The sequence below is a fragment of the Paraburkholderia sp. BL21I4N1 genome (genome assembly GCF_002973525.1).
Taxonomy (GTDB): domain Bacteria; phylum Pseudomonadota; class Gammaproteobacteria; order Burkholderiales; family Burkholderiaceae; genus Paraburkholderia.
The window spans coordinates 625,698-683,368 of the sequence record NZ_PVEN01000002.1; the positions used below are offsets into that span (position 1 = coordinate 625,698).

47 protein-coding genes and 5 tRNA genes (1 of these 52 only partly in view) are annotated in these 57,671 nt (G+C 64.3%); 30 read left to right on the forward strand and 22 right to left on the reverse strand.

The features are described from left to right. Positions 1–84: 84 nt before the first annotated feature. The 3 genes from B0G83_RS09185 to B0G83_RS09195 form a co-directional block, all read right to left on the reverse strand. Positions 85–1,272, reverse strand: a complete 1,188-nt coding sequence (locus B0G83_RS09185; protein ID WP_105507109.1) for a porin — start codon at positions 1,270–1,272, stop codon at positions 85–87. 85 nt (positions 1,273–1,357) lie between these two features. Further along, positions 1,358–3,811, reverse strand: coding sequence for a glycoside hydrolase family 31 protein (locus tag B0G83_RS09190; RefSeq protein ID WP_105507110.1), 2,454 nt, complete (start codon positions 3,809–3,811; stop codon positions 1,358–1,360). Positions 3,812–3,830: 19 nt separating this feature from the next. Then, a complete protein-coding gene (locus B0G83_RS09195; protein WP_105507111.1) occupies positions 3,831–5,117 on the reverse strand; it encodes an MFS transporter in 1,287 nt (428 codons plus the stop codon). A 669-nt stretch (positions 5,118–5,786) separates the two neighbouring features. Between B0G83_RS09195 and B0G83_RS09200 the strand changes: the two genes are divergently transcribed. From B0G83_RS09200 to B0G83_RS09225, 6 genes are all read left to right on the forward strand, one after another. Beyond that, a complete protein-coding gene (locus B0G83_RS09200) occupies positions 5,787–6,134 on the forward strand; it encodes a hypothetical protein (RefSeq protein WP_105507112.1) in 348 nt (115 codons plus the stop codon). Positions 6,135–6,300: 166 nt separating this feature from the next. Beyond that, positions 6,301–8,328, forward strand: a complete 2,028-nt coding sequence (locus tag B0G83_RS09205; protein WP_374954898.1) for an extracellular solute-binding protein — start codon at positions 6,301–6,303, stop codon at positions 8,326–8,328. A 61-nt stretch (positions 8,329–8,389) separates the two neighbouring features. Next, a complete protein-coding gene (locus B0G83_RS09210; RefSeq protein ID WP_105507113.1) occupies positions 8,390–9,427 on the forward strand; it encodes a microcin C ABC transporter permease YejB in 1,038 nt (345 codons plus the stop codon). Continuing rightward, positions 9,427–10,533, forward strand: a complete 1,107-nt coding sequence (locus B0G83_RS09215) for an ABC transporter permease (protein WP_105507114.1) — start codon at positions 9,427–9,429, stop codon at positions 10,531–10,533. Before B0G83_RS09210 ends, B0G83_RS09215 begins: the two co-directional genes overlap by 1 nt. Continuing rightward, positions 10,530–12,164, forward strand: coding sequence for an ABC transporter ATP-binding protein (locus B0G83_RS09220; protein ID WP_105507115.1), 1,635 nt, complete (start codon positions 10,530–10,532; stop codon positions 12,162–12,164). Before B0G83_RS09215 ends, B0G83_RS09220 begins: the two co-directional genes overlap by 4 nt. A gap of 137 nt (positions 12,165–12,301) precedes the next feature. Beyond that, positions 12,302–12,967 carry a C40 family peptidase gene (locus B0G83_RS09225; protein ID WP_105507116.1) on the forward strand — a complete coding sequence of 222 codons (666 nt, stop codon included), beginning with the start codon at positions 12,302–12,304 and terminating at the stop codon, positions 12,965–12,967. A gap of 144 nt (positions 12,968–13,111) precedes the next feature. On the opposite strand, the gene B0G83_RS09230 is transcribed toward B0G83_RS09225, so the two are convergent. Then, complete coding sequence (locus B0G83_RS09230) at positions 13,112–14,071, reverse strand: patatin-like phospholipase family protein (protein ID WP_105507217.1); 960 nt, start codon at positions 14,069–14,071, stop codon at positions 13,112–13,114. 399 nt (positions 14,072–14,470) lie between these two features. On the opposite strand from B0G83_RS09230, the gene gltX reads away from it, so the two are divergent. The 7 genes from gltX to B0G83_RS09265 all read left to right on the forward strand — a co-directional run bounded on the left by gltX (position 14,471) and on the right by B0G83_RS09265 (position 17,409). Further along, positions 14,471–15,880, forward strand: a complete 1,410-nt coding sequence (gltX, locus tag B0G83_RS09235) for a glutamate--tRNA ligase (RefSeq protein WP_105507117.1) — start codon at positions 14,471–14,473, stop codon at positions 15,878–15,880. Between the two features lie 122 nt (positions 15,881–16,002). Continuing rightward, positions 16,003–16,078 (forward strand) — tRNA-Ala (locus B0G83_RS09240). Positions 16,079–16,243: 165 nt separating this feature from the next. Continuing rightward, positions 16,244–16,319: transfer RNA gene (locus B0G83_RS09245), tRNA-Glu, on the forward strand. Positions 16,320–16,420: 101 nt separating this feature from the next. Then, positions 16,421–16,497: transfer RNA gene (locus tag B0G83_RS09250), tRNA-Asp, on the forward strand. Between the two features lie 61 nt (positions 16,498–16,558). Continuing rightward, a tRNA-Glu gene (locus B0G83_RS09255) sits at positions 16,559–16,634 on the forward strand. 81 nt (positions 16,635–16,715) lie between these two features. Then, positions 16,716–16,792, forward strand: a tRNA-Asp gene (locus B0G83_RS09260). A 152-nt stretch (positions 16,793–16,944) separates the two neighbouring features. Continuing rightward, complete coding sequence (locus tag B0G83_RS09265; RefSeq protein WP_105507118.1) at positions 16,945–17,409, forward strand: GNAT family N-acetyltransferase; 465 nt, start codon at positions 16,945–16,947, stop codon at positions 17,407–17,409. 98 nt (positions 17,410–17,507) lie between these two features. Here B0G83_RS09265 and B0G83_RS09270 read toward each other — a convergent pair whose 3' ends face one another. Then, entirely contained in the window at positions 17,508–18,359 is an 852-nt protein-coding gene (locus B0G83_RS09270; protein ID WP_105507119.1) for a helix-turn-helix domain-containing protein, read from the reverse strand. 175 nt (positions 18,360–18,534) lie between these two features. On the opposite strand from B0G83_RS09270, the gene rraA reads away from it, so the two are divergent. Together rraA and B0G83_RS09280 are read left to right on the forward strand one after the other, a co-directional pair. Next, entirely contained in the window at positions 18,535–19,029 is a 495-nt protein-coding gene (rraA, locus tag B0G83_RS09275) for a ribonuclease E activity regulator RraA (RefSeq protein ID WP_105507120.1), read from the forward strand. A 78-nt stretch (positions 19,030–19,107) separates the two neighbouring features. Continuing rightward, on the forward strand, positions 19,108–19,509 hold the full coding sequence (locus B0G83_RS09280; RefSeq protein WP_105507121.1) for a gamma-glutamylcyclotransferase: 402 nt from the start codon (positions 19,108–19,110) through the stop codon (positions 19,507–19,509). 252 nt (positions 19,510–19,761) lie between these two features. Here B0G83_RS09280 and aceB read toward each other — a convergent pair whose 3' ends face one another. Together aceB and B0G83_RS09290 are read right to left on the reverse strand one after the other, a co-directional pair. Beyond that, entirely contained in the window at positions 19,762–21,375 is a 1,614-nt protein-coding gene (gene aceB, locus B0G83_RS09285) for a malate synthase A (protein ID WP_105507122.1), read from the reverse strand. Positions 21,376–21,457: 82 nt separating this feature from the next. Next, positions 21,458–22,285, reverse strand: a complete 828-nt coding sequence (locus B0G83_RS09290; RefSeq protein ID WP_105507123.1) for a (S)-2-haloacid dehalogenase — start codon at positions 22,283–22,285, stop codon at positions 21,458–21,460. A gap of 151 nt (positions 22,286–22,436) precedes the next feature. Here B0G83_RS09290 and B0G83_RS09295 point away from each other — a divergent pair, with 151 nt between their 5' ends. After that, positions 22,437–23,339 (forward strand): LysR family transcriptional regulator, encoded by a 903-nt coding sequence (locus B0G83_RS09295; protein WP_105507124.1) that lies wholly within the window; start codon positions 22,437–22,439, stop codon positions 23,337–23,339. Between the two features lie 161 nt (positions 23,340–23,500). After that, positions 23,501–23,935, forward strand: a complete 435-nt coding sequence (locus B0G83_RS09300) for a universal stress protein (RefSeq protein WP_105507125.1) — start codon at positions 23,501–23,503, stop codon at positions 23,933–23,935. Positions 23,936–24,245: 310 nt separating this feature from the next. On the opposite strand, the gene aceA is transcribed toward B0G83_RS09300, so the two are convergent. From aceA to B0G83_RS09315, 4 genes are all read right to left on the reverse strand, one after another. After that, positions 24,246–25,553, reverse strand: a complete 1,308-nt coding sequence (gene aceA / locus B0G83_RS09305) for an isocitrate lyase (protein ID WP_105507126.1) — start codon at positions 25,551–25,553, stop codon at positions 24,246–24,248. A gap of 99 nt (positions 25,554–25,652) precedes the next feature. After that, on the reverse strand, positions 25,653–25,940 hold the full coding sequence (locus tag B0G83_RS38080) for a hypothetical protein (RefSeq protein ID WP_146120198.1): 288 nt from the start codon (positions 25,938–25,940) through the stop codon (positions 25,653–25,655). 88 nt (positions 25,941–26,028) lie between these two features. Continuing rightward, entirely contained in the window at positions 26,029–27,705 is a 1,677-nt protein-coding gene (locus B0G83_RS09310) for a DEAD/DEAH box helicase (protein ID WP_105507127.1), read from the reverse strand. A gap of 503 nt (positions 27,706–28,208) precedes the next feature. Next, complete coding sequence (locus B0G83_RS09315; protein WP_105507128.1) at positions 28,209–28,478, reverse strand: acyl-CoA-binding protein; 270 nt, start codon at positions 28,476–28,478, stop codon at positions 28,209–28,211. A 168-nt stretch (positions 28,479–28,646) separates the two neighbouring features. Between B0G83_RS09315 and tsaB the strand changes: the two genes are divergently transcribed. The 4 genes from tsaB to B0G83_RS09335 are packed head-to-tail and all read left to right on the forward strand — an operon-like array spanning position 28,647 to position 32,077. Then, complete coding sequence (gene tsaB, locus B0G83_RS09320) at positions 28,647–29,468, forward strand: tRNA (adenosine(37)-N6)-threonylcarbamoyltransferase complex dimerization subunit type 1 TsaB (RefSeq protein WP_105507129.1); 822 nt, start codon at positions 28,647–28,649, stop codon at positions 29,466–29,468. Further along, positions 29,465–29,959 (forward strand): ribosomal protein S18-alanine N-acetyltransferase, encoded by a 495-nt coding sequence (gene rimI, locus B0G83_RS09325; RefSeq protein ID WP_105507130.1) that lies wholly within the window; start codon positions 29,465–29,467, stop codon positions 29,957–29,959. Before tsaB ends, rimI begins: the two co-directional genes overlap by 4 nt. Beyond that, the gene (locus B0G83_RS09330) at positions 29,946–31,076 is read left to right on the forward strand and encodes a uracil-DNA glycosylase (RefSeq protein ID WP_105507131.1); all 1,131 of its coding nucleotides are present in this window, start codon (positions 29,946–29,948) and stop codon (positions 31,074–31,076) included. The genes rimI and B0G83_RS09330 overlap by 14 nt, the downstream gene beginning before the upstream one ends. Further along, positions 31,073–32,077: a DUF1853 family protein gene (locus tag B0G83_RS09335; protein ID WP_105507218.1), complete on the forward strand. Its 1,005-nt coding sequence runs from the start codon at positions 31,073–31,075 to the stop codon at positions 32,075–32,077. Before B0G83_RS09330 ends, B0G83_RS09335 begins: the two co-directional genes overlap by 4 nt. Positions 32,078–32,195: 118 nt before the next feature. On the opposite strand, the gene thiD is transcribed toward B0G83_RS09335, so the two are convergent. Beyond that, positions 32,196–33,002 carry a bifunctional hydroxymethylpyrimidine kinase/phosphomethylpyrimidine kinase gene (gene thiD / locus B0G83_RS09340; RefSeq protein WP_105507132.1) on the reverse strand — a complete coding sequence of 269 codons (807 nt, stop codon included), beginning with the start codon at positions 33,000–33,002 and terminating at the stop codon, positions 32,196–32,198. 74 nt (positions 33,003–33,076) lie between these two features. Then, positions 33,077–34,384, reverse strand: a complete 1,308-nt coding sequence (lplT, locus tag B0G83_RS09345; protein WP_105507133.1) for a lysophospholipid transporter LplT — start codon at positions 34,382–34,384, stop codon at positions 33,077–33,079. A 220-nt stretch (positions 34,385–34,604) separates the two neighbouring features. On the opposite strand from lplT, the gene alr reads away from it, so the two are divergent. From alr to B0G83_RS09360, 3 genes are all read left to right on the forward strand, one after another. Beyond that, positions 34,605–35,675: an alanine racemase gene (alr, locus tag B0G83_RS09350; RefSeq protein ID WP_105507134.1), complete on the forward strand. Its 1,071-nt coding sequence runs from the start codon at positions 34,605–34,607 to the stop codon at positions 35,673–35,675. A 39-nt stretch (positions 35,676–35,714) separates the two neighbouring features. Continuing rightward, a complete protein-coding gene (radA, locus tag B0G83_RS09355; RefSeq protein ID WP_105507135.1) occupies positions 35,715–37,091 on the forward strand; it encodes a DNA repair protein RadA in 1,377 nt (458 codons plus the stop codon). A 165-nt stretch (positions 37,092–37,256) separates the two neighbouring features. Then, positions 37,257–37,535 carry a DUF2866 domain-containing protein gene (locus B0G83_RS09360; RefSeq protein ID WP_105507219.1) on the forward strand — a complete coding sequence of 93 codons (279 nt, stop codon included), beginning with the start codon at positions 37,257–37,259 and terminating at the stop codon, positions 37,533–37,535. 118 nt (positions 37,536–37,653) lie between these two features. On the opposite strand, the gene B0G83_RS09365 is transcribed toward B0G83_RS09360, so the two are convergent. Next, on the reverse strand, positions 37,654–38,775 hold the full coding sequence (locus B0G83_RS09365; RefSeq protein ID WP_258167838.1) for a CaiB/BaiF CoA-transferase family protein: 1,122 nt from the start codon (positions 38,773–38,775) through the stop codon (positions 37,654–37,656). Between the two features lie 100 nt (positions 38,776–38,875). Beyond that, positions 38,876–40,819 carry an ATP-binding cassette domain-containing protein gene (locus B0G83_RS09370; protein WP_105507136.1) on the reverse strand — a complete coding sequence of 648 codons (1,944 nt, stop codon included), beginning with the start codon at positions 40,817–40,819 and terminating at the stop codon, positions 38,876–38,878. Between the two features lie 136 nt (positions 40,820–40,955). Here B0G83_RS09370 and B0G83_RS09375 point away from each other — a divergent pair, with 136 nt between their 5' ends. Then, complete coding sequence (locus B0G83_RS09375; RefSeq protein WP_105507137.1) at positions 40,956–41,435, forward strand: glutathione peroxidase; 480 nt, start codon at positions 40,956–40,958, stop codon at positions 41,433–41,435. A 35-nt stretch (positions 41,436–41,470) separates the two neighbouring features. Here B0G83_RS09375 and cls read toward each other — a convergent pair whose 3' ends face one another. From cls to dapC, 6 genes are all read right to left on the reverse strand, one after another. After that, positions 41,471–42,922 (reverse strand): cardiolipin synthase, encoded by a 1,452-nt coding sequence (cls, locus tag B0G83_RS09380; protein WP_105507138.1) that lies wholly within the window; start codon positions 42,920–42,922, stop codon positions 41,471–41,473. Positions 42,923–43,034: 112 nt separating this feature from the next. Further along, complete coding sequence (gene prmB / locus B0G83_RS09385) at positions 43,035–43,919, reverse strand: 50S ribosomal protein L3 N(5)-glutamine methyltransferase (protein ID WP_105507139.1); 885 nt, start codon at positions 43,917–43,919, stop codon at positions 43,035–43,037. A gap of 17 nt (positions 43,920–43,936) precedes the next feature. Beyond that, entirely contained in the window at positions 43,937–45,076 is a 1,140-nt protein-coding gene (gene dapE / locus B0G83_RS09390; RefSeq protein ID WP_105507140.1) for a succinyl-diaminopimelate desuccinylase, read from the reverse strand. Between the two features lie 127 nt (positions 45,077–45,203). After that, positions 45,204–45,569: an ArsC family reductase gene (locus B0G83_RS09395; RefSeq protein ID WP_035546215.1), complete on the reverse strand. Its 366-nt coding sequence runs from the start codon at positions 45,567–45,569 to the stop codon at positions 45,204–45,206. After that, entirely contained in the window at positions 45,569–46,396 is an 828-nt protein-coding gene (gene dapD / locus B0G83_RS09400) for a 2,3,4,5-tetrahydropyridine-2,6-dicarboxylate N-succinyltransferase (RefSeq protein WP_105507141.1), read from the reverse strand. Before dapD ends, B0G83_RS09395 begins: the two co-directional genes overlap by 1 nt. Before the next feature lie 90 nt (positions 46,397–46,486). Beyond that, complete coding sequence (gene dapC, locus B0G83_RS09405; protein WP_105507142.1) at positions 46,487–47,704, reverse strand: succinyldiaminopimelate transaminase; 1,218 nt, start codon at positions 47,702–47,704, stop codon at positions 46,487–46,489. A 365-nt stretch (positions 47,705–48,069) separates the two neighbouring features. Here dapC and B0G83_RS09415 point away from each other — a divergent pair, with 365 nt between their 5' ends. From B0G83_RS09415 to def, 5 genes are all read left to right on the forward strand, one after another. Then, positions 48,070–49,056 carry a DMT family transporter gene (locus tag B0G83_RS09415; protein WP_105507144.1) on the forward strand — a complete coding sequence of 329 codons (987 nt, stop codon included), beginning with the start codon at positions 48,070–48,072 and terminating at the stop codon, positions 49,054–49,056. A gap of 159 nt (positions 49,057–49,215) precedes the next feature. Beyond that, positions 49,216–52,734 (forward strand): chromosome segregation protein SMC, encoded by a 3,519-nt coding sequence (gene smc, locus B0G83_RS09420; protein ID WP_105507145.1) that lies wholly within the window; start codon positions 49,216–49,218, stop codon positions 52,732–52,734. A gap of 118 nt (positions 52,735–52,852) precedes the next feature. Then, positions 52,853–54,139, forward strand: a complete 1,287-nt coding sequence (locus tag B0G83_RS09425; protein WP_105507146.1) for a cell division protein ZipA C-terminal FtsZ-binding domain-containing protein — start codon at positions 52,853–52,855, stop codon at positions 54,137–54,139. 222 nt (positions 54,140–54,361) lie between these two features. Then, entirely contained in the window at positions 54,362–56,428 is a 2,067-nt protein-coding gene (gene ligA / locus B0G83_RS09430; protein ID WP_105507147.1) for an NAD-dependent DNA ligase LigA, read from the forward strand. Further along, the gene (def, locus tag B0G83_RS09435; RefSeq protein WP_105507148.1) at positions 56,425–56,958 is read left to right on the forward strand and encodes a peptide deformylase; all 534 of its coding nucleotides are present in this window, start codon (positions 56,425–56,427) and stop codon (positions 56,956–56,958) included. The genes ligA and def overlap by 4 nt, the downstream gene beginning before the upstream one ends. 161 nt (positions 56,959–57,119) lie before the next feature. Here def and B0G83_RS39560 read toward each other — a convergent pair whose 3' ends face one another. Continuing rightward, positions 57,120–57,671 carry the 3' portion of a pseudouridine synthase gene (locus B0G83_RS39560; RefSeq protein ID WP_374954899.1) on the reverse strand. The gene runs 180 nt beyond the window's last position, so only the last 552 of its 732 coding nucleotides appear in the window; the start codon falls outside the window, past its right edge; its stop codon occupies positions 57,120–57,122.

The following is a 57,671-nucleotide window of genomic DNA, read 5'->3' on the forward strand; positions in this document are numbered from 1 at the left end:
CGGCGGCATACACGGAGAAACGGCGATATCGGCATAACGCGGGATATCGCCATTCAGGGCATTAGCCGTCGGCTCGACACGCCATTAAAACGCGTGCCGCAACCCCACCATCCCGACAAACTGCGAAGGCCCCGACGACGGCGTCGTGTTCTGCGAATCGCCCACCACCGCCACCGCATTGGTGATCGTGGTCCCCGTGGTGCCGGCCGCGATCAGCGTCTTGCCCTGCGCATGTTGATACGCCTCCAGCGCGTACAAGGTGGTGCGGGTCGACAGGTTATACGTCTGCTCCAGCGAAATCTGGTGATAGCGCGCCGGGTCGCTCATGCCGTTCGACTTGCTGGCGCTCGTGTAGCTATACCCCGCGCCGATCGTCACCGCCGGTGCGATCCGGTAAGTCGAAATCACGCCGTACGTGTTGAACACGGCCTCGCCGGTGAACAGTGAACCCGAGCCGGGCGCGTATTGCACATTCGAGTAGTTGATCCCGATCATGAGGTCTTTCAGCGTGTAGCGTGCCGCCGCGGCGAACAGTTGCGAACTGCGGGCCGTCGCATAGCCGCTATTCACGGGCGAGTTATCGGCGAAGGTGCCGAGCGCGCCGCTCGTCGCGATGTCCTTCAGCTTCACGTAGCCCGCGGCCACCGCGAACGGCTGGTAGTCGTAGCGAAGCGCCGCGCTGAATTGACTGCCGTTGGCGACGCTGCCCGGCACACCACCCAGCCCGTATTGGGCGCTGAACTGCAGACCCGCGAGCGTCGGCGACAGATAGGTGACCGAGTTGTTCAGACGCAGCGTGGTGTCGAGCGCGTCGAGGTCGCCCGGGTGCGCGCCGGTCGCGCCGGTCAGCACGCCGGTCGGTCCGAGCGCGCCGACCATCTGAAAGTAGGGCGTGTACTGGCGGCCGAGCGTCACCGTCCCATAGCGGTCGTTGCTGAGGCCCACGTACGCCTGCCGGTTGAACAGGTAGCCCGCGCTGCTCGACGCGCCCGTCAGCGAATTGAAGCCGCTTTCCAGCCGGAAAATCGCCTTGGTGCCGGCGCCGAGATCTTCCGAACCGAGCAGGCCGAACTTGCTCGCCTGCAGATTGCCCTGACTCATATAGAAGTTCGAGTGGCCGTGCTGATTGCTCGAATAAGCGAATGCGTTATCGACGACGCCGTACAGCGTCACGCTGCTTTGCGCCGACGCGCCGGTCGACAACAGGACGCCCGCTAACGGCAGGCACGAGAGGGCGAGTGCGCGGGTGCGCGTGGGCTTGATTGACTTCATGGCTTGCAGGTCTCCTGATTGGGGCGGTGTTCGTTGCGCTACGGGGCAGGGTTTCGTGTGGGCTCGATGCGTGTCGGGTGCGGATTCAGTGCGTGCCGATTGCGAACTCATTGGGGATCGAAAACGTCACGCAACGCCAACCGTCCGCGGTGTGATCGGCCAGGAGCATCGCCTTGGTCGACGCGGCACAGACGATCGTGCGCGCTTCGCTCATCGGCACAAACAGGCGGACTTGCGACTGCGCTTGCGGCATCCACCCCTCGCGTTCGATCGCCACCTGCAGCGTGTTCGCGTCGCCGGTCAGCGTGACGTGCCAGCGGCCTTGCGCGCCGTCGCGCCATGCTTCGCTTTCGCCGTCGTCCTCGATGCAGCCGCCGCGCGTGATGCCGGCGCCGGCGGGCGGCGCGGCGATAAACGCGCGCTCATCGGCGGCGTGACCGAAGTGCTGTTCCGCGACGTTCAGCGGAATCACACAGCCTTCGCGCAGCAGCACCACCGGTTGCTCGAACGGCGCGGGTAGCGTGACCGTGCGGCCGCCGTCGAAGCGCTCGCCGCTCCAGTACGACACCCAGCGCGCGCCGTCCGGCAGATACACGTCGCGCGTGTTCTGGCCGGCTTCGACCACCGGCGCGACCAGCATCTGCGAACCGAGCATCATGTCGTCGCCATCCGCGAGGCAGCGCGGGTCGTGCGGAAACTCCGCGAACAACGGCCGCAACACCGGCTCGTACGCGCTATGCGATTGCCACAGCAATTCGTACAGATACGGAATCAGGCGGTAGCGCAGTTTGATCAGCGCGGCGACCTGCTGCGTGACTTCGGGATGCATCCACGGCTCGTTGACGGTGCCGTCGTCGTTCCATGAATGAATGCTGAAACGCGGCAGGAAAATGCCGAAAGCGACCCAGCGCGCGAACAGTTCCGGACCCGGAGCCGGACCCGAGAAACCGCCGATATCGTGACCGCTGTTCGACACGCCCGACATCGCGAGGCCGAGGCCCATCTTCAGATTGAAGCGCAGCGTTTCCCACGACGTGTAGTTGTCGCCCGACCAGGTTTGCACATATCGATGCATGCCCACGCCCCCCGCGCGCGACACGAGAAACGGCCGCCGCTCGGGCGCGTGTTCGCGCTGCGCGTCGTGCGACGCACGCATCATCAGTTGCGTTTGCAGCACTTTTGCCTGATGCGCCGGATACGCGTGGCCGAAGCCGCGCGCGATCGCGTCGGGCGACCAGATTTCGAATTCGTTGTTGTCGTTCCAAGTCGCCGCGATGCCGTGTTTCAGCAGGCTATCCTTCACGCGCGACTTCCACCACTCGATCGTGTCGGGATTGGTGAAATCCAGGTACGCGCCGACCTCGTCCCAGAACTGCACCCACGCCGGATCGCCGTCGCGCGACTCGATCAGCAGGCCGGCTTGCGCGGCTTCGTCGAACGCGGGGTGATCCTGCAGCAGGCACGGTTTGATGTTCGCGCACAGACGCACGCCGTGCTCGAGATAGCTCTGCACGAAACCGTCGATGTCGGGAAACTTCTCGTGATTCCAGTTGAACACGTAGCGCTTCGCGCCGATCGACGTATAGCCCGACGACAGATGAAACGAATCGCACAGCACGTCGTGCTCGCGGCATTGCGCGATGAACTCGCCCATGCGTTGCTGCGCGTCGGGTGCGTCGGTGTAGCTCATCGTCGAGCCGGAGTAGCCTAGACCCCATTTCGGCATCCACGCCGGCCGCCCGGTCAGCCACGTGAAGCGGCGCACGGCGTTCAAAGGCGTGCCGGCCGATGCGATGAAGTAGTAGTCGAGATCGCCGTGTTCGGCGACGAAGTGCCGATAGTGGCCGTGATAGTTGTCGAGCTCGCGGCCCATGTCGAAACGGCAGTCGGCGAGCGTGTCGTAGAACAGGCCGAACCCCGTCGATGCCGCCGGCTGCCAGGTCACGTAAAACGGAATGTGCTTGTAGAGCGGGTCGGTGCTGCGCGCGCTGTAGCCCATCGCGTCGATATTGCGCATCTCGTAGCTTTGGTTCGCGCGATCGAGCGAGCCGGCCCGCTCGCCGAGGCCCACATACATCTCGTCCTTGCGTTTCTCGATGTAGTGGTAGACGCGCTGGTCCCACCAGCCGAAGTTGTAGGCCTGGGTTCGGCGGTCGCTCATCACGCGCTGCCAGACGTCTTCATGCAGGATGTCCCACGCGCAGAAACCGCCGTCGAGCGTCACGGTCAGACGGATGCGCGCGGTTTCCACCACGAGTTGCGCGGCGTCGCCCGACACCGTGAACGGCGGCGGCGTGAAGCCGCTCAGGTCGCGGCGCTCGCGGCCTTCGAGCGCGACGTCGTCCATACCGGGCGCGATCGCCCAGCTGCGCGGACCCCGCAGCTCGCCGTCCGGTAGCACGAGCACGCGGATGATGTCTTCCGCGAGCACGAACAGCTCGATCCGGCACTGCGCTTGCGCAGTCAGAACAAGATGATTGTCGACGTGGGACGACAGCGAAAAACGCGGCGGATGTTTCAGATTCGTCAATGAACGCATGATGGGTCGTCGAGTGAGGTCAGGCGGGGGTGCCGGCACCGGTGTCGGCTTGCCGCGGACGCGCGTCGCTGGACACGCCGCGCATCAGGATGATCAGCAGCGTGGCGCCGATCAGGTCGAAGGCGCCCAGGGCGCCGAATAGGGGCGTGTAGCCGATCTTGTCGGCCAGCGCGCCGACCAGCAGCGAGAAGCCGAGGCCGCCGATCCACGCGGACATGCCGGCGAAACCGGCGACAGTACCGACTTCGCTGGGGTCGAAGACATCGGCGGCGAGCGTGTTGACGAGTGCCGAAATCATCTGGTGCGCGAAACCGCCCACGCAGAACAACGCGATCGCTTCATACGGCGACGCGACGAGACCGATGCATGCCGGCCCGAGCATCATGAACGCGCCGAGCACGACGCCCGCGATCCGCGACCAGACCAGCGGCACGCGCAGATGCTTCATCAGGAACGGCGACAGATAACCGCCGAACAGACCGCCCAGGTCGGCGGCAAGAAAGGGCAGCCATGCGAACAGCGCGATCTGCTTGAGATCCATATGACGCTGGGTGGCGAGATACAGCGGGATCCAGAAGCTGAACGTCTGCCAGGCCGGTTCGGCGAAGAAGCGCGCCTGCGCGATCGCCCAGAAGCGGCGCGTGCGCAGCACCTCGCGGATGCCGCGGCGCTGCGTCGTGGCCGGCGTCTGGCCGCTGACGATCGTTTCACGCTCCGCCTGGCCGATGCGCGGGTGATCGGTCGGCGAGCGGTACAGCAGAAACCACGCGGCGGCCCACAGAAAGCCGAGCGCGCCGGTCACCGCGAAGGCGCTTTGCCAGCCGTAGCGCAGCGACAGGAACACGACGAGCGGGGGTGCGAGCAGCGAGCCAAGCGAGGTGCCGGCGTTGAAGTAGCCGACCGCGACCGATTTCTCGCGATTGGGAAACCACTCGGCGACCACCTTCATGCCGGCGGGAATCGCGACGGCCTCGCTCAGGCCCATCAAGCCGCGCAACGCCGCGAGCGACAGCCAGCTGCCGACGAAGCCGTGCAGCACGCCCGTCAGCGACCACAGGCAGGCGAACAGCGCGAAACCGAGCCGCAAACCGATCAGGTCGATGATCAGGCCGCAGATCGGCTGCATGATCGTATAGCCGACCTGGAACGCGCCGACCACGTAGGAATATTGCTGCGTGCTCATGTGCAGCAGCTTCATCAACTCGGGCGCCATCACGCCGAGCGCGTTGCGCGACAGATAGTTGACGATCGTCCCGAGACACACGAGGGCGATGATCCACCAGCGCAAACCTATGATTGTTTTCAAAATCTGTCTCCGTACCCAGGATATCCGCCGGCTTGGTCGTTGATCTGACTGGCGTGCGCGAATTCGAACATTTTTCTTCGTTTCGTGTCAGTCATCGTATCACTTGGATGGGGTCGTGACACTAGGGGAAACCATGGTTTTTACGCTTGAATTATGAGAAATAGTCGAAAAAACAGCGATGTGGCGGAGTGTGTATTTCGTAGACGTCTGATGACGGCTGACATGGGTCGATCCATGGCAATGTTCTTTCGAACATGAAAATGTTCGTTTTTTGCGTTAGGGCGGGCGAAGCTGGCGCGCGCGGATGCGGCGCGGCGGGTCTGATCCAGGCGGACAGCCGCTGCGAGCGTCGCGCCGGTATGCGCGCGGAAGCGGTGGGGGAAGGGCGCGCGCAGGTTATCCAATATGCTTCGACATCCTACTGATTCGTGGCCCTTGCGGGCGACGTCACGCGATTGCCATCGGTCCCGGCCAATCGGTGAAGCGCGGGTGCGCGACTCGATTACAACGCCACCGTTTATTCACCAAAACCTTGTCCAATGTAACGAGACGTAACCAGGTCGCGAGGCTTGCGATGTTATGCATCAGTTATTACAAAGTTGAAATACGCGGCGCGCGGCCTTGCGCTATATTTCGGCCAACAACACACATTCATCAAAAGGGTGATCCATGAAGTCCACTCGTCTTGTTCCACTTCTGATCGGGGTTCTCGCGCTGGGTGCATCGGGTGCTGCCATGGCCGGTGGCTTTAACGTCGGGGTCAACATCGGTATTCCCGCGCCGGTCTACGTCGCGCCGGCTCCGGTCTACGCGCCGCCGCCGCCGCCGCCGCCGCCGGTCGTGTATCAACCCGCTCCCGTGTACTACGGCGGCCCGGCCATCGTGATCGGCTGGCACGGCGACCGCTACTGGGACGGCCGTCGTTACTGGGGCCGCGATGACTGGTATCGCCATCATCCGCCGGGCCGCTACGACTACGGTCGCGACCACTACGACAATCATCGCGGCTGGCATTAAGGTTTCAAGCCGCGCTTGAATCGGCCGTGGAAAAAAACCGCCTTCGGGTGGTTTTTTCGTTGGGGCTCGTGCGTTATCGGGATGTTGCGGACAGGGTGCCTTTATTGGGTAGAATTCTTCCGCATCGCCATTGCTCTTCAATGGCTCCGTTACCATCAAGGCCCCCATGACAACTGGCTCGCGACGAGTTCCGACGCCTCATGCACTTCGGTGCAGCGTGATTCAAAGACTCTCGCGTGCTGGTTTGCCGCTGATCGCGCATCGCTCGTCGCTTGCATTGCCGGATCGGGGCGCATCATACATGCCGCGCGCATGGCGCACGGCATGCGCGGCCGCGATCAGCACCGTGCTCGCGCTCTCCGGTTTGCTGATATCGCCGGTGGCGCACGCGGTCTATGCGATCGCGCAATATGGCGAGCCGAAATATCCGCCGGACTTCAAGCACTTCGACTACGTCAACCCCGACGCGCCGAAGGGCGGCACGCTGGTGCTGGCCAACCCGAGCCGCCTCACGAGCTTCGATAAATTCAATCCGTTCACGCTGCGCGGCAATCCGGCGCCGGGCGTGGATCTGATGTTCGAGAGCCTGACGATCGGCAGCAGCGACGAAGTCGCCTCCGCCTATGGACTGCTCGCCGACGACATCGCGATCGCCCCGGACGGCTTGTCGACCACCTTCCACATCAATCCGCGCGCGCGCTTTTCGAACGGCGATCCGGTCACCGCCGCCGACGTCAAGTTCTCACTCGACACGCTGAAAAGCCCGCAGGCCGCACCGCAATACGCCTCGTATTTCGGCGAGATCACGCGCGCGGTGGTGGTCGATCCGCAGACCATCCGTTTCGAGTTCCGTCAGCGCAATCGCGAGTTGCCGCTTCTCGCCGGCAGCATGCCGGTGTTCTCGCGCAAGTGGGGTGTGAAGCCCGACGGCAGCCGGATTCCGTTCGACCAGATGGCGTTCGAAAAGCCGATCGCCAGCGGACCGTACCTGATCGATCAGTACGACAACGGCCGCACCATCACCTACCGGCGCGACCCGAAGTACTGGGGCGCGGCATTGCCGGTGCGGATCGGCATGAACAACTTCGAGCGGATCGTCTACAAGCTGTATTCGGATAGCACCGCGCGGCTCGAGGCGTTCAAGGCGGGGGAGTACGACGCGCTCGTCGAATACGTCGCGCGCAATTGGGTGCGGCGCGACGTGGGCAAGAAGTTCGACAGCGGCGAACTGATCAAGCGCGAGTTTCCGCAACATAACGGCACCGGCATGCAAGGCTTCATGCTGAACCTGCGGCGGCCGCTGTTCCAGGATGTGCGGGTGCGTAAAGCGCTCGATCTCGCGCTCGATTTTCAATGGCTGAACCGCCAGTTGTTCTTCAATCAGTACACGCGTATCGACAGCTACTTCGCGAACACCGATCTGCAGGCCAAGGGCTTGCCGTCGCCGGGCGAACTGGCGCTGCTCGAACCGTGGCGCGCGAAGCTCGACCCCGCCGTGTTCGGGGTGCCGCCGAAGCAGCCGGATACCGATCCGCCCGGCTCGTTGCGCGCCAATCTGCTGCAGGCGCGCGCACTGTTGCAGCAGGCGGGGTGGACCTATCGCGACAACGCGTTGCGCAACGCCAGGGGCGAGCCGTTCCAGTTCGAGATTCTCGACGACTCCGGTTCGTCCGCGCAGATGGAGCCGATCGTCGCGACCTTCATCCGCAATCTGCAGAAGCTGGGTATTACCGCGACGTTCCGCGTGTCGGATTTCGCTGTCTACCAGAAGCGCCTCGACGCGTTCGATTTCGACACCACGACGATCCGCATGCCGGACGTGCAGGTGCCGGGTTCGGAGCAGATCGACCGCTTCGGCAGCAAGGCCGCCGACACGCAAGGTTCCGACAACGTGATCGGCTTGAAATCACCCGCCGTCGACGCGATTCTGCGTGCGCTCGTGCAGGCGCAGACGCGCGAACAATTGCTCGACGCGACTCACGCGCTCGACCGCGTGCTGATTCATGGCTACTACGTCGTGCCGCATTGGTACAGCGCGACGCATCGGGTGGCATTCAAGCGTGGCCTCGCGTGGCCGACAACCTTGCCCCTGTACTATGGCGCGGAAGGCTGGATCACGTCGATGTGGTGGTATCAGTCCGCACAAACGGACGCACAAAAACCAGTGCAGACCGCTCCGTCAACGCAGCCCTAGCCGATTGCGTCGCCACGCCGACGCGTGATCCACTCACCGTATTCGCACCGGACACACCGCCATGTGGAGCTACATCCTCAAACGCCTGCTGCTGATGATCCCGACCTTGCTCGGCGTGTTGACGCTGACCTTCGTCGTGATCCAGTTCGTTCCCGGCGGCCCGGTCGAGCAGATGCAGCACGAGCTGCGAAAGGGCGCGGAAAACGGCGCGCCGTTCGGTCTGCGCGCGCATACCGGCGTCGACGCGCAGCAGATCGCCCAACTCAGGGCGCTGTACGGCTTCGACAAACCGCCGCTCGAACGCTATGGGCTGATGCTCAAGCGCTTCTCGACCTTCGACCTCGGTCAGAGCTATTTCCGTCATCAAAGCGTGTGGTCGCTGATCGTGTCGAAGCTGCCAGTGTCGATCAGCATCGGCTTGTGGACCTTCTTCCTGACGTATCTGATATCGGTGCCGCTGGGTATCGCGAAGGCGGTGCGCAACGGCTCGCGTTTCGATATCGCGACGAGTCTGGTGGTGCTGATCGGCTACGCGATTCCCGGCTTCGTGCTGGGCGTGCTGCTGCTCGTGCTGTTCGGCGGCGGCACCTTCCTGCAGCTGTTTCCGCTGCGCAACCTCACGTCGGACAACTGGGCGCAGTTGAGCCTGGGCGGCAAGATCGTCGACTATCTGTGGCACATCACGCTGCCGATCACGGCCTCGGTGGTGGGCAGCTTTGCCGTGGTCACCATGCTCACCAAAAACGCCTTCCTCGACGAGATCCGCAAGCAATACGTGTTGACCGCGCGCGCCAAGGGGCTGTCCGAGCGGCGCGTGCTGTGGAAGCACGTGTTTCGTAACGCGTTGCTGCCGTTGATCGTCGGTTTTCCGGCAGCGTTTATCGGCGCGTTCTTCACCGGCAGTCTGCTGATCGAGACGCTTTTTTCACTCGACGGCCTCGGTCTGCTTTCGTACGAATCGGTGGTGCGGCGCGACTATCCGGTCGTACTCGGCACGTTGTATCTGTTCACGCTGATCGGTCTCGCGACCAAGCTGATTTCCGATCTTTGCTATGTGTGGGTCGATCCCCGCATCCAATTCGAACAACTGGAGCGCTGATGAATCGAGCCCGTCTTTCCACCGATGCGGCGGCGCGCACCGAACCGGCGCGCGCGTTCGTCTCGCCTTCGCCCGCGCGCCGGGTCTGGCAGCGGTTCCGCCGGCAGCGGCTGGGCTACTGGAGTCTGATTGTGTTCGTCGTCGCTTTCGCGGCGAGCCTCGCCGGTCCGCTGTGGTCGAACGACAAGCCGCTGGTGGTGCGCTACGACGGCCAGCTGTATTTCCCGATGTTCAAAACCTACGCCGAGACCACATTCGGCGGCGACTTTCCGACGCCCGCGGATTATCTCGATCCGTACGTCATGCGCCGTCTCGATGCGCCGGGCAATTTCGCGGTGTATCCGCCGAATCGCTACTACTACGACACGCTGAATTACTTCTCGAAGGCGCCGAACCCGGCGCCGCCGTCGCGCGATAACTGGCTCGGTACCGACGACCGCGGCCGCGACCTGTTCGCGCGGCTGCTGTACGGCTTTCGCGTGTCGGTGGAGTTCGGCCTGGTGCTGACGCTGATCGGCACGGTGCTCGGCATCGCGGCGGGCGCGGTGCAAGGGTTCTTCGGCGGACGCATCGATATCGTCGGGCAGCGGCTGATCGAAATCTGGAGCGCGATGCCCGAGCTTTATCTGCTGATCATCTTCTCGTCGATTTTCGAGCCGGGTTTCATTCTGCTGATCGTGCTGCTGTCGCTGTTCGGCTGGATCGGTTTGTCCGACTACGTGCGTGCGGAATTTCTACGCAATCGTCACCAGGACTATGTGCGGGCGGCGCGCGCCATGGGGCTGTCGAACTGGCAGATCATGTGGCGGCACGTGTTGCCCAACAGCTTGACGCCGGTGATCACGTTCCTGCCGTTCCGCATGAGCGGCGCGATTCTCGCGCTGACGAGCCTCGATTTTCTCGGCTTGGGCGTGCCGTCGCCGACGCCGAGCCTCGGCGAGTTACTTGCGCAAGGCAAGGCAAATCTCGACGCGTGGTGGATCTCGCTGTCCACCTTCGGCGTGCTGGTCGCGATGCTGTTGCTGCTGACTTTCATGGGCGACGCGCTGCGCAATGCGCTCGACACCCGGATCGCCGATGCGATGCGCGCCGGAGGCAATCAATGAGCGCCACGGCAAACGCACGGAACGCGCAAGCGGCTACGCCGCCGCTGCTGGAGCTCGACCATCTGCACGTCACATTCGGCGACACCGTCGCGGTCAAGGACGTCACGCTCGCCATCGCGCGCGGCGAACGGGTCGCGCTGGTCGGCGAATCGGGTTCGGGCAAGAGCGTGACCGCGCTGTCGATCCTGCGTCTGCTGAACGACGCGCAGGTGAGCGGGGCGATCCGTTTCGACGGCGAGGATCTGCTTGCTCGCAGTGAACGCGAGATGCGCGGTCTGCGCGGCTCGGACATCGCGATGATTTTTCAGGAGCCGATGACGGCGCTCAATCCGCTCTACACGGTCGGCGACCAGATTGCGGAAACCATCGTCGTGCATGACGGCGTGACGGCCAACGAAGCGCGCAAGCGCGCGGTCGCGCTGCTGGGACGTACGGGCATCGCGGAGCCGGGCAAGCGCGTGAACAGCTATCCGCATCAACTGTCTGGCGGTCAACGGCAGCGCGCGATGATTGCGATGGCGCTGGCGTGCCGCCCGCGTCTGTTGCTCGCCGACGAACCGACCACCGCGCTCGACGTGACGATCCGCGCGCAGATCGTCGAACTGCTGCTGGAATTGCAGCGCGACGAAGCGGAGAAGCGCGGCATGGCCGTGCTGCTGATTACGCACGACCTGAATCTGGTGCGTCATTTCGCGCAACGCATCGCGGTGATGGAAAAAGGCGTGCTGGTGGAGAGCGGCCCGGTCGAGCAGGTATTCGCGTCGCCGCAGCATCCGTACACCCAACGGCTGCTCGCGAGCCGGCCGGAGCGCACGGTGGTGCCGGTCCTGCCGATCGCGCCGGTGCTGCTCGAAGCGCGCGACGTCTCGGTCGATTTCAAAACGAAGCTGCCGGGCTTCAGCGGCTGGTTCCGCGCGGGACGTTTTCGCGCGGTCGCACAAGCCAGCGTGTCGGTACGGCAGGGCGAGACCTTGGGGATCGTCGGCGAATCCGGCTCGGGCAAATCGACGCTGGCGATGGCGCTGCTCGGTCTGCAGCGCACGGCGCACGGCGAGATCGAATTCCAGGGCAGGGCGCTCGGCAGTTATCGCGGCGCGGAACAGATCACGTTGCGCTCGAACATGCAAGTCGTGTTTCAGGACCCGTTCAGTTCGCTGTCGCCGCGCCAGACCATCGAGCGGATCGTCGGCGAAGGCCTCGCGCTGCACCGCCCGACCATGACGCCCGAAGCGCGGCGCGCCAAGGTGGTGGCCGTGTTGCGCGAGGTCGGCCTCGACCGCACGGTGCTGTACCGCTATCCGCATGAGTTCTCGGGCGGGCAGCGGCAACGGATCGCGATCGCGCGGGCGCTGGTGCTCGAACCGCGCATTCTGATCCTCGACGAACCGACCAGCGCGCTCGACGTGTCGATCCAGCAACAGGTGCTGAAACTACTCGCCGGGTTGCAACAGAAGTACAACCTCGGCTTCGTTTTCATCAGTCATGACCTGGCCGTGATCGGGGCCATGGCGCACCGTGTCGCGGTGATGCAAAACGGTTCGATCGTCGAAAGCGGGGGCGTTGAGCAGATTTTTGCGACGCCGTCGCACCCGTACACGCGAAAGCTGCTGAAAGCAGCGCTTGACCATTGATTTTTCACCCTTTCACCAATTGGGTGCGTGTCTCGATTGTATTTTTCTATTTGTTTTGACACGTGAATACTTACTGGCTAGTATCGACCAAACTTTTTTCCGTAGACCACTGATTTTTAGGCAAAAACTACCGACCAATGCAGCACAGAAACCTAACCCAGGCTTGCACGCGCGTCGTCGCCGGGATGTTCATTGGCGTCATGATGGCAGCAGCTCCCGGCGCGTTCGCCGACGAAGTTAGCAGTTTTAATCCGAATGCCTCATTTTCGACCCCCAGCGGGTCGAATTCTTTGTCCTCTCCGAGTTCCCAGGCCAGCACGCCGGACAGCGACGGCGGCGCCAAATCGTTCCTGTCCGGCATGGCCGGCAAAGCGGGCGACGTGGTGGTCGGCGCACTGAATATGATCGGTGTGCGCTACCGCTGGGGCGGCAACACGCCGGATTCGGGGCTCGATTGCAGCGGCTTTGTCCGCTACGTGTTCCAGGACACGCTCGGTATGGCGCTGCCGCGCCGCGCCGAAGAAATGAGCCGCGTCGGCGAGAAGGTGCGCGTCAGCGACCTCAAGCCGGGCGATCTGGTGTTCTTCAACACGATGCGCCGTTCTTTCTCGCACGTCGGCATCTATATCGGCGACAACAAGTTCGTGCATTCGCCTTCCACGGGCAGCACGATCCGCGTCGACGACATGGATAGCGGCTACTGGGAAAAGCGCTACACCGGTGCACGCCGGATCGAAACGTCCTACCAGGACGGCGAGGATCTACGTAAGCGTGTGAATGCGGCGATTGGTGGCAACAACTGATTTTGCTTTGAATTGATTGGGTGGTTGGGGTCTCGTAAAGAAGCCTGCTTCGAATGAAGCAGGCTTTTTGCGTTTGGGCGGCGGATTTGGAGCGGCGTTTGGGCGACCACCTGGGCGGCAAGGCGCCGCCCAACTGGCGCCGCGTTACCCGATCGCCTGCCCGACTGGCTTCGCCGCGGCCAGCTTGCGTTGCAACTCCGGCATCATTTTCGCCACCGCTTCCTCGCCCGCCAGAATCGCCGCGTTGCGCTGCGAAAAATCGCTGCCGCTCATGGCAGCCAGATTCGGCCGGATCACGATGTCGGCGTATTTGTCGAGTTCGTAAGCCTTGATCGACTGACCCATGATCGTGAAGGTTTGCATCAGCACGTCGAACGAACTGGACGTCTGACCGCTTTCAGGGCGCTGCGAGATATCCACCGCGATCACGAAGTCCGCGCCCATCTTGCGCGCGAACGACGCCGGCACCGGGCTCACCAGGCCGCCGTCCACATATTCATGGCCGCCGATTTTGACCGGCTCGAAGATCGACGGCACGCTGCACGACGCCCGCACCGCGATACCCGTGTTGCCGCGCTGGAACAGGATCGGCTGGCCGCTGTTGAGGTCGGTGGCGACCACGCCGAGCGGTTTGACCATCTTCTCGATCGGGCGGTTATTCAACGTGGTGTTCAGATAGTTCTGCAGCGCGATGCCTTGCAGGAAACCGCGCGTGCGAAACGGCATGGCCCAGTCGCTGATCGAGGCTTCGTCCATGGTCAGCGCCAGTTTGTTGAGCGCGAAGCCGTTCATGCCCGACGCGTACAGCGCGCCGACCACCGAGCCGGCGCTCGTGCCCGCGACCAGATCGACCTTGATGTTGCGCGCCTCGAGCGCCTTGATCACGCCGATGTGCGCGAAGCCGCGCGCGGCGCCGCCGCCCAGCGCGAGCGCGACGCGCACCGGCCGTTGGGGCTTGTCGAGCGGCGGCGTGGGCAGCGTCGGCGTGGCGGTGATCGGCGAGCCCTCGAGCTTGCTGCCGGTGGTGGTGCAGGCGGCCAGCACGGCGGAAGCGGCGGCCAGAGAGAAATTGCGGCGGGCGAGGCGAGGCGGGGTGGGTTTCAACGGGTTCTCCAGCAACGGCACGGGCGACGCAAATGGCGTGGCCTTGGGCCGCGATCAGGCGGGTAGAGTCAAACGGACGGGCTCGCCGGCGGCGATTCCATGCGCCGTGGTTCGATCTCGAATCGCGGCGCGCGCACATCATAAATCAAAGCGCCGGGCGCGCGGCGGCGCGGTAATGAAACGTTGCAGAGGGACGCTTCGGGTGGCGGGCGGCGTCGCGCCATTGGCCATTCGGACGAGGACAGGCAAGCCGATGAGCAAAGGTATAATTCTGCTCTCGTATTTATTTCCTTCGTGTTCATGCGCGGCGTCTGTCGGCCCGCATGGGCGCGGTCCGCTGCCGCGCTTCACGGGTTGGGCCCGTCAAGGCGCCGGCGCCTGTCTTCCGAGTAACCGCTAATGACCACCTCCGTTCGTACCCGTTTCGCACCGAGTCCCACCGGCTTCATCCACCTCGGCAACATTCGCTCCGCGCTCTATCCGTGGGCGTTCGCGCGCAAGATGAAAGGGACCTTCGTGCTGCGAATCGAGGATACCGACGTCGAGCGTTCCAGCACCGAAGCGGTGGACGCCATTCTCGACGGCATGCAGTGGCTCGGCCTCGACATCGACGAAGGCCCGTTCTACCAGATGCAGAACATGGACCGTTATCGCGAAGTGCTGCAGCAGATGCGTGAAGCCGGCCTCGTCTACCCGTGCTACATGTCCACGGAAGAGCTCGACGCGTTGCGCGAACGTCAGCGTGAAGCCGGTGAGAAGCCGCGCTACGACGGCACGTGGCGCCCGGAGCCGGGCAAGGTGCTGCCGGAGCCGCCGGCCGGCGTGCAGCCCGTGCTGCGCTTCCGTAATCCGCTGACCGGCGTGGTCGCATGGGACGACGCGGTGAAAGGTCATATCGAGATCTCGAACGAGGAGCTCGACGACCTGGTGGTCGCGCGTCCGGACGGCACGCCGATGTATAACTTCTGCGTGGTGGTCGACGATCTGGACATGCGCATCACGCACGTGATTCGCGGCGACGATCACGTCAACAACACGCCGCGGCAGATCAACATTCTGCGCGCGCTCGGCGCCGAACCGCCGGTGTACGCGCATTTGCCGACGGTGCTGAACGAGCAGGGCGAGAAAATGAGCAAGCGCCACGGCGCGATGAGCGTGATGGCCTATCGCGACGCCGGCTTCCTGCCGGAAGCGGTGGTCAACTATCTGGCGCGTCTCGGCTGGTCGCATGGCGACGCGGAAATTTTCTCCCGCGAGCAGTTCGTCGAATGGTTCGATCTGGAGCACCTGGGCAAGTCCCCGGCGCAGTACGACCACGACAAGCTGAGCTGGCTGAACGCGCACTACATCAAGGAAGCGGACAACGCGCGTCTCGCGGCGCTGGTCAAGCCGTTCTTCGCCGAGTTGGGTATCGACGAAGCCGCACTGGCGCAGGGCGCGGATCTGACGTCGGTGGTGGGTTTGCTGAAGGACCGCGCGTCGACGGTGAAGGAGATCGCCGAGAACGCCGCAATGTTCTATCGCACGCCGGCGCCCGAGGCCGAAGCCCTCGCTCAACACGTCACCGACGTGGTGCGTCCCGCGCTGGCCGATCTGGCAGCCGGCCTGAAGACCGCGGAATGGACCAAGGAGGCGATCGCCGCCACGCTCAAGGCCACGCTCGGCACGCATAAACTGAAGATGCCGCAACTGGCCATGCCGGTGCGTCTGCTGGTGGCCGGCACCACGCATACGCCGTCGATCGACAGCGTGCTGATGCTGTTTGGCCGTGATGTCGTCGTTGGCCGTATCGAAAAAGCGCTGGGATAAGCGCGTTCGCGCGGACCTTGAGAGGGTTTGCATGCGACTTATGAAAAAAGTCGCATGCAATTGCTCAAAGGGTCTTTACAAAGCGCAAATTGGCCTCTAGAATCTCGTTTCTGTTCTGCAAGGGGGGTATAGCTCAGCTGGGAGAGCGCTTGCATGGCATGCAAGAGGTCAGCGGTTCGATCCCGCTTACCTCCACCATCAGAGCAGAGTGAAGTTGTTCCGAAGTCTGGAACTTGTAGCAAAAAAAACTTCACAAACGGTTGTTATGTAGTTAGAATAGCGGTCTTCGCAGTTGACGAAACGAAATAACTGAGAAGTTAGCGTAAGTTAGCAGCGAGATAAAGACAGATCTGAAAAGATTATGTCCCCTTCGTCTAGAGGCCTAGGACATCACCCTTTCACGGTGAGTACAGGGGTTCGAATCCCCTAGGGGACGCCAAACATCAGCGTCGCTTTAGTGTTCGAAGTTATTCGAGTCGCAGTAAAGCAGCGCAGCTTGCAGAGAAAAAACCAACGCTCGCAAGTCAAGATGGGCAAACTGGAGTGGTAGTTCAGTTGGTTAGAATACCGGCCTGTCACGCCGGGGGTCGCGGGTTCGAGTCCCGTCCACTCCGCCAGACAAAGCCCGTTCATACAAACCTGAACGGGCTTTTTCATTAAAGGTGTAAGCAGTACGTTGTCCCCTTCGTCTAGAGGCCTAGGACATCACCCTTTCACGGTGAGTACAGGGGTTCGAATCCCCTAGGGGACGCCAAGACATCGGCGTCGTTCGGTAAGCAGTTGAACGGTGCGGTTAGCGAGTGAGCCTAGCTCATGCGCTGCGGTGCGAAAATCTGGAGCGGTAGTTCAGTTGGTTAGAATACCGGCCTGTCACGCCGGGGGTCGCGGGTTCGAGTCCCGTCCGCTCCGCCAGATTTGAGAAAGCCCACTTCGAAAGAAGTGGGCTTTTTTTATTGTGCGTCGTTCCTCGCTCCACGCCGCCTGGGTATGCTCGGGAGAAACAGCCATTGCCAGCACGCGCAGCCTGTTTTACCGTTGACCCGACTCATCTTTGCCGCCCCACCATGTTCGATCCATCCGAAGCTCCGTCACCGTTTCATCTGCGCAATGCCAGCATGGACGATTTCGAGTTCGCCGAAGCGCTGACTCGCGCCAATATGGGGGGGTACTACCGGCGGCATCATCTGGTGTGGCGGGGTGATCTGTTCCTGGGGAGTTGGCGCGAGTCGGAGAATTTCATTCTCGAGATGGGCGGCCAACCTATCGGCGTGTTGCGCATCACGCAGGAAGGCGATTCGCTGCATATCCGCGACGTGCAGATTGCCGAAGGGCATCGGCGGCTGGGAGCGGGCACCTATCTACTGGATATCTCGCATCAATGGGCACGCGAGCGCGGCTTGCACGAGTTGCAGTTGCGCGTGTTCGTCGACAATCCGGCTGCGCGGCTGTATCAACGCAAGGGTTATAAGCTGAGCGGGCCGCGTCTGGCGCAACTCGGCGCGATTCGTCATCTGGCGCGGCGGGTTTAAGGGCGTAGAGGCTGCTGAGGATTTTCTCCTTCGCACTGCATCGCACCACGTCGCATCGCACCACACCACGTTGCAGCCCACGATCTCGCATCCCGCTTCTAATCCGTCTCCCGATCTTCGTGATCGCCCGTTTCGGCGCGATGCTCCGATCCCCGTTCGATAAACGCGCGCGGACTTTCACCGAAGGCGCGCCGGAACATCGCCGAAAATGCACTCTGGCTCTGATAGCCCAATTCCAGCGCGACATGCGAAAGCGGCCGTCCCTGACTCAGTAGCGGAATCGCGCGCGCGAGAATCGCCTGCTGACGCCATTGCGAAAAACTCACGCCCAGTTCCTGCCGGAACAGTCGCGCGATCGTACGTGTACTCGCGCCCACGCTGCTGGCCCATTGTTCGAGCGACTCACCATGCGTCGGGTCCGCGAGCACCGCCTCGCACAGCGCACGCAGACGCTTTTCGTTAGGCATCGGCACGGAAAGCGGCAAGGGCTCGGAGCGCGTCAGTTCGTCGAGCGCAAGCGCGCCGAGCAACCGCTCGCGGGCCGCCGGAATGCCCGGCATATCGAGCGCGGCAATCACTTCACGTAGCAGATCGGAGACTTCGACCACGCGCGGCGTATCGAGTCCGGCGGGCACCGTGCTTTCGGTGATGTAGAGGGTGCGCAGAAACGCATCTTCGACGGCGAACACTTCGTGTTCCACATGCGGCGGCACCCAGATGGCACGCGAGGGCGGCACCATCCACGTCGTGCCGCTCGTCGCGACCCGCAGCACACCGCGCGATGCGTAGGCCACTTGGGCCCACGCGTGCGTATGACGCGCAATGCGCCAGCCTGACGACATCGGCCGCGAGCGCACACGGATCGGGTGGGTCTCGTTCGGCCGGAACTCCGGCGGAATGTCGGCGAAGCGGACGAAGCTCGCTGGAGCGAAGTCGACGGACGAAGTCATGGTGAACGCTCGATGCGGATCGTCGAGCGACGAAAGAGTCGGGGCCAACCACCGTACCTTAATGATGGCGTAACTAGCAAGCAGCGAAACCACGGCGCCCCCACCGCATTCCCCACCTTCCCCCGACCTCAAAGTTGCATAATGTCCCGATTGCCCGTCCTTCGAGGAGAACGTCATGACCTTTGCTACCGCGGACCTGTGCGACGCGCACGAAGATCAGCTGGCGCTCGGCGCCTTACGTGTGCTCGAGCCGATCTTTCATCTGTTCAGCCGCAGCGAGAGTTTCAGCGGCGAAGCGGTGACGCTCCAGGTCTTCGAAGACAATGCACTCGTGCGCGCCACGCTCGAGGAGCAGGGCGCGGGCCGGGTGCTGGTGGTCGACGGCGGCGGCAGTCTGCGGTGTGCGCTGGTCGGCGGCAACCTCGCGCAGATCGCGCAGCGTAACGGCTGGGCCGGCATCGTCGTGAACGGCTGCGTGCGCGACGCGCTGGAGTTGAACGAAGCCGAGGTCGGCGTGATGGCACTCACCACCCATCCGCGACGTTGCCAGAAGCTCGGCGGCGGCCAACGCGACGTGCCGGTGCAGTTGCCCGGCGCGCTCGTGCGTCCCGGCGAATGGATCTATGCGGACATCGACGGCGTGCTGGTTTCCAGCACGGCGCTGGACTGAACCGCGTCTGAACCAGGTCTTGAACCGCGGCTCAAACGGAACTTACCCGACCACCCATCCCAAGGAGAGCAAACGACGATGCAAACCGTCTTTGTATACGGCACGTTGCGCGCCGGAGAAGTGAACGACATCCGCGACGCCGCGGTTCGCAATGAGATTGCCTTGCCGAATCTGCTCGGCACGGCCACGGTTCGTGGCCATCTGTTCGACTTCGGCTCGTATCCGGGGCTGGTGGTCGACGAAGCGGGCGTCGACGTGATCGGCGACGTCTACGAAATCGAAGACGAACTGGTCGCGGTGCTCGACGAAATCGAAGCGGTGTACCCGGGCGTCGAAGATCGGTTCCTTGCGCGCGAGGTGATGGTGAAAGTGGACGGCAACGTCGTGAATTGCCGTTTCTATCCTGTCGCGCCGGCTGCGGTGAAGGGCTTGCCTGAGATTAAATCGGGCGATTGGATCGCGCACCGCGGCACGCGCTGAAACGACCGTTGTGCGCAGTTAGCGCGCAAAGCAAGGCGAGACGGCGCAACGCGACGCACAAGTCACCGGGCCAAAAAAACGGCCCGGCAAGCTCACGCCTGTCGGGCCGTCCGGTCGGTCAGTCTTGCGACGCAAGCCGCCTTCGCATCGCGCATGAAGCACAAGTGCCCAAGTGCACACTTGCACCGATCGCGCAAAGAGAAAGCCGGCTTGCTACCACGTCGTTCGTTGCAGACGCATCCAACGTCCGCGTCAGATTTCCTCGTACAGCGGCAGCGTCAGAAAGTCGGTGAACTGCTCCGACGTCGACATCTCCTCGAATATCTGCGCGGCGCGCTCATACGGCTTCGTATCGCCGCCCACCGACTGCTTCACATTGTCGAGTTCCTGCGCCGACAATTCACGCACCAGTTCAGCCGTCACCTTGCGGCCGTCTTCGAGCTTGCCCTTCGGCGAGCGAATCCACTGCCACACCTGCGAGCGCGAAATCTCCGCCGTGGCGGCGTCTTCCATCAGGTTGTGGATCGGCACGCAACCATTGCCCGCAAGCCATGCGCCCAGGTAGTGAATGCCGACGTTGATGTTGTTGCGCAAACCGGCTTCGGTGATTGGCGCTTCCGGACGGAAATCCGTCAGATCGGTGGCCGTGACGAGCACGTCGTCGCGTTGCTTGCTGATCTGGTTCGGCTTGTCGCCGAGCACCTTGACGAATTCTTCCATCGCGATCGGCACCAATCCCGGATGCGCAACCCAGCCGCCGTCGTAACCGTCGCCGGCATCGCGCGCCTTGTCGGAACGCACGCCGCCCATCGCCTTGTCGTTCGCGGCCGGATCGTTCTTGATCGGAATTAGCGCGCTCATGCCGCCGATCGCCGGTGCATTGCGACGATGGCAGGTCTTCAGCAGCAACAGCGCGTAAGCGCGCATGAACGGCGCCGTCATCGTGATCTGCGAACGGTCGGCGAGACAGAAGTCGCGATCGGCCTTGAACTTCTTGATCGCCGAGAAGATGTAGTCCCAGCGGCCTGCGTTCAGCCCCGAGCTGTGCTCGCGCAGCTCGTACAGAATCTCGTCCATTTCGAACGCGGCGACGATCGTTTCGATCAGCACGGTTGCGCGAATCGTGCCGCGCGGCACGCCGACGGCTTCCTGCGCGGCGAGGAAAATGTCGTTCCACAGACGCGCTTCGAGATGGCTTTCCATCTTCGGCAGATAGAAGTAGGGGCCCGAGCCGCGTGCGACCAGTTCCTTCGCGTTGTGCACCATGAACAGCGCGAAGTCGAAGATCCCGCCCGACACGCGCTTGCCGTCCACCGTCACGTGCTTCTCGTCGAGATGCCAGCCGCGCGGCCGCACGATCAGCGTGGCGACCTTGTCGTTCAGCGTGTACGACTTGCCGTTCTGTTCCAGCGAAATCGTTCGACGCACCGCGTCCTTCAGATTGATATGGCCGGTGATCTGGTTGTCCCAGCTCGGCGCATTCGAATCCTCGAAGTCGGTCATGTACGAGTCCGCGCCCGAATTCAGCGCGTTGATGATCATCTTGCGCTCGACCGGACCGGTGATTTCCACGCGGCGGCATTGCAGATCCTGCGGCAGCGGTGCGATTTTCCAGTCACCGTCGCGAACGGATTTCGTTTCCGCGAGGAAGTCGGGACGCTCGCCGGCGTCGAGACGCTTCGTGCGTTCCACGCGAGCCTGCAACAACTGCTGACGGCGCGGTTCGAACGTGCGATGCAGCGCGGCGACGAGTTCCAGCGCTTCGCGCGTGAGAATCGCTTCATAGCCCGGCTCGATCTCGGCCGTGATTGCCATGCCCTGCGGCAGCGTGAGTGAAGACTGCGACGATGACAGCGGATTCGCCATGGTTTCTCCTTGGTCGGTCAGATTGCAAAGATGCAAATGTTGAATTGCGATTGAGGTGCGTCGCGGGGTCCGGTGGAAGCCGTCATGCGCCAGGGCTGTGGCGCGTGCGGCCGCTGCCGGGGCCGCTGTGGCGGCCGGGCGACGCGAGGGTTTTCAGGAAAGCGGGCAGATCGTGCATGCCGCCGCCCGTTCCATGCGGCATGACGCCCAGTTCTTCGACGGGTGCGTTTTGCCGGTTGAGCCAGAAAGTAGTGAAGCCGAACCATGCCGCGCCGGCCACGTCCCAGCCGTTCGACGACACGAACACGAGCTCGCGCGGTTCCGCGCCGAAGGCTTGCGTGCCGAGCGTATAAGCGGCGGGCGAGGGTTTGTAGGCGCGCACGGCGTCGACGGACAAGACGTGATCGAACAGGCCCGTCATGCCGGCGCTCTTCACGGCGATGTCGAGCATTTGCGGGTTGCCGTTCGAGAGAATCGCGAGACGCAGGGGTGAGCTGGCTTCGGCACCCGTCGTGGCTGATCCGGAGGGCGCCGCGACCGCCGCGGACGACGCCGCCTCGCGCAACAGGCGCAGCGCCGGCACGGCATCGGGGAAGGCGGAGAGGCACGCGTATTCGTCCATCAGACGTTTTTCGGCCGCGCGGCTCAGCGTGAGCTGACGTTTTTTCGCGGCGAAACGCAGCGCGTCGAGCGTGATGTCCCAGAACGGCCGATAGTGCGCGCCGGCCGGATCGGCGAGCGTGCGCAGCTGCGTGTATTCGATCTGTTTTTGCCGCCATAACTGCGAAAGCGCGTCGCCATGGCCGGGAAACATCTGCTCCGCGGCAGCGATTACCGAATGCACGTCGAAAAGCGTGCCGTACGCGTCGAAAATCACTGCTTTAGGGAAAAGTGTCGTTGTGGCCGACATTGCCGTGCACTCCTGTCAGAGGTCAGGACGGATTGTATTAGTGATGCTCAGTGCTAAAAAAGAGGCTAAAGATCACTTGATCTTTTACTTTCATACACCTAATCTGACGCGCACCGACCACTTTCCCGCCTCGCTGCGGCGTTGCCCGCCTATGGACCGTTTCAAGCAGATCGAGACTTTCGTCACCGTCGCGGCCAAGGGCAGCCTGTCCGCCGCGGCGCTCGCCGAGGGCGTTGCGCCGGCGATCATCGGCCGCCGCATCGATGCGCTCGAAGAGCGGCTCGGCGTCAAGTTGCTGGTGCGCACCACGCGCAAGATCACGCTGACCTTCGAAGGCTCGGCCTTTCTCGAAGACTGCCAGCGCGTCATTCACGACATGCAGAACGCCGAAGCCAGCGTGTCGGCGGGCGGCGTCAAGGCGAGCGGCCATTTGCGGCTGTCCGCGCCGGCCGGTTTCGGGCGGCGTCACGTCGCGCCGCTCGTGCCGGCGTTCACCGTCGCGCATCCGGACGTATCGATCACGCTCGATCTGTCCGACCGGCTGGTCGATCTGGTCAACGAGGGCTTCGACTGCGCGGTGCGGCTCGGGGAGTTGCCGGATTCGTCGCTGGTGTCGCTCAAGCTCGGCGAGAACCGCCGCGTGTGCGTCGCGTCGCCGTCGTATCTGAACCGGCGCGGCGCACCGCACACGCTGGCCGATCTCGCGCATCACAACTGTCTCGCGCTCGGCGCGAGCGCCAATCAGCAGCGCGGCTGGATGTTCCAGCAGGCCGACAAGGTCGTGTCGATCAAGGTGTCCGGCACGATGGAGTGCTCGGACGGCGCGGTGCTGCACGAGTGGTGCCTGGAGGGCTATGGTCTCGCGTGGCGTTCGTGGTGGGAAGTCGGCACGGACATCGCCGCCGGGCGCCTCGTCAGCGTGCTCGATGAATTCGCCGCGCCGCCGATCGGCATTCACGCGGTGTTTCCGCAGCGCCGCCATTTGCCGCTGCGGGTCCGGCTGTTTCTCGACTTTCTCAAACATACGTACGGCCATCCCGGTTATTGGGGCTGAAGGCGCAGCGCCGGCGCCTGCAACGGGTTTCCGATATACGGACAGACCCTCGCCGGACCCATACCCTCGCTTCGGCGACCTACAATCGATTCAGGCGGCTTGCCAGCCGCGCCTCGTGGACGCTGACGCCGTGCTGCGCTGAGCCGGCGACGGAGGGCATCATGTTCAGGCACATCCTCGTTCCTACCGACGGTTCCGACCTGTCGCGCAAAGCGATCGACGGCGCGATCGATCTCGCGCAGGCCGTCGGCGCGCAAGTCACCGCTTACGCGTGTCTGCCGCAATATCCGTACTCGCCGTTTTCCGACGTGGTGGTCGAGCCGCCCTCCGAGTTCCTGCAGCGCAGCGAGCGCGAAGCGCGGGTGCATCTGCGCGAGGTCGAGCAAGCCGGACGGCGGGTCGGCGTCGCGGTGGTGAGCCGCACCAGCGTGCATCCGGCGCCGTATCTCGGCATTATCGAAGCGGCCGAGCACGGCGGTTGCGACGTGATCTTCATGGCTTCGCACGGCCGGCGCGGTCTGGGCAGTCTGCTGATCGGCAGCGAAACGCAGCGGGTGCTCACGCATACGAAGATTCCGGTGATCGTGTATCGCTAGACAAGCGCGGCGCCGGGCGACGCGCCGAAAAAAAACGCGCCGGCGATCAGGCCGGCGCGTCCACTGTTCGCCGCGCAATGCATTGCGCTGGCTTTATCTCCGCCGCTGCGAGTTTGCTCTCTCCCAGATTCCTCGGTCCCGGGGCTGACACGGCCAGAACCGTGGCGCCCCGATGACGTGCTCCCCCCTGTGACGGCCGCGCTCTGACGGCGCCGCTGGTCGTCTGATTGCCTGCCCGCGCAGGCGCGCCTGTCACGCTCCCGCGATCAGAGCGTGATCGGACCGCGAGGCGCGTGCGCGTATTGCGTGCTTACGCGACCTTCTTGTCGAAGAACTGTTCGTCTTCCGTCGAGCCGTGCAGCGCGGTCGTCGACGCTTCGCGTTCGACCGTTTGCGTCACGGCGTCGAAGTAGCCGGTGCCGACTTCGCGCTGGTGCTTCACGGCGGTGAAACCCTTGTCAGCCGCGGCGAATTCGGCCTGCTGCATTTCGACGAACGCCGTCATCTGATTGCGGGCGTAACCGTGCGCGAGGTTGAACATCGAGTAGTTCAGCGCGTGGAAGCCGGCCAGCGTGATGAACTGGAACTTGTAGCCCATCGCGCCGAGTTCTCGCTGGAATTTGGCGATCGTTGCGTCGTCCAGATTCTTCTTCCAGTTGAACGACGGCGAGCAGTTGTACGACAGCAGTTGATCCGGGAATTCCTTATGGATCGCGTCGGCGAATTTCTTCGCGAACTCGAGGTCCGGCTTGCCGGTTTCGCACCAGATCATGTCGGCGTACGGCGCGTAGGCGAGGCCACGCGAGATGGCCTGTTCGAGGCCCGGCTTGGTGCGGTAGAAACCTTCCACCGTGCGCTCGCCGGTCAGGAACGGCTTGTCGTTGTCGTCGATATCCGACGTCACGAGATCGGCCGCTTCCGCGTCGGTGCGTGCCAGCAGCACGGTCGGCGTGCCGGAGACGTCGGCTGCCAGACGTGCGGCGGTCAGCTTGGCGATGTTTTCACGCGTCGGCACCAGCACCTTGCCGCCCATGTGGCCGCATTTCTTCACCGAAGCAAGCTGATCTTCGAAGTGCACGCCGGATGCGCCGGCTTCGATCATGGCCTTCATCAGTTCGAACGCGTTCAGCACGCCGCCGAAACCGGCTTCAGCGTCGGCGACGATCGGTGCGAAGTAGTCGATATAGCCTTCGTCGCCCGGATTCTTGCCTTCCGACCACTGAATCTGGTCGGCGCGCGTCAGCGTGTTGTTGATGCGTTTAACGACCAGCGGCACCGAATTCGCCGGATACAGCGACTGGTCCGGGTACATTTCGCCGGCCACGTTCGCGTCGCCTGCCACTTGCCAGCCCGACAGATAGATGGCCTTCAGGCCGGCCTTGACCTGTTGCATGGCCTGGTTGCCGGTCAGCGCGCCGAGCGAGTTCACGAACGGCTCGGTGTTGACGCTTTCCCACAGCTTTTGCGCGCCACGCTTGGCGAGCGTGTGCTCGACCTGCACCGAGCCCCGCAGACGGATCACGTCTTCCGCCGAATAGGTCCGCTTCACGCCTTTCCAGCGCGGATCGGTGTCCCATTGCTGTTGGAGTTGCTTGGCTTGTTCTTCGCGCGTCGTCATGGTGTGCTCCTTGGTTGCCTGTAATGGGTAGGTGACTCTGTCTTCGTCGAAGCGGCTGGCCGGTTTGGCGTTTCGTTTCGTGAAGTCTTATATAAGAGTCTAGGCAAATCGATGCTGGCGCAATAGACGAGCGGAAGGCTTTTTGTGATATTTATTTCTGTTTAAAATCAATTGATTGGGATTGTCGTTTCGCATTAAGAAACGATTTTTCCCATCTTGCAATAGAGGGTCTTGTGCCGTGCAGCACGATTTTTTACGACGCAAAAAAATTTCCCACATCGTGAAATTTAGCCGCCCATCAACTTGCGGACGAAAAAAAACCGGTGCCGAAGCACCGGTTTCTCCCGACTGACGAACGGCGCAGGGGCCGTTCGGGTCTTTTTTCAAGCTGACTTGCTGGCATTGCTTGCGTCCGACAAGCGCGCTACGGCTTTGAAGCAGTGTGACGCGCCATGCCGACTGCGTGAGCGAATACTTAGCTGCCGCGACGCGCCGTACGCGGGCCGTCGTTGCGGCGTGCGCCGTAGCCGCCGTCGCGCGAACCGCCGTAGCCTTCACGCGAACCGCCGCCGAAGCCGCCTTCACGCGAACCACCTTCACGCGAACCGCCACCGAAGCCACCTTCACGCGAACCGCCGCCAGCCGACTTGCCGGCCCAGCCGCCGCCGTTGCCGCTGCGCGCACCGCCGCCGTTACCGGCCGGCTTGCCTGCGCCGCTACCGAAGCGACGGCCAGCACCACCACCGTTGCCACCGCCCGGACGGCCACGGCCGCCAAAGCCAGGACGGCCGCCGTTACCCGACGGAGCCGACTTGCGCGGCTCGAAGCCTGCCACGACGTTGACCGGCAGCGGCGTGCGCACGAAGCGCTCGATGCGCTTCAGCGCGCCTTGTTCAGCGTGATGCACGAGGCTCACGGCGATACCCGAGCGACCGGCACGGCCGGTACGGCCGATACGGTGCACGTAGTCTTCGGCAAACTTCGGCAGATCGTAGTTGAACACGTGCGTGATGCCCGGAATGTCGATACCGCGAGCGGCGACGTCCGTGGCGACCAGCACGCGAACGCGACGCTCGCGCAGTGCCTTGATGGTGCGGTTACGCGCGCCTTGCGGCAGATCGCCGTGCAAAGCAGCCGATTCGAAACCGGCGTCGGCCAGACGGCCGGCCAGCTGGTCGGCGTCCATCTTGGTGGCCGTGAACACGATGGCCTGGTCGAGGCCTTCGTCGCGCAGCAGATGGTCGAGCAGACGATCCTTGTGATCGCGGTCGTCCACGTAGTGAACGGTTTGAGCGATGTTGGTGCGTTGTTCGAGGCGTTGAACGATCTCGATCCGCTCCGGATCCTTCAGCAGACGGCCCGTCAGCGAACCGATCTTGCCGTCGAGCGTGGCCGAGAACAGCATGGTTTGACGCGTAGCCGGCGTAGCCGCGACGATCGTTTCGATGTCTTCGATGAAGCCCATGTCGAGCATGCGGTCGGCTTCGTCGAGCACGAGGATCTGCAGCTGCGACAGATCGATACGGCCGCGTTCCAGGTGGTCGATCAGACGGCCCGGCGTGGCGACCAGGATTTCCGGGTTCTTTGCCAGCAGCATCAGTTGCTGGCCGTAAGCGACGCCGCCCAGAATGCTGACGGTGCGCAGGCGCTTCAGATGCTTGCCGTACGTGGCGGCGGCGGTGGTGACCTGCATCGCGAGTTCGCGGGTCGGCGTCAGGACCAGCATAGTCGGACGGGCAACCGGTTGCGGACGGCGCGTAGTGCGGGCGCCGTCGGCGGGACGCGGCTCACGCGGCTGGCTGGCTTGCGCCTTTTGCAGTTGCGAGAAACGCTCGATAGCGGGCAGCATGAACGCGGCGGTCTTGCCCGAACCGGTCGGGCTCGAGACCAGCAGATCGCGGCCGGCGATACCGGCGGGGATGGCGCGTTGCTGAACCGGCGTGGGGTTCTGGTAACCAGCGGCGGTCAGCGCGGAGACGACATCCGCGGAGAGACCGAGCGACGCGAACGTCGGGCCGGTCGGCGCAGCGGCTTCAGCGGCGACGGCTTCCGGAGCGGCAGCGACGGCTGCGGCTTGAGCGGGTACGTCGGCGAGACCGAGGGCTTGATCGGCGATGGCGTTCAACGGGCTGGAGGTGTTGCTCGAAGTCATGAGAATCCTTGGTACACAGGGAATTAAAACGTCGGCGCCAATCGGCATACCCAAGTCGTCGGATTCAGCGAGCAAAGAAGCAGCGAGCAAATCGAAAAACGGGGGCAGCTCGCGACAATGAAGGCGAGCTTTTCGTTAGAAGCTGTATCGGATGCGACATGCCAACACGGCGTGCCGCCAGCCTGGGACATGATCGCCCGTAGGGGGCTAGGCAGGAGGGGACAGGTTCTAAACTGGATTGGAGCTAAACGCTACGAGGCGCTGCGCCGCAAAGGCCGCTGGAGGAAAGCCGGGCAGAGCAGTGAAGCGCAGGCAGTATTCTATAGGGTTTTGTTGCACTGCGCCACTGTTAGGAAACTTCTTAGTGGAAAAAATTGCTTTTTCGGGCTGTGCGGGAGCACGCCGGGTGGCGAGGGGCGGGGTGTCTGGTGTTGCGCGGGCGCGGGTGTTGCGCGGGCGCGCGAGGATTGGGCAAATGGCGCGGATCCTCGCGCCAACCGTGGTCAGGCCGCCGTGCCGTTCTTCAGCGATTCGACGAGTTCCGCGTATTGCTGTTTGGCGGCGTCCTGCGTGGTGCCTTTGAGTGCGCCCCACGCGTCGTATTTGTACTTGCCGACGATGTCGGTGAAGCCCGGCTTGTCGCCGTGGACGTCGCCTTCGGTCGCCTGCTTGAAAAGCGCGTACAGGCGCAGCAGCGTGAGGTTGCCCGGACGCTCCGTCAACTGTTTGACGTCTTCCTGGGCTTGCGCAAATTGGATGGTGATGTCGGTCATGTTCGTTTTGCCCGGTAGGCGGGATGGGGTTACGGTGGCCGACGATCATAACAATTGCCTGCCGTCCACGGCCCGAGGGCTTATTCCAAACGCCGGCCGCCGCCTTGCGGGCGAACCCGAACCAGATTGGCGCGCGCCGTGCCGATGACGCCGATTACAATACGGTCCATGACTCAAACTGTGCTCCTCGCTCTCGATACCTCGACCGAATTCTGTTCGGTAGCGCTTTTGTCCGCCGCCGGCCAGACGCCTGACGTAACCCGCCTCTGGGTCCGCCACGAGCAGACCGGCGCGGTTTCCAGCACGCGCCTGCTCCCCGCAATCCGCGAACTGTTCGCCGAAGCCGGGTTGACGCTGGCGGACTGCGACGCGATCGCATTCGGCTCGGGCCCCGGCTCGTTCACCGGACTGCGCACGGCAACCGGCGTCGCGCAAGGTCTCGCGTTCGGCCTGGATCTGCCGGTCGTGCCGGTCAGTACGCTGCTGGCTTGCGCGGAAAGCGCCCGGTTGCGCGATCCGTCGGCATCGCGCGTGCTGGCCGCGCTCGACGCTCGCATGGACGAAATCTATTGGGCCGACTTCGCGTGGGACGACGCGCAGGGCGACTGGCGCACGCTGCAGGCGGCTTCGCTCGACGCGCCGGAGCGCCTGGCGTTGCCGGAGGTTCCGTTCACGCTGGCCGGCAACGCTGCTGCCGCGTTCGGCGCGCGGCTGCCGGCGGTGGCTGCGGCGCGCACGGTGGACGGCGATGCGCTGCCGCACGCGGTGCCGCTCGCGCACGCCGCGTTGCGCGCGTACCGCGCCGGCCGCACCGTGCCGGCCGATCAGGCTGCGCCGGAATACGTGCGCGACAAGGTTGCGCAGACGACGGCGGAACGGATGGCCGACAAGGCTGAAAAGGCCGCACAAGCCACTCAGGCGGCTCAGGCCACTCAGGCCGCTCAGTCCGTCCACGATTCGCACACCCGGTCGGGCGAGGACGGCCAATGAGCGGCGTGTTGCTAGCCGACCGCTACATTTCGCCGATGACCGAAGGCGATCTGGACGAGGTCGCGGCCATCGAAAAAATCGCTTATGAATTTCCGTGGAGCCGCGGCAATTTCGGCGACTCGCTGCGCAACGGCTATTTCGGCATCTGTCTGCGTCATGTGACCGGCGCGCTGATCGGCTATTGCGTGCTGATGCCGGTGGTCGACGAAATGCACCTGCTGAACCTGTGCGTGACGCCTGCCGCGCAAGGCGCCGGCGCCGGTCTCGCGTTGCTGCGCGAAGCGGTGCGGATCACGCGCGCGGAAAAACTCGAAGGCCTGCTGCTCGAAGTGCGGCCGTCGAATCATCGCGCGATACGGCTGTACGAGCGCTTCGGCTTTGCATCGATCGGCCGGCGCAAAAATTATTATCCGGCGCGGCATCGCAGCCGGGAGGACGCCATCGTGATGCGTTTCTCGTTTGCCACGGAGGGCGCAGATGGCGCTGCATGATTCGGTACTGGAAGAGTTCGGCCTCGCGCCGCTGTGGGTGCGTCGCGGAATGGCGGAGCAGCCGGCCGCGGCCGACGCGGCCAGTGGGCAAGATGCGGCCGGCGCGGGCGAGATAGGAATGCGCCATGCGCCCGTGAACGACGCGGCGGCTGAGCCGGAGATGCGCCGGGCGAACGTGAGCGAAACAGCGGCCGAGCCGCTGTCGGCCGCACGCACAACGGGTACGTCCGGGGCGGCCACGATGCCTGCAAGCGAAGCGTCGCGTCCCGCGCAGGAAAGAGGGCAAAGCGAGCGCCTTGCACGACCGTCGCAACCCGAAGCACAACCACGCTCCCAGCCGCCCGCCGTCGCAACACCGCGGCAACCGAAACCGCCGACCCGGCCCGCGCCACAATCGCGCGTCCCCGAACAGCCGCCGTCATTCGACACGCCTCCCGACGACGACTTCGCGTGGTTCGACGATCTACCCACCGAGGCGCCCGGACACGTTCCATCCGAAGCCCGCCGCGAAACGCCTCAGCCGCCGGCAATCCACACCCTCGACTGGGACGCCCTGAGCGAACGCGTCGCGGCCTGCGAAAGTTGCCGGTTGTGTGAGAAGCGCACCAGGACGGTGTTCGGCGTCGGCGATCGCAACGCCGACTGGATGCTGATCGGCGAAGCCCCCGGCGAGAACGAAGACCGTCAAGGCGAGCCGTTCGTCGGCCAGGCCGGCAAGCTGCTCGACAACATGCTGCGCTCGCTGACGCTGGCGCGTGACACCAACGTCTACATCGCGAACGTGATCAAGTGCCGGCCGCCCGGCAACCGCAATCCCGAGCCAGACGAAGTCGCGCGCTGCGAGCCGTATCTGCAGCGTCAGGTGGCGCTGGTCAAGCCGAAGCTGATTGTCGCGCTCGGCCGTTTCGCCGCGCAGAGTCTGCTGAAGACCGAATCGAGCATTTCGTCGCTGCGTGGCCGCGTGCATGAATACGAAGGCGTGCCGGTGATCGTCACCTATCACCCGGCGTATCTGCTGCGCAGCCTGCCGGATAAGGCCAAGGCGTGGGCCGACCTGTGCCTCGCGCGCGACACGTGGCGCGCGGCCGGCGGCACGCCCGCGAACCCGTCGACGTGACGACCGCCGCGGGCTCGGCGGCGCGCGTCGCCGTCGCGCCCGGCGCTTGCGCCGCGACGCTCGACACGCTGCTCACCGGCTTGCGTGAGCCCGCCGTGCGCGATCTCGCCTGGTTGCTGCTGAGCGCCGATCTGTTGCGCCCGCAACCACCGGCCGGCGTGCTCGCGATGCCGTTCGACACGCCACGGGAGTTTGAAGCGACCGTCGCCTGGCTGCGCGAACTCGACGCCGCGCCGGCGCCTTTACAGCACGATCTGACGGCCACGCGCATCACGCGTCTCGGCCGTTACGCCGAACGGCTGCTCGGCTGGTTCTTGCAGCACGGACCGGCGGCGCGCCTGATCGCGGCGGGTGTGCCGCTGCGGCATGAAGGCGTCACGCTGGGCGAGTGCGATTTTCTGCTGCAGACGCAACGTGGCGCGCGGCTCCATTGGGAGCTGGCCGTGAAGTGCTACCTGCATGCCGGCGCGGGACGCGGCCGTCTGGCGGATTACGTCGGGCCGAATCTGAAAGACCGCTTCGATCTCAAGCTCGCGCATGTGCTGAATCATCAATTGCCGATGAGCGCGCGCGAGGCGTTCGCGTCGACCGGTTATGCGGGGCCGTGGACGCCGCAGATGTTCATCAAAGGCTGGCTGTTTTACCGGCACGGCGAGACGCCGCTCGATCCTGTCGAACTGGATCCGGCGCATGGGCGAGGGTGGTGGGTGACGCGCAGCGACTGGCTGCGTTTTGCCGCCGCGCAGGCGTGCCAATGGCGGACTTTGCCGCGCCTCGAGTGGCTCGCGCCCAGGCGCGACGAACTGCCCGAGGCGCATGCGGCGGACCGGAAGACGCTTGTTGATGCCGACACGCTTGCCGCGCAAATTTCGCATCAGCACGGACCGGCAATGGTCGTCGGGTTCGATGAGGGTAGCGCGGGCGATCTGGTGGAACGTTCGCGCGGTTTTATCGTGCCGGACGAATGGCCCGAGCAGGCTCAGGCATACGCGCGCCAGTAGCAGTAACAGCGGCAGTTGCAGCGGCAGTTACAGCGGCAGTTACAGCGGCAGTTACAGCGGCAGTTACAGCGGCAGCCGCTGCAACAGCAAGCGCCGCCGCGCCCAGCCGTTCAATCCCTCACCACCACCGGTAAAAGTGATGCACCGGCCCAACCCCGCTGCCCACCTGTAACTGATCGCTCGCCTGCAGCGCGCCGGTCAGATAAAGCTTCGCATCGGCCACGGCGCTCGCCAGATCGCCGCGCTGCGGAATCAGCGCCGCAATCGCCGACGACAACGTGCAGCCCGTCCCATGCGTGTTCTTCACCGGCACACGCGGGCCGCCAAGGCGCAGCGTGCCGCCCGCTTCAACCAGCCAGTCCGGACTGTCCACCGCGCTCAAATGGCCGCCCTTCATCAGCACCGCGCGCGCACCGAGCGCGCGCAGGGCTTCGCCTTGCTCGACCATGCCGGCTTCGTCAGTCGCGCTGGGCACGCCGAGCAACGCGGCGGCTTCGGGCAGGTTCGGCGTCAGCAGATCGGCCAGCGGCAGCAGTTCGTCGCGCACCGCCGCAACCGCATCCGGCAGCAGCAGCGCGTGGTTGCTCTTCGAAATCATCACCGTGTCGAGCACGACGTGTCTGGGCTTGTGGCGCCGCAACGCATCCGCGACCGCTCGCGCGATCGGCGCGTTCGCCAGCATGCCGATTTTCACGGCGTCGATGCGGATGTCGTCGAACACCGCGTCGAGCTGCGCCGTCACGAAGCCGGGGTCCGGCGCGTGAATCGCCGTGACGCCGCGCGTGTTCTGTGCGGTCAACGCGGTGATCACGCTCGCGCCATAGGCGCCGAGCGCCGAGAAGGCCTTCAGATCGGCCTGAATGCCGGCACCGCCGCCGGAGTCGGAGCCGGCGATGGTCAGCACATTGGGAATGGGTCGAGTCATGGCAAAGCGAGGAAAAAGGGAGGCGCGGAGGAAGGCACGGGCGCCCGCGGGAAACGCAGGCGGCCCGCCGCGGATCAGTGCTTGACTTCGCCGATCAGCGCGACCGAGTCGAACGCGCGCTGGTTCGCCTGGTGGCGCCGCATCACGAACCACATCATCAGGCAGACGAAGGTGCCGAACAGCACGATCACCGCGGCGACCGGCACGTCGAGCCACACCAGCACCGCGTACAGGCACAGCATGACGAGCACCGAGAGATTTTCGTTGAAGTTCTGCACGGCAATGGAATGACCCGCCGACAGCAGCACGTGGCCGCGATGCTGCAGCAGCGCATTCATCGGCACGACGAAAAAGCCCGATAGGCCGCCCACGATCATCAGGAAAATGTACGCGACGATCAGATATCCCGGCACGTGCACGCGGCCGAAATACACGCCCCAATGCGCGGGGAACAGGTTGCGGGTATAGAACGCCATCAGCATCACCGCGATGCCCATCATGATGCCGACCGGCAGTACCGACAGCGACTTCTTCAGCGGCACGCGCGAGGCGGCGTAGATCGCGCCGACGGCCACGCCGACCGCGACCACCGCCTGCAGAATGGCGGCTTCGGACAGCGACATGTTCAGCGATACCTCGGCCCACTTCAGCACGATGAATTGCAGCGTCGCGCCGGCACCCCAGAACAGCGTGGTGACCGCGAGCGAAATCTGCCCCAGCTTGTCGCGCCACAGCACGAGAAAGCAGTCGGCGAAGTCGGTGACGAGTTTGATCGGGCCGCGTTCCTGTTTCGGATAACGCGCGCCGGTGTCGGGAATGCGCAGATTGAATAGCGCGGCGATCACGTAGATCGCCATGATGACCAGCATGGCCGCTTCGGCGGGCGTGTTGACCGTGGGAATGTGATGCCTGAGGATCGGCGCGGCGATGTGCGGACTGATCAGCGCGCCGCCGAGCACGGTGCCGAGAATGATCGAGCCGACCGTGGTGCCTTCGATCCAGCCGTTCGCGGCGACCAGCCGGTCAGGCGGCAGCAGTTCGGTGAGAATGCCGTATTTGGCGGGCGAGTAGGCCGCTGCGCCGAAGCCCACGATGCCGTACGCGATCAGCGGGTGCGCGCCGATCAGCATCGTGATGCAGCCGACCACCTTGATGGTGTTGGTGACGAACATCACGCGCCCCTTGGGACGCGAATCGGCGAAGGCACCCACGAAGGCGGCCAGCACGACGTACGACAGCACAAAGAACAACTTGAGCAGCGGTGTCATCCAGTTCGGGGCGTGAAGATCTTTCAGCAGTGCAATAGCAGCGATCAGAAGCGCATTGTCGGCCAGCGACGAAAAAAACTGCGCGGCCATGATGGTGTAAAAACCTTTTTTCATCTGATGCGATGCTGTCCTCGCTGCGGTCTGTCCGCCCCGGTGCCGTGTGGAAGGCGTCCGGGCTTATACCGTTCGAAATGGGTTGTGCGCACGGCTTTATATCATGAAAATAGCTGGATTCGGACTAGCAAAATCCTTGATCGCACCGCCCAGCGGGCTGCCGAGCGTTGAAAACGCCCTGTAAGCCGCTGATTCGCAAGCGTCTTTACGAAAATATCCCATGCCGCGCCCCCTTTCAGCCACGATCCATACCGCCGCACTCGCCAATAATCTCGCTATCGCTCGCCGCTATGCGTCGAAATCCAAGATCTGGGCCGTCGTCAAAGCCAACGCCTACGGGCACGGTTTGGCCCGTGCTTTCCCTGGTTTGCGCGCCACCGACGGCTTCGGTCTGCTCGACCTCGAAGAAGCCGTGAAGTTGCGGGAATTGGGCTGGGCCGGCCCGATTCTGCTGCTCGAGGGCTTCTTCCGCCCCACCGATATCGACGTGATCGACCGCTACAGCCTGACCACCGCGCTGCATTCGGACGAACAGCTGCGCATGCTCGAAATGGCCCGCCTGTCCAAACCCGTCAACATCCAGTTGAAGATGAACACCGGCATGAACCGCCTCGGTTACACGCCGGAGAAATTCCGTGCCGCGTGGGAACGTGCGCGCGCCGCTCAGGGCGTCGGCCAGATTACGCTGATGACCCATTTTTCCGATGCCGACGGCGACCGTGGCATCGGCTATCAGATGGAAGCGTTCGAGCGCGGCGCGCAGGGCATTGCCGGTGCGCGTAGCCTGTCCAACTCGGCGGCCACGCTGTGGCATCCGGCCGCGCACTTCGACTGGGTACGCCCCGGCATCATCCTGTACGGCGCGTCGCCGTCGGGCGTGACGGCCGCGATCCAGGGCACGGGGCTGCAGCCTGCCATGACGCTCGCGTCGGAACTGATCGCCGTGCAGACCTTGAGCGAAGGGCAGACGGTCGGCTACGGTTCGTCGTTCAAGTCGCGTGGGCCGATGCGGATCGGCGTGGTGGCGTGCGGCTACGCGGACGGCTATCCGCGGGTCGCGCCGGAAGGCACGCCGGTGATCGTCGACGGCGTGCGCACGCGGATCGTCGGGCGGGTGTCGATGGACATGCTGACCGTCGACCTGACGCCGATTCCGACCGCCAACGTTGGCTCGCGCGTCGAGCTGTGGGGCACCTCGCTGCCCATCGACGACGTCGCGCAGGCCTGCGGCACGATCGGCTACGAGCTCATGTGCGCGGTCGCGCCGCGCGTGCCGGTGCGGGCCGAGTAAGACATCAATCCAAAAACAGCAACTCAGGCAATCTCGCGCGTGGCTAAACCCAAGACGCTGTACATCTGTAGTGAATGCGGCGGGCAATCGCCGAAGTGGGCCGGGCAATGCCCGTCATGCAATGCGTGGAACACGCTGGTCGAGTCGGTGGCGGAAGCGCCGTCCACGCACCGTTTCCAATCCCTCGCGAAGAGCGCGCCGGTGCGCCGCCTGGCCGACATCGAGGCGTCCGACGTGCCGCGTTTCTCCACCGGCGTCAGCGAGTTCGACCGCGTGCTCGGCGGCGGTCTGGTGCCGGGCGGGGTGGTGCTGATCGGCGGCGATCCGGGCATCGGCAAATCCACGCTGCTGCTGCAATCGCTCGCGGAAATCGCTGCCGACAAACGCGCGCTCTACATCAGCGGCGAAGAATCGGCTGCGCAGATTGCGTTGCGCGCGCAACGGCTTTCATTGCTGGAGCCCGGTTCGAAAGCGAGCGAGCTGCAACTGCTCGCCGAGATCCAGCTCGAAAAAATCCAGGCGACGATCGCCGACCATCAGCCCGACGTCGCGGTGATCGATTCGATCCAGACGGTCTATTCCGACGCGCTCACCTCCGCGCCAGGCTCGGTCGCGCAGGTGCGCGAGTGCGCGGCGCAATTGACGCGCATCGCCAAGCAGTCGGGCACCACCATCATCATGGTCGGGCATGTGACCAAAGAGGGCGCGCTGGCGGGGCCGCGCGTGCTCGAACACATCGTCGATACCGTGCTGTATTTCGAGGGCGACACGCACTCGTCGTATCGCCTCGTGCGCGCGATCAAGAACCGCTTCGGCGCGGTCAACGAATTGGGCGTCTTCGCGATGACCGAGCGCGGCTTGCGCGGCGTGGCCAATCCGTCGGCGCTGTTTCTGTCGCAGCACGAGCAGTCGGTGCCGGGTTCCTGCGTGCTGGTGACGCAGGAGGGCACTCGGCCGCTGCTGGTCGAGGTGCAGGCACTGGTCGACGCGGCCAACGCGCCGAATCCGCGCCGGCTAGCGGTGGGCCTCGAACAGAACCGGCTCGCGATGCTGCTGGCGGTGCTGCACCGGCACGCCGGCATTGCCTGCTTCGATCAGGACGTGTTTCTGAACGCGGTGGGCGGCGTGAAGATCACCGAACCGGCGGCCGACCTGGCCGTGCTGCTGGCAATTCATTCGTCGATGCGCAACAAGCCGCTGCCGAAAGGTCTCGTCGTGTTCGGCGAAGTGGGGCTGGCCGGCGAGATCCGGCCGTCGCCGCGCGGTCAGGAGCGGCTGAAGGAAGCGGCCAAGCTGGGCTTCTCCGTCGCGGTCATTCCGAATGCCAATGCACCGAAACAGCCGATAGAAGGCTTACAGGTCGTTGCGGTCGAACGGATCGAACAGGCCATCGACCGGGTCCGCACGCTCGAATAGACGGGCTTCCGGCGCCGGTGGGCGCCGTGCGGAGCGCGCCTCGCGGTAATGGCCGGTAAATATCTCCATATTGGCTGTAACCTGCCGGCCAACCCTTTTTCCTAAGCTGCAAGCGTATTGCATTGCCGTATGCATCGCTTCAGACGCCAGAAAAAGGATCGCGCCTTGAAACAGTCATGTCAAACCGTAGTCGAGCGGTCCATCCAGGTGCGCGGCTGCCGCGTGTCCGCACCGATTCGCCAGCCTTGGGGCGGCGCCTGCCGGATCGTCGAGTGGATCGACACCACCGGTCAGATCTCACGCCGGGTGGTCGCCGAAGACGCCACGGCCGCCGAGGTGCGCGCCACGATCAATCGTCATGTGGAAGGTCGGAAGTACGTGCTGTACGACGACGAGAAAACGCCGCGTCAGACGTTGCCGCGGCAGGCTGTCGCGCGGCGTTGAGGGGCGCTGCTTTATAACAAACTCCCGGCAGGAGTGCCGAGATAAGAGCCTCGGGCTATGAGCGCCGGGTTAATAACCCCGAGCGCTGGGTTGCAGGTCTGGTCTCCCAACCCCGCGCTCAGTTGAACCCGCGCCGCAGCTCCACACGTGGCTGCAATTCAGCCTGTTCTTTCTTCTTTTTCTTCGCCTCGATCGCGCGCTCCGCCTCCGCAGCGGCCGCCAACGCCGCCGCATAAGCTTGCGGATTGAACAGCGGATGCTGCGCGGCTTCCGCCGCCGTCAACACCGGTGAAACGCAGCAGTCGAGCGGCTCCAGCAGCAGAACCCAATCTTTCAGCGCACGCTTGCCGATCACCCCGGCGAGCTCCTGCGTCAGCGCGGCCGCGTCCGGGCCGCCGATCGCCTGACCGAGGCTCCAGTGACGGGTCGCCCACTCGGGCCGGTCGAGCGCCATGCACAGGGTTTCCCAAAACTTCAGTTCGAGTGCGCCGACCGCGAGCCAGCGGTCGTCGAGCGTGCGGTACAGGTTGTAGCAAGGCACGCCGCCGTTCAGCAGACCCGCGCCGGCGGCCGGCGCCGCGCCTTCGTTGGCGAGCGAGACCTGTGCGACGACGTTGTGCGCATGGGTGACATGCGCCATCGAGATATCGACGAAGCGGCCTTCGCCGCCGCGCGACACATGCCACAACGCGGCGAGAATCTGCGTGACCGCGCTCAATGCGCCGCCAAGCAGGTCGGCAATCTGGAAATTCGGCAGGATCGGCGTGCCGTCGCGGCTCGCCAGTTGGTCGAGCACACCTGCATAGCCGATGTAGTTCAGATCGTGGCCGGCATGATCGACGAACGGGCCGCTCGCGCCATACCCGCTGATCGCGCAGTAGACGAGCCGTGGATTGAGCGCCCGCAGCGTCTCGTAGCCGAGGCCCAGCCGCTCCATCACGCCGGGCCGGAAACTTTCGATCAACACGTCCGATTCAGCCGCGAGCGCACGCAGCACGTTGCGGCCGGCGTCGGACTTGAGGTCGAGACGGGTCTCGCGCTTGCCGCGATTGACCAGCCGGTAGAACGCGCCGGGCCGTCCTGCCACCCGGTCGCTCGACGACTGCATCATGGTGCGAGTCGGGTCGCCCGCGCCGGGCGCTTCGATCTTCAGCACGTCGGCGCCGAGTTCGGCGAGCCGCAGCGCGGCGACCGGGCCGGGCAGCAGGCGCGTCAGGTCGAGCACGCGCAGTCCTTGCAGCGCGGGCGGCGCCACGTTGGACGATGACTCGGATGATGTTGTCGCGGATGACAAGGCCAACCTCCCGTCGATACCGGCGCGGATCGAAAACCGCCTGCCGCTAGCCGATTTGCTCGAGTTCCTCGTGAGTCTCGAGCCATTCGGCTTCGAGCGTTTCGAGGCGCGCGTTCACATCTGCCTGACGGCGGATCGCCTCCGTCAGCTTGCTCTTCTGTTCGGGCTCGTAACTGGCCGGATCGACGACGAAGGCATCTAGCGTCGACTTCTCCGCGTTGAGCGAGTCCATTTCCTTTTCGATCTTCGTGATGCGGTTTTGCAGCGGCTTCTTCAGGTGCCCGAGCTTTTGACGCGTTTCCGCTTCGAGACGTCGCTGCTCCTTGCGGTTCACGCCGTTGTCCGCGCCACTGTCGGTGTTGCTTGCCGCCGCGCCCGCCTTGAGCGCCGCGCGCTGTTCCGCTGCATGTTGCAGCAGCCAGTCGCGGTAGTCGTCGAGATCGCCGTCGAATTCCTGCAGACGATGTTTCGCGACCAGCATGAACTGGTCGGTCGTGGCGCGCAGCAGATGCCGGTCGTGCGAGACCAGAATCAGCGTGCCTTCGAACTGCGCGAGCGCCATGGTCAGCGCGTGCCGCGTTTCGAGATCCAGGTGGTTGGTCGGCTCGTCGAGCAGCAGCAGATTTGGCTTTTGCCAGATGATCAGCGCGAGTGCGAGGCGAGCCTTTTCGCCGCCGGAGAACGGCGCGATTTTCGACGTGGCCATTTCGCCGGAAAAGTTGAAGCTGCCGAGGAAGTCGCGCAATTCCTGCTCGCGCGTGTCCGGCGCAAGGCGCGCAAGGTGCTGCAACGGCGTGTCGTCGGCGCGCAGCGTTTCGAGCTGATGCTGCGCGAAGTAGCCGATCCGCAGCCCTTTGCCTTCGCGAACGTGGCCGCCGAGCGCCCCGAGCGTGCCCGCGAGCGTCTTGATCAGCGTGGATTTGCCTTGACCGTTCGCGCCGAGCAGGCCGATGCGCTGACCGTTCTGAATGGACAGCATGACGTGCTGGACGATCGGAATCTCCGCGCAGTTCTCTTCGTTGCGATACCCGCAACGCACGTCTTCCATCACCATCATCGGATTCGGCGCGGAGTCGGGTGTGCGGAACTCGAACGTGAACGGCGACGTGGCGTGCGCCGGCGCGATCATTTCCATCTTTTCCAGCGCCTTGACGCGGCTCTGCGCCTGCCGCGCCTTGGTGGCCTGCGCCTTGAAGCGGTTGATGTAGCTCTGCAGATGCTCGACCGTGCGCTGCTGCTTCTCGTACGCGCTCTGCTGCAACGCGATCTGCTGCGCGCGCAGGATTTCGAATTGCGAGTAGTTGCCGCCGTAGCGCTTGATCTGCTGGTTCTCCAGATGCAGCGTGACGTTGCAGACCGAGTCGAGGAATTCGCGGTCGTGCGAGATCACGACCAGCGTGCCCGGATAGCGGTTGAGCCAGTCTTCGAGCCAGACGATCGCGTCCAGATCCAGGTGATTGGTCGGTTCGTCGAGCAGCAGCAGGTCCGAGCGGCACATCAGCGCCTGCGCGAGATTCAGGCGCATGCGCCAGCCGCCCGAGAAGCTGCTGACCGGCTCGCGGGTCTGGTCGAGCGTGAAGCCGAGGCCGAGTAGCAACGCCTCGGCGCGGGCGGGCGCGGTGTAGCCGTCGGCGTCGGCGAAAGCCGCGTGCGCTTCGCCTTCGGCCGCGCCGTCGTGCGCGGCGGAGGCCGCGGCAATCGCGGCTTCGATCGCGCGCAAGGCCGCGTCGCCGTCTAGCGTATAGGCGAGGGCGGTTTTGTCCGCGGCCGGGGTTTCCTGCGCGACGTGAGCAATCTGCCAGTTGGGCGGCATGGCAAAGTCGCCGCCGTCCGCATGCAGTTCGCCGAGCAGCACGGCAAACAGCGTCGACTTGCCCGCACCGTTCGCTCCCACGAGGCCGGCCTTTTCGCCGGGGTTGAGGGTGAACGTGGTGTTGTCGAAGAGCGGCTTGGTGCCGCGCGCGAGGCTGAACTGATTAAAGCGGATCACGAAAAGGCCGGCTGGAGAAAAACGCTATTTTAGACTGCCGGGGCGGACACCGGGCGCTCAACGGGGATCGGCCATTCGGCCGACTGTTCCGGCGCGGCTTTTGGCATAGACTGGCAGCTTTTACGGGGGAGCACACATGGCATCGATTTATTCTTTTTCGGCACGTACGCTGAGCGGCGAGGAAGCGAGCCTTGACCAGTATCGAGGCAAGGTTTTGCTGATCGTCAACACGGCGAGCGAATGCGGCTTCACGCCGCAATATGCGGGCTTGCAGAAGCTGTTCGACACCTACGCGGCGCGTGGACTGACGGTGCTCGGCTTTCCGTGCAACCAGTTCGGCAAGCAGGAACCGGGCGACGCCCCGGCGATCGGCGCCTTCTGCGAGAAGAATTACGGCGTGACCTTTCCGATGTTCGACAAGATCGACGTGAACGGCGCGAACGCGCATCCGCTGTTCCGCTATCTGACCGAAGAGGCGCCGGGTCTGCTGGGTCTGGAGGGGATCAAATGGAATTTCACCAAATTCCTGATCGGCCGCGATGGCAACGTGGTGAAGCGCTATGCGCCGCTGACCAAGCCCGAGTCGATCGTCGAGGATATTGAAAAGCAGTTGTGAGGGGTGGGGTGTCGTGGGCGTTGCCGAAGCGACTCCTACAGCACCGGCGAAAACAGTCGCGCCACATGCATCAACACCCGGCGCGGCGCGCTCGCATTCCGATACTCGGTGCGGTCGATTTCGCGCGACTCGGCGAAGTCGTTCAGCAGCATCGTTTCGACCTCTTGGGCGAAGCCGCGGTCCACGGTCAGCACCATGATTTCGAAGTTCAACCGGAACGAGCGGTTGTCGAGATTCGCGCTGCCAATGGCCGCGGCCACGTTGTCGATCAACACCACCTTCTGATGCAGAAAGCCCGGCTGATAACGGAAGATGCGGATCCCCGCACGCACCGAATCGTACGCATACAGTTTCGACGCGGTGAACACCACGCGGTGATCGCGCCGGCTGGGAATCAGAATGCGTACGTCCACGCCGCGCAGCACCGCGAGCCGCAGCGCGGCGAACACGGCTTCGTCGGGGACGAGATAGGGCGTGGTGATCCAGATCCGCTCGCGCGCCGCGTTGATCGCTTCGACGAAGAACAGCGAGCAGGTTTCCTGCTTGTCGGCCGGGCCGCTCGGCACCACCAGACAATGCATGCCCGGGCTCGCGGGTTGATCGGCCGATGGCGCCGCCGGCATGTCGAACTCGGGCAATTGCTGGGTGGCCCAATGCCAGTCTTCGGTGAACACGAACTGAATGCTGGCCACCGCCGGGCCGCGCACCTCGATATGCGTATCGCGCCACGGCGACAACGGCGGCTTGCCGCCCAGATATTCGACGCCCACGTTATGACCGCCGACAAACGCGCGTTCGCCGTCCACCGAAACGATCTTGCGGTGATTGCGGAAGTTCAGTTGCAGACGATTCACGAAGCGGCGATTAGTCGCGAACGGATGCGTCTCCACGCCGGCCGCGCGTAGTGCCGCCACGTAGCGGTGCGGCAGATCGAAGCTGCCGATGCTGTCGTACAGAAAGTACACGCGCACGCCTTGCTGCGCTTTCGCGATCAGCGCGTCCTTGAGCATCTCGCCGAGCGCGTCGTCCCGCACGATGAAGAACTGCACGATCACATAGTGACGCGCGCTTTCGATTGCTTCGAAGATGGCTTCGAAGGTCGCCGCGCCGTTCACCAGCGTGCGCACCGAATTGCCCGGCAGGAACGGCATGCCGCCGAGCCGCGTGAGCGAATGCACGAGCCGCGCGCCGAGCTCCTGCGTAGGCAGTCCCGCGGACGAAGCCCGCGTGTCCCATTCCGGCGGATGCGCGCGCGTGCGCAGCAGTTCGTTCTCGACGCGGCGCGCGTCCGCATAACCGGCGAACTTGCTGCGGCCGAGGAACAGATACGGCACCAGCGTCAGATAAGGCATCGCGACCAGCGACACGGCCCACGCAATCGCCCCTTGCGAGGTGCGCGTGTTGAGAATCGCGTGGCACGCCGCGACCACGCCGAGAAGGTGGGCAAGGGCGACCAGCGGACCGACGTGAAGCAGGTCGAATTGCATAGGCGGACGAAGGGTTGACGAAGCGCGGCTCAAGCCGGGCGGATGAGCGGCGGGCAACTGACCGCGCTCATCTTACCGAACGTGCGTGCGTTGCCCGGTCAGACAAGCCAGCTCAAACCGGCAGGTCGGCGGCCTGAATCAGGAACACGTTGTCGTCGCCGGCGCTGGTCGACAGCCAGACCAGGTCGAGACCGCCGAAGGCCGCCTCGACATTTGCCCGCTCGTTGCCGATCTCGACGACCAGCACGCCGTCTTCGGTCAGCCAGTTGCGTGCCTGCGCGATGATTCGCCGCACGATGTCCATGCCGTCGGCGCCACCCGCCAGCGCCATGTCCGGCTCGTGCTTGTATTCGGCTGGCAGCTCCTGCATCGACGTGGCGTTCACGTACGGCGGATTGCTGATGATGACGTCGTAGCGGCGCTCGGCGAGCGGCGCGTACAGATCGCCTTCGAACAACGCAATGCGGTCGTCGAGCTTGTAGTCCGTCACGTTGCGCGTGGCGACTTCGAGCGCCGGCGCCGACAGATCGACCGCGTCGATATCCGCGTTCGGGAACGCATGCGCCGCGAGGATCGCGAGGCTCCCGGAGCCGGTGCACAGTTCGAGCACCGCGCTCACCTGCTCGGGATCTTCCACGTACGGCTGCAAGCCGTCCTGCAGCAATTCACCGATGAACGAACGCGGCACGATCACGCGCTCGTCCACGTAGAAACGGAAGCCGTGCATCCACGCTTCCTGCGTGATGTAGGCGGCCGGCACGCGTTCGCTGGCGCGGCGCTCGATCACGTTCAGCACGGCGTCGATCTCGGCCGGGCTCAGGCGCGCGTCGAGAAACGGCTCCAGCAGATCGAGCGGCAGATGCAGCGTATGCAGCACGAGATAGGCGGCTTCGTCATAAGCATTGACCGAGCCGTGGCCGAACGACAATTCGGCCTGGTTGAAGCGCGACACCGCGAAACGCAGCAGGTCGCGAACAGTGGAAAACGGGAGCGTCATCGCAGATAGTCCTTGGGTCACGCAATAAGTTGTTCGAGCACGCGGCGATACACGTTTTTCAGCGGCTCGATGTGTGCGACTTCGATATGTTCGTCGATCTTGTGAATGCTGGCGTTCAGCGGCCCGAATTCGATCACTTGCGGGCAGAGGCGCGCGATGAAGCGGCCGTCCGACGTGCCGCCGGTGGTGGAGAGTTCGGTCGTGACGCCGGTTTCGTCCTTGATCGCTTTGGCCAGCGCGTTCGACAGTTCGCCGCGCGGTGTGAGGAACGGCAGGCCGCTCACGTTCCATTGCAGATCGTATTCGAGGCCGTGCCGCTCGAGGATCGCGTGGACGCGCGCCTGCAAGCCTTCCACCGTGCTGGCCGTGGAAAACCGGAAGTTGAACATCACGTCCGCGTGGCCCGGAATCACGTTGGTCGCGCCCGTGCCGCTGTGAATGTTCGACACCTGCCACGTGGTGGGCGGGAAATATTCGTTGCCGTCGTCCCAGCGTTCGGCGACCAGTTCGGCCAGGGCGGGCGCGAGCAGATGCACCGGATTTTTCGCCAGATGCGGATAGGCGATATGGCCTTGCACGCCCTTGACGATCAACTTGCCGGACATCGAACCGCGCCGGCCGTTCTTCACCATGTCGCCGAGCTGCGCGCTCGAGGTCGGCTCGCCGACGATGCAGTAGTCCATCCGTTCGCCGCGCGCCTGCAAGGCTTCGACGACCTTGACGGTGCCGTCGGTGGCGGGGCCTTCTTCGTCGCTGGTGATCAGGAAGGCCAGCGTGCCGCGATGCGCGGGATACGCCGCGACGAATTCCTCGCTCGCCACCACGAAGCCGGCGATCGACGCCTTCATGTCCGCCGCGCCGCGGCCGTACAGCTTGCCGTCGCGGCGGGTCGGCTCGAACGGCGCCGAATGCCATTGTTCGAGCGGACCGGTCGGCACCACGTCGGTATGACCGGCGAAGGCGAGCAGCTTGCCGTCGGTGCCGTCCACGCCGCGTTTGACGGCCCACAGGTTGGTCACGCCGTTCGATTCGATCGTCTCGTGCTCGAAGCCGAGCGCGGACAGGCGTTCGATCAGAAGACGCTGGCAATGCTGGTCGTCGGGCGTGACAGACGCGCGCGCGATCAGTTGTTCGGTAAGGGCGAGGGTGCCGGACATGGATTCAGTACAAGCCACTTTGAAATGAAAAAATGCCGGCTGGCGGTGAAGCACCGCAGCCGGCAACAGCCTTTTTGCATCACGCGGCGAGGCCGCGTTTTACTGCTTGAATGCTATTGGACGTGCTTTACGCAAACAGCGCCGCGTAATCGTCCGCGGAAAAACCGAGCGACTTGACCCGCCCGTTGACCACCAGCACCGGCCGTTTGATTACCGAGGGCTTGTGAATCATCAGCGCGATCGCGCCCGGTTGCGTATCCGCCGCCGCCTTCATGTCGTCGGACAGGCCGCGCCACGTGGTGCCGCGACGGTTCAGCAGCGCGTCGAGCTTCACGTCTTTCAGCCAGTCCTGCACGAGCGGCTCGGTCACGCCATGCTTCTTGAAGTCGTGGAACTCGAACTCGACGCCGTGCTCTTCCAGCCACACGCGCGCTTTCTTGACGGTGTCGCAGTTCGGGATGCCGTAGACGACAGTCTTGTTGCCGCGCGCCATCAGTCGCCTCGCAGCAGCTCGTTCAGGCCGACCTTCGCGCGCGTTTTAGCGTCGACCTTCTTGACGATCACGGCGCAGTACAGGCTGTGCGAGCCGTCTTTCGACGGCAGGTTGCCCGCCACCACCACCGAGCCCGCCGGGATGCGGCCGTACGTGACTTCACCGGTTTCGCGGTCGTAAATCTTGGTGCTCTGGCCGAGGTACACGCCCATCGAGATCACGGAATTCTCTTCGACGATCACGCCTTCCACGACTTCCGAACGCGCGCCGATGAAGCAGTTGTCTTCGATGATGACGGGGTTCGCCTGCAGCGGCTCCAGCACGCCGCCGATGCCCACGCCACCCGACAGGTGCACGTTCTTGCCGATCTGCGCGCACGAGCCGACGGTGGCCCACGTGTCGACCATCGTGCCTTCGTCGACGTATGCGCCGATGTTGGTGTACGACGGCATCAGCACGACGTTCTTCGCGATGAACGAACCGCGGCGCGCGATGGCGGGCGGCACCACGCGGAAGCCGCCGGCGGCGAAGTCTTCAGCGGTGTAGTTGGCGAACTTCGACGGCACCTTGTCGTAGAACTGGCTGTAACCGCCGGCCGGCATCGGTGCGTTGTCTTCCAGGCGGAACGACAGCAGCACGGCTTTCTTCAGCCATTGATTGACGATCCAGTCGCCGTCTTTCTTCTCGGCGACGCGCAGCGCACCCTTGTCCAGTTGTTCGATCGCGTGGGCGACGGCTTCACGCACGTCGGCCGGAGCGGCCTTCGGCGACAGCTCGGCGCGGTTTTCCCAGGCGGTGTCAATGATCTGCTGAAGTTGTTGCGACATATGCGTGCTTTTCTGAAGAGTTGAAATCGGAAGAAGGGAGTGCGATGCGCGGGGCGCCTGCCTGGACTCTGAAACGGTCGCGAAGCAGACTCAACCCGCGAGCGCGCGGCAAAAATCGACGATGCGCTGTGCGCCTTGCGTGCATTCGTCGACGTCGGCGACCAGCGCCATGCGGACGAAATTGCGGCCGGGGTTCACGCCGTGCGCGGTGCGCGCGAGGAACGAGCCCGGTAGAACCGTCACATTATAGTCGGCGTAGAGGCGCTGGGCGAACTCGGTATCCGTCAGCCCCGTGCGCGAGACGTCCGCCCACAGGTAGAACGCGGCGTCCGGCAGGCGCACGTCGAGCACCTCGGCGAGCATCGGCGTGACGGTGGCAAACTTCTGCACGTACTTCGCGCGGTTCTCGCGCACGTGCGCTTCGTCGTTCCAGGCCGCGATGCTGGCACTCTGGAACACCGTCGACAAGGCCGCGCCGTGGTATGTCCGGTATAGCAGGAAGTCCTTGAGGATCGCCGCGTCGCCGGCCACGAAGCCCGAGCGCATGCCCGGCACGTTCGAGCGCTTGGACAGGCTCGACAGCATGACCAGCCGCTCGAAGCCGCGACCGAGTCGGTGCGCGGCTTCCAGACCGCCGAGCGGCGGATTGGCTTCGTCGAAATAGATTTCCGAGTAGCACTCGTCCGACGCGATCACGAAGCCGTGGCGGTCCGACAGCGCGAACAGGTCGCGCCAGTCCTCGAGGGTGAGCACCGCGCCGGTCGGGTTGCCCGGCGAGCACACGTACAGCAATTGCGTGCGCGCCCAGATGGCATCCGGCACCGCCGAATAGTCGCAGGCGAAGTTGCGCGCCGGGTCGCTATTCACGAAGTACGGCTGCGCGCCAGCGAGAATCGCCGCGCCTTCGTAGATTTGGTAGAACGGGTTCGGACAGAGTACGATCGCAGGCTCGCCGTCAGGATCGCGGCGCGGGTCGATCACGGTCTGCGCGAGCGCGAACAGCGCCTCGCGCGAGCCGGCTACCGGCAGCACCTGGGTAGCCGGATCGACCGGCGGCAGGCCGTAGCGCTGCGTGACCCACTTCGCGATCGACTCGCGCAATGCCGGCGACCCGAGCGTGGCCGGATACGCGGCCAGGCCGCCGAGCGAGGCGATCACGGCGTCGCGGATCAGCGCGGGCGTGGGATGTTTCGGTTCGCCGATACCAAAGCTGATAGGCGTGTGGCCGGCGGCCGGCGTGACGTCTTTGAAAAGCGCGCGCAGCTTTTCGAACGGGTAGGGCTGGAGGGAGTCGAGTAGCGGGTTCACTGGGCGGACGAGCCTGGTCGAGAATAAGCGCAGACGGAGGGTGCGGGAAGCCGGACATGCAGGCGGCAAGGCGTACGAAAAAACGCGCCAAACGCAAGGCAGCAGCGGCGAACGAATGATTATAGCGTGGCGCAACCCGCCAGGCGGCGCAGCGAATGCGTTGCAGCGGGAACGACGCGAACCGCCGACGGTTCGCGCAAAAGAGAAGCAGGAGCAGCAATGGTGGTAACAGTCCTCGAGACATCCGGAGTACGTGGGCGCGAAGACGCCGCGGTCCGTGACAGCAAGCCTGCGGGCAATACCGCAAGCATCTTCGCGGGCCGCGAGTTGGGCGTCGCCTCCTACTCCACCCGGAGCCCCGCACCATGACTAACTGGCTCCGCAATGGCTGGCCGACGCTCGCGATCATGCTGGGCGCATCGGTGTGGGGAATGATCTGGTATCCGCTGCGCATGCTTGCGGCGCTCGGCGTCACCGGCACCGCGGCCAGCGCGCTGACCAGCGCCGCCGGCTGTCTGTTCGTGCTGCTGGTGCGCTCTCGCGCGCTCAAGACGGTGAGCTGGCACTGGCTGCTGCCGGCGCTCGCGCTGGCCGCCGGCATCACCAATCTCGGCTTCGTGTGGGGCTCGATCCACGGCCAGGTGATGCGCGTGCTGCTGCTGTTCTATCTCACCCCCGCCTGGACCGCGCTGTTCGCGCACTTCATCCTGCATGAACGACTGACGTGGGCGGGCGCGGGTCTCGCCGCGCTGTCGCTGGTCGGCGCGATGACCATGCTGTGGTCGCCGCAACTGGGCATTCCGGTGCCGGGCAATCTCGCCGAATGGGCGGGTCTGGCCGGCGGCATGGGCTTTGCGATGAGCAACGTGCTGATTCTGAAGACGAGCCGCGTGCTGCCCGACATGAGGCCGGAAATGCGCACGGCGACGATTTTCGGCGGCGCGGCGATTTTCAGCGCCTGCGCGTCGCTGTTCGAAGCGATGCCCGCGCCGCCCACCGGCGTGCATCTGGGCACGGCCGGGCTGCTGGTGCTCGGCCTCGGTTTGCTGCTCGCGTCGAACAATATGCTGGTGCAATACGGCCTCGCGCGCGTGCCGGCCAACCGGGCGTCCATCATCATGCTGTTCGAGATCGTGGTGACGGCGTTGTCGGCATGGCTGTTCGCTGGCGAGTCGCCGGGGCCGCGCGAATGGGCCGGCGGCGCGTGCATCGTGCTGGCCTCGGCGCTGTCCAGCTGGGTGCATCGGAGCAAGTCGATGCCGCCCGACCCGGCCAGCGAGGACACGAGCTCCGCCGAGCCGCGGGAAGCCGACCGTAAGGACGGTAAAAACCGCCCACGCGCGATGGTATGATTGCCCCTCATTAGCCGGCGCCTGCGTGAACGCGTGTAGCCGGCGCCCGTATTCCGAGGGTTCGAAGGGGTTCGCGGGCCGCGCCGCAGCAACGGCGAACGGCCGGCGCGGCCTTCGCGAGCCACCTATTATTTTCCCTTTTCAAACAGCGAAATCGCCGTGCGTCTGACCTCGATCAAACTCGCTGGCTTCAAGTCATTCGTCGATCCCACGCATTTCCAGGTCCCGGGCCAGCTAGTCGGCGTGGTCGGACCGAATGGATGCGGCAAGTCCAACATCATCGACGCCGTGCGCTGGGTGCTCGGCGAATCGCGCGCTTCCGAGCTGCGCGGCGAGTCGATGCAGGACGTGATCTTCAATGGCTCGACCGCGCGCAAGCCGGGTAGCCGCGCCAGCGTCGAACTCGTGTTCGACAACGCCGACGGCCGCGCCGCCGGCCAGTGGGGCCAGTATGCCGAAATCGCCGTGAAGCGCGTGCTCACGCGCGACGGCACCTCGAGCTACTACATCAACAATCTGCCGGCGCGTCGCCGCGACATTCAGGACATCTTCCTCGGCACCGGCCTCGGGCCGCGTGCGTACGCGATCATCGGGCAGGGCATGATCGCGCGCCTGATCGAGGCGAAGCCGGAAGAGTTGCGCGTGTTCCTCGAAGAAGCCGCGGGCGTGTCCAAGTACAAGGAACGCCGCCGCGAAACCGAGAACCGTCTGCACGACACGCGCGAGAACCTGACGCGGGTCGAGGATATCGTCCGCGAACTCGGCGCGAATCTCGAGAAGCTGGAAGCGCAGGCGATCGTCGCGACCCGATACAAGGATCTGCAAACCGACGGCGAGGAAAAGCAGCGTCTGTTGTGGCTGTTGCGCAAGAACGAAGCCGGCGGTGAGCAGGAACGTCAGCAGCGCGCGATCGAACAGGCGCAGATCGACCTGGAAGCGCAAACCGCCAAGCTGCGCGAAGTCGAGGCGCAGCTCGAAACGCTGCGCGTCGCGCATTACTCCGCGAGCGACGCCATGCAGGGCGCGCAGGGCGCGCTCTACGAGGCGAACGCGGAAGTCAGCCGGCTCGAAGCCGAGATCAAGTTCATCGTCGAATCGCGCAATCGCGCGCAGGCGCAGATCGCCGCGCTGACCGCGCAGCGTGAGCAGTGGCAGTCGCAGGCGCAAAAAGCGCAAGACGATATCGAGGACGCCGAAGAGCAACTGGCCGTCGCCGAAGAAAAAGCCGCGCTCGCCGAAGACGAAGCCGCCGCTAGGCACGACGCCATGCCCGCGCTCGAAGCGCGCTGGCGCGACGCCCAAACCGAATTGAACGCGGAGCGCGGCGGCATTGCGCAGACCGAGCAGGCGCTCAAGCTCGAAGCCGCGCATCAGCGCAATGCCGACCAGCAATTGCAGCAACTGCAGCAGCGTCACGAGCGGCTGAAGACGGAATCGGGCGGTCTCGACGCCCCCGACGAGGTCCAGCTCGAAGACCTGCGCATGCAGCTCGCCGAGCACGAAGAAGTCCTGCACGACGCGCAGGCGCGCCTCGCGGACGCGCAGGAAACCCTGCCGCGTCTCGATGGCGAACGGCGTGCCGCGCAGGAACGCGTGCAGTCGGAAAGCGCGCAGATTCATCAGCTCGACGCGCGCCTCGCCGCGCTCAAGCAACTGCAGGAAAACGTCCAGACCGAAGGCAAGATCCAGCCGTGGCTCGACAAGCACGAACTGGGCGGCTTGCCGCGTCTGTGGAAGAAGCTGCACGTCGAAGCCGGCTGGGAAGCCGCGCTGGAAGCCGTGCTGCGCGAGCGGCTGGCCGCGCTCGAAGTGTCGAATCTCGACTGGGTCAAGGCCTTTGCGACCGACGCGCCGCCCGCCAAGCTCGCGTTCTACGCGCCGCCGGCCGCCGGTCAGCCGGTCGCCGCGCCAGCCGCGTTGCGGCCGCTGCTGTCGCTGGTGCGGATCGACGACGCCGGTATCCGCGCGGTGTTGAACGACTGGCTGGGCCTCGCATTCGTCGCCGACGATCTGCAGCAGGCGCTGGCCATGCGTTCGCAGTTGCCGGAAGGCGGTTCGTTCGTCGTCAAGGCGGGTCACGTGGTGACGCGCGTCGGCGTGCAGCTGTACGCGGCCGACTCCGAACAGGCCGGCATGCTGGCGCGTCAGCAGGAAATCGAAAACCTCGGCCGCCAGGTGCGCGCCCAGGCTTTGCTCGCCGACGAGGCGAAGGCGGCCGCGATCCGCGCCGAAGCCGCCCACACGCAAGCCGCGCAGGCGCTGACCGACGTGCGCCAGCAGGCCGAGCGCGCCACGCAGCGCGTGCACGCATTGCAGATGGACGTGCTCAAGCTCACCCAGGCGCACGAGCGTTACACGCAGCGCAGCACGCAGATTCGCGAGGAACTCGCCGAAATCACGGCGCAGATCGAAGAGCAGCGCGCCATGCGCGCGGAGTCGGAAGCGAACTTCGAGCGTCACGACGGCGAACTTGCCGAATTGCAGGCGCGTTTCGAAGATCACCAGTTGGCTTTCGAAGCGCTCGACGAGCAGCTCACCGCCGCGCGCGGCCAGGCACGCGACCTCGATCGCGGCGCCACCGACGCGCGCTTCGCCGCACGCAACATGGCGAACCGCATCGAGGAATTGAAGCGCAGCATCCAGGTCGCGCATGAGCAGAGCGAACGCGTCGCGGGCTCGCTGGAAGACGCCCGTGGCGAACTCGAAACGATCAACGAGCAAACCGCGCACACCGGTCTGCAGGACGCGCTCGACATTCGCGCGGTCAAGGAGGAAGCGCTGCACGCCGCACGCCTCGAACTCGACGATCTGACCGCCAAACTGCGCGCCGCCGACGAAACCCGTCTGACCGCCGAGCGCGCCTTGCAGCCGCTGCGCGACCGCATCAACGAATTGCAGTTGAAGGAACAGGCGGCGCGCCTGAACGGTGAGCAGTTCGTCGAACAACTGGCCGCGGCGGGTGTGGATGAAGCCGAGTTGCAGGCCAAGCTCACGCCCGACATGAAGCCGTCGTACCTGCAAGGCGAAGTGACGCGCATCAACAACGCGATCACCGCGCTTGGCCCCGTCAACATGGCCGCGCTGGACGAACTGAAGGCGGCGACCGAGCGCAAGAGTTTCCTCGACGCGCAATCCGCCGACCTGAACAGCGCGATCGAAACGCTCGAAGACGCCATCCGCAAGATCGACGCGGAAACCCGCACCCTGTTGCAAGGCACTTTCGACCAGGTGAATCACCACTTCGGCGAACTGTTCCCGCGTCTGTTCGGCGGCGGCCAGGCGAAGCTCATCATGACCGGCGACGAAATTCTCGACGCCGGCGTGCAGGTGATGGCGCAACCGCCGGGCAAGAAGAATTCGACGATTCACCTGTTGTCGGGCGGCGAGAAAGCGCTGACCGCCACGGCGCTGGTGTTCGCGATGTTCCAGCTGAATCCGGCGCCGTTCTGTCTGCTGGACGAAGTGGACGCGCCGCTCGACGACGCCAATACGGAACGCTTCGCGAACCTCGTGCGGGCAATGTCCGACAAGACCCAGTTCCTGTTCATTTCGCACAACAAGATCGCCATGGAAATGGCTCAGCAACTGATCGGCGTGACCATGCAGGAGCAGGGCGTGTCGCGGATCGTGGCCGTCGACATGGAATCGGCCGCCGGTTTCGCCCAGAATATCGTTTAAGTTTTCGGTTGAGTTGAGCATCGCGGGCGTCCGCGTTCAGCGCAGCGGCCAGCGGTCGCGCGACAGGTGAACGGGGCGTAACGGCCGCGCACATAAAAGAATTGCTGATGGAGCATGCATGGACGAGTTGACACTCGGTTTGATCGGCGCGGGCGCCGTAGTGGTCGGGGGCGTGGTCGTGTACAACGCGTGGCAGGGTGCGAAGGTGCGCCGCAAGATGCCGCGGCCGATGCCGGCCGAGACCGCCGAAACGTTCGCGCGGGACGAGCAGGAAGAACAGAGCCCGTTCATCGAACCGGCCCGGCCGACCATGCGGCGCGAGCCGGTAGTCGGTTCGGACGGGGTGGCGGAAACGGGCGCGGCGCGGGTCGAGCCGACCTTTGGGGCGGCTGCGGGCGCGGTCGCCGCGCCGCTCGATACGCCGGCCGATATTCAGGCCGAGACGACTACGCCGAACGGTTATCCGGAAGCGGAAGGCGTGGCGCAAGCCGAAGGCGGCGAGGCGGCTGGGGCGGCCAACGCGGCACGTCATGCCGACGAACCGAACGAACCGATTCTGCCCGCCGCCACGACGATTTCGTCGGCGCCGCCGGCTATCGTGGATCGTCGCATCGACTGTATCGTGCCGATTCGGCTGAATGGCCCGGTGGCTGGCGACAAGGTGATTCCGCTCGCGCAGCGTCTGCGCCGTGCCGGCAGCAAGCCGGTGCATATCGAAGGCAAGCTCGATGGCGGCGCGTGGGAGTTGCTGCAAAACGGTGCGCGCTATGAAGAATTGCGCGCGGCCGCGCAACTCGCCAATCGCAGCGGGGCGCTCAACGAACTGGAATTCTCGGAATTCGTGACCGGCGTGCAGCAATTCGCCGACGCGCTGGACGCGTCGCCGGAGTTTCCCGACATGCTCGAAACGGTGGCCATGGCGCGCGAACTCGACGGCTTCGCCGCGCAGTGCGACGCGCAGTTGTCGATCAACGTGCTGTCGGACGGCGCTCCGTGGTCGGCCAATTACGTGCAGGCGGTCGCGTCGCAAGACGGTCTGCTGCTGTCGCGCGACGGCACGCGCTTCGTCAAGCTCGACGCGAAGCAGAGCCCGGTGTTCATGCTGCAGTTCGGCGACACCAACTTCCTGCGCGACGACCTGACCTACAAGGGCGGCCAGATGATCACGCTGGTGCTCGACGTGCCGGTCGCCGACGAAGACATCCTGCCGTTCCGGCTGATGTGCGACTACGCGAAATCGTTGGCCGAGCGGATCGGCGGACGGGTGGTCGACGACGGCCGCCGGCCGCTGCCTGAAACCGCGCTGCTGGCGATCGAAAAACAGTTGATGACGCTCTACGCGAAACTCGAACAGGCGGGCATTCCCGCCGGTTCGCCGGCCACGCGGCGTTTGTTTAGCCAGTAAGCCGCGCTTTTTCGCTGATGTTCGCAACGGCCGCACGATGTGCGGCCGTTGTTGTTTGGGACGCTTGTTTTACAGCATGCCTTACGGCATGTCGGCCACCACAACCTTCACGCCCTGAGCGCACCGCGGTGAATCCCCGAAACCACCATTCGGCCGATGTAAAGGGGCACGCTTCCTGCGATAATCCAATGTCTGAATTTCACTGAAAAATCTTCCGACAGTATGGCCCGACCCCCCGCTTCCCATCCGGCAGACAACGCGCCCGCAGAACGGGCCGCGTGGCTGCGCGCGGAACTCGAACGCGCCAATTACGCGTATTACGTGCTCGACCAGCCGGATCTGCCGGACGCCGAATACGACAAGCTCTTCAAGGAACTGGAGCGCATCGAGACGGAGCATCCGGATCTGATCGTGCCGGATTCGCCCACCCAGCGCGTGGGCGGCGAGGCGGCCAGCGGCTTCGAGCCGGTCGTGCACGACCAGCCCATGCTGTCGCTGAACAACGGTTTTGCAGATGAGGACATCGTCGCGTTCGACAAACGCGTCGGCGACGCGCTCGGCAAAAACGCGAGCGAGCCGCCGGTGCCGGTCGACTACGCGGCCGAGCTGAAATTCGACGGCCTCGCGATCTCGCTGCGCTATGTCGACGGTGTGTTCGTGCAGGCCGCCACGCGCGGCGACGGCGCGACCGGCGAGAACGTCACCGAAAACGTCCGTACGATCCGCTCCATTCCGCTCAAGCTCAAGGGCAAACGCGTGCCGCGCGTGCTCGACGTGCGCGGCGAAGTGCTGATGTTCAAGCGCGATTTCGAGCGTCTGAACGAGCGCCAGCGCGCTGCCGAGCAGAAGGAATTCGCCAATCCGCGCAATGCCGCGGCGGGCAGTTTGCGGCAGCTCGATTCGAAGATCACCGCGCAGCGGCCGCTGTCGTTTTTCGCGTATGGCATCGGCGTGGTCGACGGTATCGAGATGCCGGCCACGCATAGCGACCTGCTCGACTGGTACAAGGAACTCGGTTTGCCGGTGAACGGCGAACGGGCTATGGTGCAGGGCGCGGAAGGCTTGCTGGGCTTCTTCCACGCGGTCGGCGAGAAGCGCGACACGCTGCCGTACGATATCGACGGCGTGGTCTACAAGGTCAACCGGCGCGACGAGCAGGACGCGCTCGGGTTCGTCTCGCGCGCGCCGCGTTTTGCATTGGCGCACAAATTTCCCGCGCAGGAAGCGTTGACCCAGCTCGTTGCGATCGACGTGCAGGTCGGCCGCACCGGCGCGATCACGCCGGTGGCGCGGCTGGAGCCGGTGTTCGTCGGCGGCGCGACGGTGACGAACGCCACGCTGCATAACGAAGACGAAGTGCGGCGTAAAGACATCCGCATCGGCGACACGGTGATCGTGCGGCGCGCCGGCGACGTGATTCCCGAAGTGGTGAGCGCGCTGCTCGAACGTCGTCCGGAGAACGCGCGCGAATTCGTCATGCCCACGCAGTGCCCGGTGTGCGGCTCGAATATCGAGCGTCTGCCGGACGAGGCGATCGCGCGCTGCACCGGCGGGCTGTTCTGTCCGGCGCAGCGTAAGCAGGCGCTGTGGCACTTCGCGCAGCGTCGCGCGTTGGATATCGACGGCCTCGGCGAAAAAATCATCGATCAACTGGTCGAACTGAATCTGGTGCGCACGCCGGCCGATCTGTTCAACCTCGGTTTTGCGACGCTGGCCGAGCTTGATCGCTTCGCCGAAAAATCCGCGCAGAATCTGCTCGATTCGCTCGACAAGGCCCGCCACACCACGTTGGCACGGTTCATCTACGCGCTCGGGATTCGCCACGTTGGCGAATCGACGGCGAAAGATCTGGCGAAGCATTTCGGTTCGCTGGATCCAATCATGGATGCATCGGTCGAAGCGTTATTGGAAGTCAACGACGTGGGGCCGGTGGTCGCCGAGTCGCTGCACCAGTTTTTCGCCGAAGAGCACAACCGCACGGTGATCGAGCAGTTGCGCGCGCCGGGCAAGGTGACGTGGCCGGAAGGGCCGCCCGCACCGAAAGCGCCGCAAGGCGTGCTGGCCGGCAAGACGGTCGTGTTGACCGGCACCTTGCCGAGCCTCGCGCGTGAAGAGGCGAAGGAAATGCTCGAAGCGGCCGGCGCGAAAGTGGCCGGCTCGGTGTCGAAGAAAACCGACTATGTGGTGGCGGGTGCCGAAGCAGGCAGCAAGTTGGCGAAGGCCGAGGAACTCGGCATTCCCGTACTCGACGAAGATGGGTTGCGTAAGCTCCTGGAGGGGCAGTTATGATTCGCGAAATTCTTAAGATGGGCGATCCGCGTCTGTTGCAGATTGCCGATCCGGTCGATCACTTCGATACGGCCGAATTGCATGAACTCGTCAAGGACATGTTCGAGACCATGCACGACGCCAATGGCGCGGGTTTGGCCGCGCCGCAGATCGGCGTCAATCTGCAGGTGGTGATCTTCGGTTTCGGGCACAACGAGCGCTATCCGGACGCGCCGCCGGTGCCTGAAACGGTGCTGATCAATCCGACCATCACGCCGGTCTCGCTCGACATGGAAGAGGGCTGGGAAGGCTGCCTGTCGGTGCCGGGCCTGCGCGGCGCGGTGAGCCGCTTTTCGATGATCAAGTATCACGGCTTCGATCAGTTCGGCAAACCGATCGATCGCGTCGCCGAGGGTTTTCATGCGCGGGTCGTGCAACATGAATGCGATCATCTGATCGGCAAGCTGTATCCGATGCGGATCAACGACTTCGCGAAGTTCGGCTTCACGGAAGTGCTGTTTCCGGATATGGATCCGAATAGCGACGATTGAGGCGGCCCTCGGATCGCCGGTCGCCCATCTTTTGGGCAATAAAAAACCCACGCCAATGCGTGGGTTTTTTATTGGGTGGCCCTCAGGCGACGAGGGCAGCTGGGGCTCAGTGGTTGTTCAATCGCAATCCGACTGCGGCGAACAACCATCGCCGCGGACTATCAGAACGATTCGTCCGCCGCCAGATAGCGCCATTGGCCCGGCGGCAGCGCGCCCAGCATGACGCGACCCATCCGCACGCGCTTCAGGCCGATCACTTCAAGGCCGACCAGCTCGCACATGCGACGGATCTGACGCTTCTTGCCTTCGCGCAGCACGAAACGCAGCTGCTCGCCGTTCTGCCAGTTCACCTGCGCGGGCTTCAGCGGCTGGTCGTCGAGCGACAGGCCGTGACACAGCAGCTCAAGGCTTTCCGGCGGGAAGTGGCTTTCGACGTCGACGGTATGTTCGCCGTATGCCACGCGCACCAGATATTCCTTATCGATCTCCGAATGGCCGCCGATCAGCTGCTTGGCGACGCGGCCGTCTTGCGTCAGCACCAGCAAGCCGGTCGAATCGATGTCCAGACGGCCCGCTGGCGCCAACTGGCGCAGATGCGAGACCGAGAAACGGATATCCGACTGATCGTCTGCCCAGCGATTTTCCGGCGTGACCAGCGTGATGGCCGGCTGATAGCCGTCTTCCGCCTGGCCCGACACCAGGCCTACCGGCTT

Excerpts from the sequence above, each read along its gene's own strand:
- B0G83_RS09185 (WP_105507109.1), bottom strand. The coding sequence starts at position 1,272 with ATGAAGTCAATCAAGCCCACGCGCACCCGCGCACTCGCCCTCTCGTGC.
- B0G83_RS09190 (WP_105507110.1), bottom strand. The coding sequence starts at position 3,811 with ATGCGTTCATTGACGAATCTGAAACATCCGCCGCGTTTTTCGCTGTCG.
- B0G83_RS09200 (WP_105507112.1), top strand. The coding sequence starts at position 5,787 with ATGAAGTCCACTCGTCTTGTTCCACTTCTGATCGGGGTTCTCGCGCTG.
- B0G83_RS09205 (WP_374954898.1), top strand. The coding sequence starts at position 6,301 with ATGACAACTGGCTCGCGACGAGTTCCGACGCCTCATGCACTTCGGTGC.
- B0G83_RS09210 (WP_105507113.1), top strand. The coding sequence starts at position 8,390 with ATGTGGAGCTACATCCTCAAACGCCTGCTGCTGATGATCCCGACCTTG.
- B0G83_RS09215 (WP_105507114.1), top strand. The coding sequence starts at position 9,427 with ATGAATCGAGCCCGTCTTTCCACCGATGCGGCGGCGCGCACCGAACCG.
- B0G83_RS09220 (WP_105507115.1), top strand. The coding sequence starts at position 10,530 with ATGAGCGCCACGGCAAACGCACGGAACGCGCAAGCGGCTACGCCGCCG.
- B0G83_RS09225 (WP_105507116.1), top strand. The coding sequence starts at position 12,302 with ATGCAGCACAGAAACCTAACCCAGGCTTGCACGCGCGTCGTCGCCGGG.
- gltX (WP_105507117.1), top strand. The coding sequence starts at position 14,471 with ATGACCACCTCCGTTCGTACCCGTTTCGCACCGAGTCCCACCGGCTTC.
- B0G83_RS09265 (WP_105507118.1), top strand. The coding sequence starts at position 16,945 with ATGTTCGATCCATCCGAAGCTCCGTCACCGTTTCATCTGCGCAATGCC.
- B0G83_RS09270 (WP_105507119.1), bottom strand. The coding sequence starts at position 18,359 with ATGACTTCGTCCGTCGACTTCGCTCCAGCGAGCTTCGTCCGCTTCGCC.
- rraA (WP_105507120.1), top strand. The coding sequence starts at position 18,535 with ATGACCTTTGCTACCGCGGACCTGTGCGACGCGCACGAAGATCAGCTG.
- B0G83_RS09280 (WP_105507121.1), top strand. The coding sequence starts at position 19,108 with ATGCAAACCGTCTTTGTATACGGCACGTTGCGCGCCGGAGAAGTGAAC.
- aceB (WP_105507122.1), bottom strand. The coding sequence starts at position 21,375 with ATGGCGAATCCGCTGTCATCGTCGCAGTCTTCACTCACGCTGCCGCAG.
- B0G83_RS09290 (WP_105507123.1), bottom strand. The coding sequence starts at position 22,285 with ATGTCGGCCACAACGACACTTTTCCCTAAAGCAGTGATTTTCGACGCG.
- B0G83_RS09295 (WP_105507124.1), top strand. The coding sequence starts at position 22,437 with ATGGACCGTTTCAAGCAGATCGAGACTTTCGTCACCGTCGCGGCCAAG.
- B0G83_RS09300 (WP_105507125.1), top strand. The coding sequence starts at position 23,501 with ATGTTCAGGCACATCCTCGTTCCTACCGACGGTTCCGACCTGTCGCGC.
- aceA (WP_105507126.1), bottom strand. The coding sequence starts at position 25,553 with ATGACGACGCGCGAAGAACAAGCCAAGCAACTCCAACAGCAATGGGAC.
- B0G83_RS09310 (WP_105507127.1), bottom strand. The coding sequence starts at position 27,705 with ATGACTTCGAGCAACACCTCCAGCCCGTTGAACGCCATCGCCGATCAA.
- B0G83_RS09315 (WP_105507128.1), bottom strand. The coding sequence starts at position 28,478 with ATGACCGACATCACCATCCAATTTGCGCAAGCCCAGGAAGACGTCAAA.
- tsaB (WP_105507129.1), top strand. The coding sequence starts at position 28,647 with ATGACTCAAACTGTGCTCCTCGCTCTCGATACCTCGACCGAATTCTGT.
- rimI (WP_105507130.1), top strand. The coding sequence starts at position 29,465 with ATGAGCGGCGTGTTGCTAGCCGACCGCTACATTTCGCCGATGACCGAA.
- B0G83_RS09330 (WP_105507131.1), top strand. The coding sequence starts at position 29,946 with ATGGCGCTGCATGATTCGGTACTGGAAGAGTTCGGCCTCGCGCCGCTG.
- thiD (WP_105507132.1), bottom strand. The coding sequence starts at position 33,002 with ATGACTCGACCCATTCCCAATGTGCTGACCATCGCCGGCTCCGACTCC.
- lplT (WP_105507133.1), bottom strand. The coding sequence starts at position 34,384 with ATGAAAAAAGGTTTTTACACCATCATGGCCGCGCAGTTTTTTTCGTCG.
- alr (WP_105507134.1), top strand. The coding sequence starts at position 34,605 with ATGCCGCGCCCCCTTTCAGCCACGATCCATACCGCCGCACTCGCCAAT.
- B0G83_RS09375 (WP_105507137.1), top strand. The coding sequence starts at position 40,956 with ATGGCATCGATTTATTCTTTTTCGGCACGTACGCTGAGCGGCGAGGAA.
- cls (WP_105507138.1), bottom strand. The coding sequence starts at position 42,922 with ATGCAATTCGACCTGCTTCACGTCGGTCCGCTGGTCGCCCTTGCCCAC.
- prmB (WP_105507139.1), bottom strand. The coding sequence starts at position 43,919 with ATGACGCTCCCGTTTTCCACTGTTCGCGACCTGCTGCGTTTCGCGGTG.
- dapE (WP_105507140.1), bottom strand. The coding sequence starts at position 45,076 with ATGTCCGGCACCCTCGCCCTTACCGAACAACTGATCGCGCGCGCGTCT.
- B0G83_RS09395 (WP_035546215.1), bottom strand. The coding sequence starts at position 45,569 with ATGGCGCGCGGCAACAAGACTGTCGTCTACGGCATCCCGAACTGCGAC.
- dapD (WP_105507141.1), bottom strand. The coding sequence starts at position 46,396 with ATGTCGCAACAACTTCAGCAGATCATTGACACCGCCTGGGAAAACCGC.
- B0G83_RS09415 (WP_105507144.1), top strand. The coding sequence starts at position 48,070 with ATGACTAACTGGCTCCGCAATGGCTGGCCGACGCTCGCGATCATGCTG.
- B0G83_RS09425 (WP_105507146.1), top strand. The coding sequence starts at position 52,853 with ATGGACGAGTTGACACTCGGTTTGATCGGCGCGGGCGCCGTAGTGGTC.
- ligA (WP_105507147.1), top strand. The coding sequence starts at position 54,362 with ATGGCCCGACCCCCCGCTTCCCATCCGGCAGACAACGCGCCCGCAGAA.
- def (WP_105507148.1), top strand. The coding sequence starts at position 56,425 with ATGATTCGCGAAATTCTTAAGATGGGCGATCCGCGTCTGTTGCAGATT.